Genomic DNA, 56,838 nt, shown 5'->3' with positions numbered 1-56,838 from the left:
GCCATGCGTTGGATTGATTACACACGCCCGCGTCAACTGAGCAAGCTGGCCCTGGCGGAAACCCTCAGCTGTGCCAGCAGCGATGGTGCTCTTTCCAGCCTTGCCATCGAACTGAAATCACGGGGGTGGCAGGTCAAGCAGCATCAAGATCGCCTGGCCGCGCGTCGCGGCGTCGTGGGACGGGTCGGTCCGCTGCTGGTGCACACGGGCTTGGTGTTGCTGCTGATCGGAGCGGCCTGGGGAGCACTCGCCGGTCAGCGTCTGGAACGGTTTTTAGCTCCAGGACGGTCTCTGGATCTTCTCGATCCAGCAGGCGCCAATCGCCTCAGTCTCACGCTTGAGAACTTTTCGATCACGCGTGACCCTGCCGGACGTGCAGAACAGTTCCAATCGACGCTGACTCTCTCACCACCAGGCCAAGAGGACGAGCGCCGCACGATCAGCGTGAACCATCCACTCCGTTACCAGGGCATGACGGTGTATCAGGCCGACTGGTCTTTGGCTGCAGTCACGGTGCAGATCGGCAAAAGTCCCATGCTGCAGCTTCCCCTCAGCACATTTCCGGAGCTGGGTGACCAAGTCTGGGGACTGGTCCTGCCCACCCGTCCGGACGGGAGTGAACCCGTCTTTCTGAGCACCAGCAGTGAACAAGGTCCAGTGCAGGTGTTCGGCTCGGACGGTGCACTGATCACCAATCTCCGCCCCGGAGGCGAAGGAACAGAGGTGAGGGGCTTACCCCTGAAGGTGATCGACATCCTCCCTGCCAGTGGGCTGCTGCTCAAACGTGACCCCGGAGTGCCTCTGGTCTATGCCGGATTTGCCATCACGCTGCTCGGCGGAGCGCTGAGCATGGTGGCGACGCGTCAGATCTGGGTGATCAGCGACGCCGTGCATCAGCGCTTGCACATCGGCGGGCTTTGCAATCGCAACCTGCTGGGTTTCGCTGCAGAACTGCCGGAACTGATCAACAGGGTTGACGTGTCCCATGGCTGACACGCACCACGGTGTGAACATTTCCCCGGGGATGGAAATCGGCCTCAAGCTGCATCCAAACCGGGTCGCAAGCTGACACGAGATCATCAAGGATCCGGTTGGCAACCTCTTCATGGGAGATGGTGCGATCGCGATAACCGTTCACATACAGCTTGATCGCCTTCAGCTCAACGACCCGCGGGCCGGGCTGGTAAAGAAGACGCAAAACAGCGAAATCCGGGTAGCCCGAAAAGGGGCAGAGGCAGGTGAATTCCGGCAGTTCAATGGACACCTCATAGGGCCGACCGGGCCGAGGGTTGTCGAAACAGATCAATTCGGCCTCGGCGATCGCTCGCTCGCCATACAGAGGCGTTCGAGTCGTTTCTGAAGAGGATGCGCTCATGGCTGACATCAGAGACAACGGTTTGTAAAGAACCTAAATCCCAACCGGAGAGGCCCAGGCCCACCAGAGCCTGGTATTCACCGATTTTCTTCCAAGCAAATCAGCAAAATGTTCACTATGAACAACACTTTTGCGGTACAACTGCATTGAAGGACAAAACGTTGGGCTCAGGCGACGGTCATGCGTCGCCTTTCCAGCCGGAAGTAGCCACTCGCGCGGCGAAGCAACGCTCCTTCCCACGAAGCGGCTCCGATCTGCGATCGGAACATCCACCATCCCTTCGAGGCTTCTCCCATGACCACTGTTCAACACACCTACAGAGGCATTGCCTACGACCCCGCCCAGCACGAACGGCTGAGCAGTCAGCAGGTCGATCACACGTACCGCGGCAGTCACTACGAAGCGCCCCTGCAGCATCAAGTCGCTGATCAAAACACCGTCGAACTGCACTATCGCGGCAGCGTTTATCAGCACAGGCAGCAGCAAGCCAAATCCTGATTCGGTAGCGAATCGAACAACGACTGGGCCTGGTACCAGCGGTAATGGGGACACACTCGAGCCCATTTCATGGATCTCCGATTGCTGGCAGATGGCCTTTCCTATCGATTGACGCCAAACAGCATTCACGGGATTCTCTGGCTCCAGACCCACTTCGAGTCCCAGCACTGGGACCTCCTCGCCGATGGACGGGTCACCGTATCCCGTTCAGACGCCGAGGTTCTCTGGCAAGACGCCACCAAGGGTGGTCTGACAGTCGCACCTCTGCCGACCCTTTCACCCTCCCGCTGAATCAGTCCTGAACCACCCCTTCACCGCCTGAAGCTCCTTCCATGAAAAAAGTCGAAGCCGTCATTCGTCCGTTCAAGCTCGAAGATGTGAAACTTGCCCTGGTCAATGCCGGGATCGTTGGCATGACCGTGAGTGAAGTGCGCGGATTCGGCAGGCAGAAAGGCCAGGTTGAGCGCTACCGAGGATCTGAGTTCACCGTTGAATTCCTTCAGAAGCTCAAGGTGGAAGTGGTCGTCGACGATGCCCGGGTGGACACGGTCGTGACGGCCATTGCCGAAGCAGCGAAAACCGGCGAGATCGGCGATGGAAAAATTTTCATCTCAACCGTTGAAACCTTGGTCCGCATCCGCACCGGCGATCGTGACGGTGCTGCTCTCTGACGTTGGCATCAGGAATTGAGTGTTGCGGTCACCACGGCCTCGGTCACCTCGCTGGTGACCGAGGAGTCACCTGATCCGCCAAGCCACAACAGATATTCGTGATTACCCGCGGGGCCTGTGATCGGTGACCCCACCAACCCGCGAGCCTTCCAGTTCAAAGCTCGGCCTGCAGCAATCACGCTTGCAATGGCATCGCGGTGCGCCGCTGGGTCACGAACAACACCGCCTTTTCCCACGCGCTCACGCCCCACTTCGAATTGAGGCTTCACCAGCAGCACAGCTTCACACCCACAGCAGCGTTCACCCTGTTGATCCAGTTGCAGCAATCCAGATAGAGCGGGAAGCACAAGCTGCAGAGAAATGAACGACACATCCGCCACGGCCAAGGTGGGCCTGGAATCACCCTCAGCAAAAAGCTCCTCAGGGGTCAGGCGTCGCAAATTGGTGCGCTCCTTCAGCACCACCCGTTCATCGGTGCGAAGGCTCCAAGCGGTCTGGCCGTAACCCACATCGATGCCATAAACCCGAGTCGCGCCGTGCTGCAGCAGGCAATCGGTGAAACCGCCGGTGGAGATACCCCCATCCACACACACACGCCCTTCCACCTCGATGGGGAACGCCTGAAGCGCGCCGAGAAGTTTCTCCCCGCCCCGGGAGACAAACCGTGGCGGCTGCTCGACACGAACAACCGTGTCTTCAGTCACTTCAAAACCGGGCTTCTCCAGCCGCTGGCCATGGCGATCGCGAACCTTCCCAGCACGGATCAGCTGCTGAGCCTGTTGACGGGATGCCGCCAGGCCCAACGTCAGCAGATGCAGATCCAGCCGTTGTTTTCGGGGCACAGCTTCATAAAAGCAGAGTGGAAATCCGAACAAAGTCATGGGGTTCACCCATGAACCCATTGATCTCCGGGAGGATCAAGCCGAGCCGCCTCACGGACATGTCCGCCAAGCAGCCTCCCCATCGCCGCTGCCGCAACCACAGCAACGTTCTGGAGCTTCTCCACCCTGGAACCTTTGTCACGATCGACAATCATCCTGATGATCTGCCGCCTTTCCAGGTGATCGAATGCCGTGGTGGCGTCTGCCTCGTGCGGCAGCAGTCATGGGGACAGCACGTGCAGTGGGAGGTTGAACACCGTCGCTTGCGCTCAGCCTGAACGTCCCCGTCGCCGTATGGTCATGGATTGACCGTTCGTCTGAGAGCCCTTGATCGAGCGCTACACCCTGCCCGAGATGGGCGCGATCTGGACTGACCGTGCCAAGTATCAAAGTTGGCTCGATGTCGAAGTCGCTGCCTGTGAAGCCAACTGCTCCTTAGGGCGCGTCCCGGAGCCTGCCATGGAGGACATCCGCACCAAGGCGGCCTTCGAGCCGGAGCGGATCCTCGAGATCGAAGCCGAGGTGCGCCATGACGTGATCGCGTTCCTCACCAACGTGAATGAGCATGTGGGAGATGCCGGGCGCTACATCCACGTGGGCATGACCAGCAGTGATGTGCTGGATACCGGCTTGGCGCTGCAACTCAAGGCCTCGGTGGCGCTGTTGCGACAGGAACTGACGGCCCTCGATCAGGCCATCGCCGAGCTGGCGACAGCGCACAAGAACACGGTGATGATCGGCCGCTCCCACGCCATCCATGGCGAACCGATCACCTTCGGCTTCAAGCTTGCAGGCTGGTTGGCAGAAACCCGGCGCAACGCTGAGCGTCTCGAACGCCTCGAACGGGATGTCGCCGTGGGCCAGGTGAGTGGAGCCATGGGCACCTACGCCAACACAGACCCAGAGGTGGAGCGTCTGACCTGTGAGCGTCTCGGGTTGAGCCCCGACACAGCCAGCACCCAGGTGATCTCCCGCGATCGCCATGCGGACTACATCCAGACCCTCGCCCTGGTGGGAGCGAGTCTTGACCGCTTTGCGACGGAAATCCGCAATCTCCAGCGCACCGATGTGCTCGAAGTGGAAGAAAGCTTCGCCAAGGGCCAAAAAGGTAGTTCGGCCATGCCCCACAAACGCAATCCGATCCGCAGTGAGCGCATCAGCGGCCTGGCCAGGGTGCTGCGCAGCTATGTCGTCGCGGCACTTGAAAATGTCGCTCTGTGGCATGAACGGGACATCAGCCACAGCTCCACCGAACGGATGATGCTTCCGGACTGTTCGGTCACGCTGCATTTCATGCTCAGGGAAATGACAGCTGTGGTGGCCGGTCTCGGCGTCTACCCGGACAACATGCGCCGCAACATGAATGTGTACGGCGGGGTGGTGTTCAGCCAGCGGGTCCTGCTTGGCCTCGTCGATGCCGGCATGAGCCGGGAGGATGCCTACCGAGTGGTGCAGAGGAACGCCCACAGCGCCTGGAATACCGAGGGAGGCGATTTCCGCTCCAACCTCGCCGGCGACCCTGAGGTCACGGCAAAACTGAGCAGCCAACAACTCGCAGACTGCTTCAGCACGGAGCTGCATCAAGCCAACCTGGGCGTGATCTGGGATCGGCTGAAGCTCTGATGCACGTCTGATGCACTGACGGCACCCATGTTCTGGACCCCCTACGCAGACTGGATTTATGTGGTGGTGAGCGTCAGCGGAATGCTGCTGATCATTGCCCTTGTGTTGAGGCCCCCCTCGAACCCATGACGAACGCGACGCGCACCGAACACGACAGCATGGGCACTGTGCAGGTGCCGGAGCAGGCGCTCTGGGGGGCGCAAACCCAGCGCTCCCTGAACAATTTCGCCATTGCCGAGGATCGGGTCCCCACCCCCCTGATTCACGCACTCGCTCGCATCAAGCAAGCAGCGGCCATCGTGAATGCGCGACACGGCCTGATCAGCAGCGACCAGTGCAGCTTGATTGTGGACGCCGCGGCCGCCATCGCCGAAGGGCATCACGATGCGCAGTTTCCACTCAGGGTCTGGCAAACCGGCAGTGGCACGCAGACCAACATGAACCTCAACGAGGTGATCAGCAATCTGGCCTCGCTGCATGCAGGGGAAGCACTCGGCAGCCACCGGCCCATTCACCCGAATGACCACGTCAACCGTTCCCAGTCCACCAACGATGCCTTTCCTGCCGCCATTCACGTGGCAGCCGTTGACGCGATCAGTCGCCGTCTTCAACCGGAACTGCAGCAGCTGAACGAGGCCTTTGCCATCAAGGCAGAGGCCTGGGGCTCCATCGTGAAAATCGGTCGCACCCACCTCCAGGATGCGGTCCCGCTCACCCTCGGCCAGGAAGCGTCCGCCTGGAGAGACCAAATCGGAACCGCCGCGCGACGCATCGACACGAGCCTGCAGGAAATCCTGCCTCTGCCCTTGGGAGGCACGGCGGTGGGAACGGGGCTCAACGCCCCCAGAGGCTTTTCCGTCGAGGCGGCAGCTGAACTCCAACAGCTGACAGGCCTGCCCTTCACCACAGCCCCCAACAAGTTCGCCGTGATGGCCAGCCACGACGGACTCGTGAACACCATGGGGCAGCTCCGGCTTCTGGCCGTCAGCCTGCTCAAGATTGCCAATGACATCCGCCTACTGGCCTGCGGTCCGCGGGCCGGTCTGGCCGAACTGCATCTTCCAGAGAATGAGCCAGGAAGTTCGATCATGCCGGGCAAGGTGAATCCCACCCAGTGCGAAGCGATGGCCATGGTCTGCACCCAGGTGATCGGACTGGACGCTGCGGTGGCCATGGCCGGTGCCGGTGGCCATCTGCAGATGAATGTGTACAAACCGCTGATCGGCTTCAACCTGCTGCAGGCCATCACCCTGCTCACCGATGCCTGTCACTGTTTTCGCGTGGCGATGGTTGAAGGGATGGAACCCAACCGCGCCCGCATCCAACGGGATGTGGAGCAGTCCCTGATGCTGGTCACCCCGCTCACCCCGGTGATTGGATACGACAAAGCGAGCAGAATTGCCAAGTACGCGCACGACCAGGGGTTGGACCTGAAAAGCGCTGCTCTGGACCTGGGATATGTGAGCGCGGAGGAATTCGATCGCGTCGTCGACCCTGCAGCCATGGCGGCTCAACAGGGCTAGGAGCCTTTCATCAAAGGGTCAGGCAGCCCTCTCGGTTGCAGGATTCAACGGCTCCGATTCCGCTGCTGCAGCCTTGAGCAAATCATCCGCTTCCGCCACAGGGAAGCGATTGATCGCTTTCAGCGCCTGACGGGCATGGCTGCGCAGCTGCTCGCTGATCGCCTCGCAGTAGGGAACCTGCGCCAGCAGATCAATGGTGCGTCGCATGATCCGAACCACATCACCCTCATCCAGCGAAGTGTTGGCGATCAGATCATTCCAGGCCACACCGCGGGCCCAGGCCTCCACCAACCCCATCAGTTCAGGCTCCCACCAAGCAGGGACCACAACCTGATGGCGTTCCTGGGCCCGCAGCAGTTCCCGTCGCAGTCCTGAAAGATCATGAAGGGCCTCTTCGGCCCGGGGCGGCGGCGGGAAGCCGCTCCAGAGGTCAGGCCGGTTCACTTCGGTGCTGATCGCCTCGAACACCGCCGCGAGCTCGGCGGGTGGCAAATCATCCAGGTGACCACTCATCAGCGCCAGACCGAGCCAGAGCTCGTTGTCACCGCGCAGAGCCGCCACGGTTCTGCCGATCTCCGTCGGCACGAGGTCATCGAGAGCGCCGAAGTGCTGAAGAATCTCCATCAAGGAGAGAAAGGTATCCCAGTGTCGGTTGGCACGGTGATGGAGCAGTTGCTGGCGCTCGGTGATTTCCAGTTCCAGCTCCTCCATGCGCCGCCGGTGCTTCTTGAGCTGCTTGCGATCCCCCCAGCGGTGGGCGGGATGGGCTTCCAGCTCAGCCTCGAGCTCCTTGACGGTCTGCATCTGGCTCAGAACCTCGCCGGCAAGGTCGTACTGGGGTGTGGTCATGTCATGGCGCTGGGCCATGTGACCCACAGCAAGAGCGAGCCCACCACTGTGCTGATCGCCATGGCGAAGCTCTCCAGCACGTCCGAGCTCAGGCGCCTGCAGCCCATCCACCTGCAGACAACTCAATTCCGCATGCAGGCTCACCACGGCCTGACAGGGCAGCATGAGCCAGACGTTGTCGCTGGTGAGGCACAGCAGGAGCGGGAACTGGCCGGGACCCTCGCATTTCTCCACGATCACGGCTGGCGTCACGCCACCGCGCAGCTGCGGAGCTTTCAGACTCACCAGCGTGCCGACGCTGGCAAACTGCAGCGCCAGTGTGAGCTCATGGGCCAGGGTTTCCTCAGCTTGTTGCTGAAGGATGCGCAACAGACGCCTCTCTTCGCGCAGGCGGCCACGCAGCTTTTCATAGTCTTCGAAATCTTCCCAGGGCACATCACCGGCGGTGCCCTGCAACTGCCCGAGCTGAAGGCGCAGCTGCTGGAGAATTTCCTCTTCCTCAACAAGATCGAGGCTGGCCAGATAGCGGCCGAAGCTGCGTTCAACCAGCTCACGAGCCTTGGCCAGATCATGGCGCTGCAAGAGGTTGAGCACCATCCCGTAGCTGGGTGTGAACTGACTGACGAGGGGATCCGACGGGCTTGTGGCCAGTTGTCCCGCCTCTCGCACCCCTTCAAAACGACTCTGCACCGTCACCACATAGCCCTTTGAATCCAGGCCACGCCGACCGGCACGACCGGCCATCTGCAGGAATTCACTCGCCATCAGCGGCCTGTGGCCCCGCTCCGTGCGCTTGGAGAGAGAGGAGATCACCGTGCTGCGCGCAGGCATGTTGATCCCCGCCGCCAGGGTTTCCGTGGCGAACACAACTTTCACCAAACCCTGCTGGAACAACTCCTCGATCAGCTCCTTCCACGCCGGCAGCACGCCGGCGTGATGGGCAGCAATCCCCCGCAGGAGCGCATCAGCATGCAAGCCATCACGCACCGCCTCCGGATTGGCCTCTGTGTAGGCCTTGAGGCGCTCACGAATGCGTGCCTGCTCAGACTCGCTGACCAGACACTGCACGCCGAGATCGCGCACGGCTTTGTCGCAGCCCCGGCGACTGAAGATGAAGTAGATGGCTGGCAACATCTCCCGCGCCGCCATCTGAGCGACCACAAAACTGATCGGCGGCGGCTCGGGCTGGGGCGGGCGCTGGGAGCGTCCCTTGCGCTTGTTCCCCTTGGGAGCGCGCCACACCTTGCAGTTGGGATGCAGGCCGGTGCCTTGGTCATTCAGCAACGGATGCAGGCCCTTGGCGCTGCAAAAACTGAACTGGAGGGGGACGGGTCTGAAGTCGCTGACCACCAGACGGGTGGGGCCATGGACCCGTTCAATCCAGTCGGTGAGCTGACCGGCATTGGCAACCGTGGCGGAGAGTGCCACCAGCTGCACCGGCGGTGGGCAGTGAATGATCGACTCTTCCCAAACCGTGCCGCGCTGCGAGTCGTTCATGTAGTGACACTCATCCAGCACCACCGCCTCCACACCCGCCAGCGGGTCGTCGGACTGATCGGCTTCCGCGTACAGCATGTTGCGGAAGATCTCCGTGGTCATCACCACGATTGAGGCCTCACGGTTCACGCTGAGGTCACCGGTCATCAAACCGACGTTGTCGGCCCCGAACTGCTCGCGGAAATCGCGCAGCTTCTGATTGGACAGAGCCTTGAGAGGGGTGGTGTAGAACACCTTCAGGCCATGGGCGATGGCTCGGTAGATGGCGTACTCACCCACGAGGGTCTTTCCGGATCCCGTCGGGGCGCTCACCACAACCGAATGCCCCTGATTGAGGGCATCGATCGCTTCCAGCTGGAAGTCATCCAGCTGGAAGGGGAACAATTGCGCCGGATCAGGAGATCCCTCACTGGCGGGCCGTGCAGCCTGGGGGTCCTGATCCTTCATGGCGCGATCCTAGGGACGCCGTCGCCACAGGGCCGCAAGCAGACTGCCCAGCAGTGAGTGCATCACAGCGGAGATCGCTCCTGGAAGGGCGGTGAGCGGACTCGCAAAGCCACCGGATCGGGCCAACACAACCGCCAGTCCGGAGTTCTGCATCCCCACTTCAATGCTGATGGTGCGACGCACAGCCCTGGGTTCACCCATGAGTGCTGGCAGCAGGAAGCCGAGCAGGAAGCCACCGCCGTGGAGGAGAGCCGTGGCTAACACCAGCACTGCTCCCTGGCGCAGCAGCACCTCACGCTGACTGCCAACAATGCCGGCAACAATCAAGGCAATCGCGACCACCGCCAGCGGTGGCATCACAGGCTGCACCCTGGCCGCCAATCGGGGCAGCCCCTGCTTGATCACCACGCCGACCGTGACCGGAATCAACACCACCTGCAACACATTCACCAGCAGGGTCCAGCCATTCACCGGCACGTAGCGCCCCGCCAGGGCACTGGCGAGCAGGGGTGTCACCACTACGGCCAGCAGGGTGCTCAACGACGTCATCACCACCGAAAGCGCCACATCAGCCCGGGCGATCAAAGCCACCACATTGCTCGCTGTCCCGCCTGGGCAGCAGCCCACCAGAATCAAGCCAACCGCCAGCGGCGGCTCCAACTGCAGGGTCCAGGCCAACAGGGCAGCAAGGGAGGGCATCACCAGAAACTGCGCACCCACACCGATCAGGGCAGCCCGCGGCGGAAGCATGGCCCGGCGGAAATCAGCGGGGGAAAGCCCCAGCCCCATGCCCAGCATGATCAGCGCAAGAGACCAAACGATCACCGGCCCCGCCACCCAGGAGAACAAACCGGGCTGCAGCAGGGAGAGCAACGCTGCGAGCAGGGTCCACAACGGGAAGAGAAGAGTGAAGCGCTCCAAGCCTTGAACCGCTTCCCAGTGAAGCGGTGACAACGACCCCTTCACTCTGCAGGGCGATCAGGGCCCAAAGTGGAGGTCATGACTGTCCCCCCCGCCCGCCGCCGACGACTGCGCACCTGGGCACCATCCCTGGATGGCGCAAGCCTGCACCCCGTGCTGGCGTCGGAGGCAGAGACGGTTGCAGGCCCAGCCCTGGTGGATCTGGCCAGCAATGACTACCTCGGGCTGAGCCGCCATCCGGCAGTGATCGCCGCGGCCGAAGACGAATTGCGGCGCAGTGGGGTCGGCGCCGGTGGATCCAGGCTGGTCACAGGCAGCCGGCCCGTCCATGACCGCCTGGAGACGGCTCTGGCCCGGTGGCTCCAACGCGACAGGGTGTTTCTGTTCCCAAGCGGATTTCAAGCCAATCTCGCCGCAGTCCTGGCCCTGGCCAACCGCCACACCACCGTGCTGGCCGATCGCTTGATCCACCATTCACTGCTGGTGGGAGTCCAGGCCAGCGGAGCCCAGCTGAAGCGCTTCGCCCACAACGATCTCGACGCCTTGCGCCAGACACTGCAGGCGTGCCGCAGCCAGCGCCCGGACGCAGCCCTGGTGGTGATCAGCGAAAGCCTGTTCAGCATGGAGGGCACCAGCCCGGATGTGCCGGCCCTCGCCGCACTCTGCAAGACCTACAGCGCCCGCCTGCTTCTGGATGAAGCCCATGCGCTCGGGGTCCTCGGAGATAAGGGACGAGGGCTCGGCCTGGGCGTGGAAGGCATCGCCCTGATCAGTGGCACCTTTGGCAAAGCCTTCGGAAGCGGTGGCGCCTTCCTCGCCTGCGATCGAGAGCAGGCCGATGCTCTTCTGCAAACCAGCGGAGCCTTCCGTTACACCACAGCCCTGGCACCACCCCTGGCAGCCGCCGCGTTAGCCGCTCTGGACCTTCTGACCACGCATCCCTGCTGGGGATCCGACCTGGTGAAACAATGCCATCGCTGGAGAGATCGCCTGGCAGCCCAGGGCTGGGCCCGCCCTGCCGGACTTGGGCCGATCCTGCCGCTGCTGGTGGGGGAGGATCAGCCAGCCCTGGAGTACCAGCAGCGGCTGGAGGCGGCAGGGGTTCTCACGGTTGCCATCCGCCCGCCAACCGTTCCGGAGGGAACAGCCCGGCTGCGCTTGGTGCTGCATCGCGGCCAATCCGATCAGGCCCTGCATGCCTTGGAGACGTCCCTTGGGCCCGGCCCTCTCCGCTCATGAATCAGATCATCGCGATGCATGGCTGGAGCTCGGATGCTGCCGTCTGGGCCCCCTGGGAGCGCGCCTTCCAAGCGCATGGATGGCACTGGATCAGTGGAGAACGTGGCTATGGCAGCCGCAGTCCTTACGCGCCTGTCTGGAGTGAGCAATCCGATCCTGCGGCGCCGCAGCGACGGGCGGTGATCGCCCACTCCCTTGGACCGCACCTGCTGGAGGCCACCGTGCTGGCCCAGGCCACAGATGTTGTCTTCCTGGCCAGCTTCGGGCGTTTTGTTCCTGAAGGACGGCAGGGCCGTGCGCTGCGGGCTGGGCTTGAAGGGATGAGAAGCGCCATCGGTGGTCCGGGCGAAGCCACGATGCTGCACACATTCCTGCAACGCGCTGCCGCCCCCACAGATGTCAGCGCGCTGCCACCGGGTCCGGGAACGCAGGGCCTGACAACTGAAGGGCGGGAGCGGCTGCGAGCCGATCTCGAGCGCCTGATCGCCACCACGGGGCTGCCACCAGGGCTGCCCGCCAGCGCCCGCGTGCTGATCGTGGAGGCGGGCTCCGACGCCATCGTGGCGCCAGAAGCGAGCCGATGCCTGCACCAAGAACTCGGCAACCTGCTTGAGCACGCTCCCGAGCACTGGTGTCTCCCCAACGTGGGCCATGCCCTGCTGGTGCCTCACTTGCTGACGCAAGTCAGAGAGTGGCTGGGCCAAGACCAGTGGCTGGGCCACGACATCGGGCAGCCCTCGTGAAACCAACCGCCTGGCAAGAGCGCGTTCTGCGCGGATTCGATCGCGCTGCTGAACGGTATGACCGCTTAACGCGACTGCAACGCTCAGTGGCCTGGCGGATGGCGCAACTCTGTCGGCGGGAAGGACTCTCCGACGGGCTCTGGGTTGATCTAGGGAGCGGAACCGGTCATCTCGCCAAAGCTCTGGAAGAACTCCACCCCGGCCGCAGCGTGCTGCGCGTCGATGGCAGTCGGGCGATGCTGAGCGGTCATCCTGACCATGCCGAGGTGTTGCACTGGGATCTCGCGGCGGAGCTGCCGGTCTGGAGTGAAGCGCCAACCCTCTTGGCCTCGAGCTTCTGCTTGCACTGGCTGCCGAACCCACAACGCGTGCTGCAACAGTGGGTTCGGCGGTTGTCCCCCGCTGGGCTCCTGGCCGTTGCTCTCCCGGTGGACGGATGCTTCCCCCAGTGGCAGGAAAGCGCCAGGCGCTGCGGGGTGCGCTGCACCGCTCTGCCATTCCCGTCCAGTGACGATTTACTGAAAACGATCCCGGCCCAGCAACTGCGCATGACGCGCCGGGTGACTTACACCGTGACCTCACCGAGCCTGCCGCTCCTGCTCAAACCGATGCGCCGGATCGGAGCTGGCACCAGCCCGCAAGCCCCCCTAGCGCTGCGGGACTGGCGTCGTCTCCAGACAAACTGGAGCGACCGCCGGAACGACGGCCAGCTCAGACTCACCTGGGTGATCCAATTACTGCTGATTCGCGGATGAATCCAAGGTCTGATCCTCTCCGGCTCGTGGTCTGCGGCACAGATACCGACGTCGGGAAAACGGTCGTGAGTGCATGGCTGGTTCAGGGGCTGGAGGCGATGTACTGGAAGCCAGTGCAGAGCGGACTGGAGGGAGGGGGCGATCGTCAGAGGGTGATCGATCTTTTGCAGCTACCGGAACACCGCTGGATTCCAGAGACCTACGCCTTCCACGCTGCCGTCTCACCCCATTGGGCGGCGGAGCTTGAGAACAGGGTCCTCGAGCCGCGGCGGCTCCAGTTGCCCCCCAGCGGAACCACCCCGTTGGTGGTGGAGACGGCCGGAGGCCTGCACGTGCCGCTCACCCGCACCTGGAGACAGATCGACCAGCTGCAGCGCTGGAATCTCCCGGTGGTCTTGGTGTGCCGCAGCGGACTGGGCACGCTCAATCACACGCTCCTGAGTCTTGAGGCCTTGGCAAGCCGAGGCATTCCCGTGCTCGGGCTGATCCTCAATGGCCCCTTGCATGCCGACAACCCTCGAACCCTGGAGGATCTCGGAGGGGTTCCGGTGCTGGCAGAACTGCCTCCCCTGGACCCTCTCAGCGCAGCAACACTCAGCGCTGCGTGGCAGAAGCAGAAGCTGGGCCTTAAGTTCAGGGCCTTGATGCACCGCCCGGATCACTGATGACCAGCCGACAGACCTGGGCCACCGTGGCCGTCGTCCTGCTGTGTGGGGGCATCCTTGTGCTCTTCACCGATGTCGAGGTTCAGCTGGTGCGCTGGTTCAACTGCGGCCCAATCGCGACCCAGGGAGAGCGCGACAGCGACGTTTGCCGCTGAACACCGTCGCTCAGGATCAACCCATTGGCCTGGAGCGAATCGGACAACGGCCCAGCATCAGCGCAACGTGACGCACCGCCATGGTCAGAGGCCACCCCTGGCGCAGCTGTTCGTGGATCTGCTCCACCTGGGAGGGCGACCATCCGCGCATCTCGAGGCGCGTCTTGATCGAAGGCCAACCCCCTTCAAAAAAAATGCTGCGACAGCCCTCGCTGCCTTGCTGGCATCGGGGCTGGGAGGACGCGGGTTCCACGAACCGTCGAGAGCGGGACTGCCCGTGACGGCGGCTGGCTTCTGTGAAGGCCATCGATGCACGAACCCGACTAGAGCTCATGATGACAACTGGCTGTCATGCGTGCCCAGTGTCACGGAACCACCACCCCAACCTCTGGCCACCCTTCACATCCATCACCACCACACCGCCACTCGAGCAGGTGGTGCGAGGCGAAGGGGCGTTGCTCCACCGTGCCGAAGGGGGGCCCTTGATCGATGGGATCAGCAGCTGGTGGGTCACGCTGCACGGCCATGCGCACCCGGTGGTGGCGGCAGCCATCGCCGAGCAGGCGGCCACGCTGGAGCAGGTGATCTTTGCGGAATTCACCCATCCCCAGGCCGAGCGGCTCGCCCAGCGACTGGCCCAGCACACGCATCTCGATCGCGTGTTCTTCTCAGATAACGGATCCACGGCGGTGGAAGTGGCTCTGAAAACCGCGGTGCAGTGGTGGCACAACCGCGGAGAGCCCCGGCAGCAATTGATCGCTTTTGATGGGGCTTATCACGGCGACACCTTCGGCGCGATGGCCGTTGGCGCTCGCAGCCTGTTCAGCGAGCCCTTCGATCCGCTTCTGTTCCCCGTTGCGCGGGTGCCCTGGCCGCACACGCACTGGGACGACGCCACGGTGGACCAACGCGAACAGGAGGCCTTGAGTGCCCTGGAGCAAGCGCTGAAGACCCCAACAGCAGCTGTGATCCTGGAACCGCTGGTCCAGGGAGCCGGAGGGATGCGTATGGTCCGTCCTGCGTTTTTGCAAGCTGTGGAACAGCAGGTTCGGCAGGCCGGCAGTTTGCTGATCGCCGATGAGGTGCTGGCAGGCTTCGGTCGCTGTGGCACCCTGCTGGCATCCCAGCGCGCAGGGATCCATCCCGACCTGGTCGCGCTCTCCAAGGGATTAACCGCCGGATTCCTGCCGATGGGGATCACGATGGCCCGAGAGTCGATCTTCGCGGAATTCCTGGGGAGCGATCCCACCCGAACCCTTTGGCATGGCCACAGCTTCACGGCCAATCCATTGGGCTGTGCCGCCGCTAATGCCAGTCTCGACCTGCTGGAAGCCGAGCCTGAAAACTACCAGCGCTTTGAAGAGAGGCATCAGCCCCGCCTGGAACGTCTGGCCCGCCACCCCAAAGTTCAACGGCCGAGGTTGTGCGGCACGATCGCAGCGTTCGACCTGGTCACAGACAGCGCCGAGGGGTACCTCAATCCCGCAGGCAAAATCCTGCGCAGCCTGGTGCGCGAGCACGGAGTGCTGATTCGCCCTTTAGGAGATGTGGTGTATCTCCTTCCTCCGCTGTGCATCAGCGATGCTCAGCTGGATCAGTGCTACGACGCCATCGAAACCGGATTGGACGCGCTCAGGGACCAAGCCTGAGGGCTGCTTCCACATCCTCCCGGGACAGTCCATAGGGGAATGAGCAGGATTTCAGGGGCTGGCAGGACGTCCAGGTCACGCCCAGGTCCTCCTGGGCCAAACGCAAGCGAGCGCTCCATTCAGGCTGATCCCAGATCCAGTCGCAGGGATCACTGTCACTGCGCCCTGCGCCCAAACTCTGCAGCCATTCCTCAAGAGCCCGCAATGAGTGCTGGTTCAGGGGAGTTTCTGGCGGAGGAAGCGGTGCCATCAAAACCACCAGGATTGCCGTCAATGATTCGAGTCTGCTCTTCCACCAGCCAACTCGGTTGCACCTGAAGCGCCAGACCCCGATTCCAGGCCACTCCGACCCCCAAGAGCAGGCAAAGCAACAACGCCCCTGCGAGCAGAAGCAATGACGTCCATTCCCCACCGGACAGGGGTCGACGCTGGCCGATCGCACTGGGCACCGGCAAGGAGGCCTGCATGGCGGCCACTGGCGTGGCCTTCCGCTCCTCTAAGGCCGCGTCGTAGAGACGTCGCAGGCGTGGATCAGCCAATTGCTCATAGGCCTCCCTGAGCAGGCGAAATTGTCTGGCGGCATCCTGGGCCGGCAGACGGGTTGTATCCGGATGCACAGCCTTGCTGAGCCTGCGGAAGGCCTGCCGCAACATTTCGCTATCGGCACCCTTGGGAACACCAAGGCGCTCGTAATGGCTGAGATCTTGAACCGAGGGTGGCATGCGGTGGGCTGAGTCCCCGGGCACGCAGACACTCTAGAAAGGAGAGAGGGGAAGGCCGTTATGCCTGAGTCAACGCCGTTCGCTGCCCCAGGGCCGGAGCTCTGGTCCAGGCTGGGCTGGACGCCTGACGCAGGGCAACGCGAGCAACTGATCACTCTCCAGGAGTTGCTGCGCGACTGGAACACGCGGGTGAACCTCACCCGACTTGTGGAGGGGGAAGACTTCTGGGTCACCCAGGTGCTGGATAGTCTCTGGCCTCTCAAACCCGAACTGGACACGGCAGACACTCCTCGTCGTTGCATTGATGTCGGCACGGGCGGCGGATTCCCTGGTCTCGCTGTCGCCATTGCTCTCCCGGGGGCAGAACTGACCCTGGTGGATTCTGTGAGCCGCAAAACGGCAGCGGTGGCAGCCATGGCCCGTTCACTCGGAATGGCAGATCGGGTCAGTGTCCGCACGGAACGGGTGGAACGAACCGGTCAGGACCCCCGATGCAGAGGCCAATTTGATCTGGCGTTGGCCCGGGCCGTGGCCTCGGCTCCTGTCGTGGCCGAATACCTGGTTCCACTCCTGCACACCAACGGGCAGGCCCTGCTCTATCGAGGGCGTTGGCAACAGGAGGACCAGCGGGATTTGGATCCTGCTCTTGCCTTGCTGAAAGCGAAAACGGTCGCGATTGAGCGCTGTGAGCTGCCATCGGCGCGCGGCCCCCGCACCGTGATCCGGGTGATGCCCGAACAGCCGACGCCGCACCTCTACCCGCGTGCCGTTGGCATTCCCAGCAAACAGCCTTTGGGCATTCAGGCTGACGACAACCGCTCCTGACGGTCACCTCCCACCCGCTCGCGCAGATCGCGCAGTCGCGCGGGGATGGAGGTCCGCCACGGACTCGCGCCCAGGGCCGCATCAAGTTCTTCCTCACTCACGTCGCGATCAAGGGCGTCAGCATTGGCACCGGGGAACCAGTGTCCAGCCCTGCCCAAGAGGCCATAACGGGCCCGGGCATAGCCATCCAGGCCCCAGGCCTCCACAAGATTGTGAAGCCAGAGCAGCACGGGCAGATTGATGTCCCCGGGGGTGGTTTGCCAATCGGGAAGCCCCTGCCGCCAACTGTTCAGCCAGTCGGCCCCGAGGGCCTCCAACTCGGCCTGATGCAAACGGGCCTCGATGGGGCTCACCAAAGCCTGAGCGTGATCCAGTCGACTGACAGCCTCCAGATGCAGGTCGAGATCTTCAGGGCGGGCCGCACCCACGCTGAGGGTGTGAACACGCGCATCGCGCAGACAGAACAGATCGTTGAAGACGATGGGATGAAGAGGGTCGGTCAGCGCGACCAGCCGTTGCGCCGGTGTGTGCAGATGGCCACCTTTGTCTGTGGGGCTGATGATGAACACGCCCATGTCGTGGCGATGCGCAGCGGCAATCGCCGGCTCATTGTCCTGACGGATGAAGTACCAGTGCAGGTTCACGTAATCGAACGCATCGGTCTCAATCGCTTCAACAATCACATCGGTGTCCCCATGGGTGGAAAAGCCGACATGGCCGATGCGCCCTGATTGCTGCCAACGCCGCACCACCTCCAGGCAGCCTCCTGGCCTGATCGTCTGCACGAGGTGGTCGCGTCGGTTGATGCCATGGATGGCGAGCAGGTCCACGCGCTGCACACCCAACCGCTGCATGCTGAGCTCCAACTCCGCCTCAAACAGGGCAGGGTCCTGTTGAGGCGGAACTTTGGTTTGAAGAATGCGGCCTGGGTCAGGACAGTCAGGCATGGCCCAGCCCAGCTGCCGCTCCGAACTTCCGTAATGCCGTGCTGTTTCGATGTGACGAAAACCAAGCGCAACAGCACGTTCGAGGGTGCGCTGCAGCAACTGTTGGGACTGGGCCGTGATCGCCTTCGCTTCAAGATCACTCCAGCTCTGCTGAAAGCGCATTCCTCCGAGGGAGAGAACCGGCATCGAGAGCTCGGTCCGTCCAAAGCGGCGTGTGGGAAGAGTGGTCACACGCCTCAATCCGAAGACGTGGCACGGGGCAACTGCCGCCGCGGCCTTGCCGGTGATGGCAACCCGAGGGGGAGCAGTTCCTGGGCGTCGAGCTGCCGCCTCAGCGCGGGTAACTCATCGAATTGCACCCAATGAATGCAGTCCACTGGACAGGTTTCGATTGCTTCCTGAATCCGTTCACTGCTGTCACCGTCCTGACGAATGGCACGGGAGCGGCCCAGGTTGGGTTCGATTGCGAAGGTATTGGTGGCCACGTGGGCGCAGTAGCGACAGCCGATGCACACGGCCTCATCAACCCAAACTGCACGCTCTCGGAGTGCCCCGCCAAGCACGGGCTCACATCCCGACACAGCGGGCTGATCAAGGGAGGACGCGGCATAGGCCGCTGCAGCAGGATCCTTCACGCTGGAGCAAGCCGACTCAGGCGTCCCAGCGGGTGACAACCAATTCGATCGAGCCGTCCTGGGTTGTGATCTGTTGAGCCAGATCAAAGCCCTCCTGACGACTGGCTTCGAGCACAGCACGCAGTGCGTAGCGCTGTGTGAGCTGGGACAGGAAACGCTCCACCGGGACCGGCTGACGCCACAGATCAAGATCGGTCACGAATTCGTAAGCGCCGCTGGTGGCGTTCCAGCGGAACCCAAAATCAGCACTGCCCTCGATCGCAACCGACAGTTCCGCCTCCACGGTCTGGCCGCGATAACCACGCACGGTCTGCATCCCTGAGTCGGGGGCGTAACCGAGATCTTCAAGAGCGCCGCGGAGGGGCTCGAGCTGACGAAGTTCAGTCTTGACAGTGCTGAAGTGAGACATCAGGAGGGCTCGACGGACTGGGTCTGTTGGAGGTTTTGGGTAGTGGCAAACGCCTCAGATGTGGATTCGCGCCGTTCAACGGTGCCGAGGGCCGCTTCCAGACGATCCGTGAGCTGCAAACAGCCGTCACCAGCGATCCCTTCCACCGTTTCCTCGACGCGACCGTCGGGACGAATTCGGAATCGCACTGTGCGCTGAGGCATGCACCACCACAAAGTTGGACAAATGCTAGAGGCGAGAGACCTTCTGCGGAGAGCCCTGTAACCGATCCCAGTCAGAGCAGCAGTCCCTCATCGACCAAGGTCTTCAACCGGTCCACAAGCTCGGGATCATCAAGCTGCTCAAGTGCGGTGCGTGCCTCATCGCGAACCGTCGCCTCACGATCCTGGAGCAGTGCGCCGACAAACGCCTCAACCACCTGATCCTGCCGAGGTTTCACCAGATGGTCATGCAAACGGGACAGGGCCCAGATGCAATTGCTGCGCACAACGGGCTCACTGTCGATCTGAAGGCTCACAAGCAACTGCCCCGCTGCCAAATCGGCCTTCGCAGGCGAGGTGCTGCCGGCCTCAGCCAGGGAAACAGAAGCCCAGAGGCGCACCGATGCCACATCGGTTTGCAGCGCATGGATCAACGGATTGAGCACTGGAGCGTCCGAGTAGTTACCCAGACTCCAGGCAGTGGCCTTGCGCACATAGGCGTTGCTGTCCAGCTTGAGCAGCTGGAGCAAGGGCTGAACCGCCTGCGCTGAAGGATTCCGTCCCAGGGCGTACACCGCGCTCATGCGCACGACGGGACAAAACTCTTCCAACAGCGGCAGCAGCAGGGGAACGGCGCGGGGATCCCTGTGTTCACAGAACACACGCAGACCCTGCAACCACTGGTCATGGCCCTGTTGCAGCCATTCCAGTCCTTCATCACAGGCTCTGGCGGCCAGAAGGGCATCATGCTCTGGGTCATCCAGAGCAATCTCATCAAGGGGATCCCCGACCAGCTCAGCGGCTAGCTCATTGGCGAGCACATCCGGATCGATCGCCAGATCGGCCATCGCATCATTCTTTTTGGAGCTGAATGCGTCACCCATGTGCCGATCGTAATCTCAGCTCATGGGTGCGGGAGCGAGCATGTCCCCGGGAAGCCAGATGCGGGCACTGACGGCCACCAGGGCCAGAGCGAACAAGGCCACGATCAGGATGGGCAGCAGGGTGGATCGAAAGAACGCCACAACGTTGAACATTTCGGCTCATTCTGACTGCCAGAGCACCGAAGCCACGCTCAGACCAGCGTGACGGCACGCCCTGTCCTGCGCAGCATCAGCAGACTGATAGCAGCAACAACCAGCCCCATCCAACCGATCACCTGCTGGTGCAGCAGAAAGGCTCCCGAACCCAGGAGAGCCCCGAACAGAATCCCGGAGCTGAACAGAAAACGGGCCAGCAGTGTCGACAACGTTTCAGCGGCCTGAACATCCCAGCGACGACGCCACTGGTCCCAGCCGGGTCCAGGCGGGCGCACCGTTTGCACGAAGCGTTCGAGCACGTCAGGGGATTCCGGTGGCGTCAGCAGCATCACCGTCAGCCAGACCAATGCCGTCAACCCAGTCGTGACCATCAAGCGCTGGCCGTAATCAGCGATCTGCAGAAGGGGAACGACCGATGTCAGTAAACCCACCACGAAGCCGCAGAGCATGGCGGCGAGTTCAGCGGCGGCATTGATCCGCCACCAGAACCAACGCAGCACCAGCACCACACCAGGGCCGGTGCCGATGGCGATCACCAGCCGAAAAACAGTGCCGATGCTGTCGCTGATTAAAGCCGTGATCACGCCCAACACGAGCAAGATCACACTCATCAGCTGACCCACCAGCAAGAGCTCCCGCTGGGAGGCGTTCGGGCGCAGGAAGCGTTGATACAGGTCGTGGGTCAGGTAGCTGGCGCCCCAGTTCACCGACGTACTCACCGTGCTCATGAAGGCGGCCACCAGAGACACCACAACGAGGCCGAGCACCACAGGCGGAAGGAACTGCACAGCCAGAGTCGGATAGCTGAGCTCCCAGTCCGCCTGATCGGGAAGCAGCACCAACGCCGCCAGGGCAACGAGCACCCAGAGCCAGCTGCGCACGAGGTAGTTCACCACCAGAAACACCCAGCCCGCGAGGCGTGCCTCCTGCTCATTGCGGGTGGCCAGCATGCGTTGGATGAACTCTCCACCGCCGTCACTGCGGCGGAAACTCCACCATTGCACGGTCAAGTAGGCCAAGAAGGTGGACACGCTGATCCCAGCGCCGCCGATCCAGTTGAAACCGTTGTCCTCCCAGCGCCAGGGAACGATGGAGAGCAATTCAGGCCGGCCCAAAGCCTCCAGTTGCTCCAGGAGGGGCCCCATTCCTCCAGCAGCGTGCACCGCCGCCCAGGCAACGGCCGCAGCACCGAGCAAAGCCAGGATCAATTGAATGAAATCCGTGATCACCACAGCCCAGAGCCCCCCGGCCACGGTGTAAGCCAGCACCAGGGCTGCCACGATGATCAAAAGGAGAAGCGTGTCGGACACACCACCGGCCGCGGGAACGGGCTGATCGGAGACGATGCCCAGAGCACCAACCACCTTGCGCATGGCCAGGAACGCGTAGCCGATCCCAATGCAATTCACAGGGAGTGCCAGCAGAAAGGCCTTGATTCCCCGCAACCAGGCAGCAGCAGCACCCCCGTAGCGCAGTTCGGTGAAGGCCGCATCGGTGAGAACTCCACTGCGGCGCCAAAGGGGCGCAAAGACCACCGCCATCGCCACGTGCGCGAGACCGAATCCCCACCACTCCCAGTTGGCTGCCAGTCCCCGCGTCCCAACAATGCCTGCCACGTAGAGCGGGGTATCGATGGAAAAGGTGGTCGCAGCCATGGACGCACCGGCCAACCAGCCGCTGAGCCGGCGACCGGCCACGAAATAGTCGTCTTCGTCGCGGTTTCGCCTGGCCAGCCAGAGCCCCAGAACCAGCGTGCTGGCCAGATAGGCGACCAGGATCAACCAATCAATGCGCGCCATGGGGACGAACGGTGATCCGCTGAGTCTCCCTTACTTCTGGCGGGAACGCCTCAGCTGCCCGCAGGCTGCATCCTGATCAAGCCCGCGGCTGGCACGCAGGCTCACGGCCACCCCACGGCTTTCCAGCACGCGCCGAAATCCCTCGATGCGATCCCGCGTGGGACGCTGAAATTCCTCTTCCTCGATTGGGTTGTAGGCGATCAGATTCACGTGACTCTGGAAACCACCCACCCGATCCGCCAGTTCCTCGGCATGGGCTGGGTGGTCATTGAGGCCACCCAACAGGATGTATTCGAAGCTCACCCGCCTGCCGGTGATGGCCAGGTAGTGCCGGCAATCATCCAACAGCGCGTCGTAGGGGTAGGCATGCGCCGTGGGGATCAGCTCTTCCCTGAGGCTCTGATTCGGAGCATGCAAACTCACCGCCAGGGTGAACTGAGCGCGACCGAGCCGCTCCATGGCCAGTTCCGCCAGCCTTGGCAACGTGCGTGGCACTCCCACCGTGCTCACCGTGATCCGGCGCTGACCGATTCCGAGATCATCGTTGAGACAACGAATGGCATCCAGCACCGCCTCGATGTTCAACAGCGGTTCCCCCATGCCCATGAACACCACATGGGATGGTCGGCGCTCCATCACCTCACGCACGCTCAGCACCTGGGCAACGATCTCGTGGGTGTACAGCGAGCGTTGCAGCCCCCCTTTGCCGGTAGCGCAGAAACGGCAAGCCATGGGGCATCCCACCTGGCTTGACACACAGACAGTGAGGCGCTGATCCGTGGGGATGCCAACGGTCTCCAGCGTTTCGCCGTCGTCGGTTCCCAGGAGAAGTTTGGTGGTGGCATCACCGGCCACCTTGCGGTCCTGCTCCTTCAAGCGTCCGATGATCACCCCTTTGTCTTGAAGGGATGCTCTCCACGCTTTCGGGAGCACCGTGATGTCCTGCAGATCGCAGGCTCCCTTGGCGTAAAGCCAATCATGAAGCTGTCGGCCCCGGAAGGCGGATTGTCCCTGCGAGACAGCCCAACGTTCAAGCTCGGATGCACCGAGCCCAAGCAGTGTTTTGGACTGCGCAGTGCTGATCACCAGATCAGCAGTCCGTGGCCGAGCTTGATCTCCACCGCCAGGAGTGCGATGAACCCGAGCATGGCAGCACGGCCATTCAGCCGTTCGGTATGGGTGTGAAACCCATACCGGGGAAGACGACGGACGGGGATCGTGGTGGGTTCAATCATGAGCAGGGCTGACCTGGAGGGACAGTTTGGGGAGATTGGGAAGACGATCGCGATTCATGGCGCACGCATCATTCATCACTGAGAAGCCCCTCTTCCTGCAGACCCTCCACGGCTTCAGCATCCACCACTTGCTCCTCCTTCAGCTCATTGTCGGCATCAGGACGGGCAAAAGCTGCGAAGTTGCTGCCAGCTTCAATGCCGTGGCGACTGCGGGTGGCCTCCATGTCGGCATCGCTGGGATCGTCTAAGACCGCCGTAGCATCACCCGCTGGTGCAGCAGGCATGTCCACGGTGTAGTCAGGGCGAAGGTTTTGCATGCGGCGGTAGCCAGCCGGATCCTCGGCAAGGATGTCGGGGTGCGGACCGGCTTCAGCCTTGAGCTCCTCCTCAAAGCCGCTGAACCCGGTACCAGCGGGAATCAGGCGACCGATGATCACGTTTTCCTTAAGGCCGCGCAGCCAATCGCTCTTGCCTTCGATGGCCGCTTCGGTGAGCACACGGGTGGTTTCCTGGAAGGACGCTGCAGAGATGAAGCTGTCGGTGTTCAGGGACGCCTTGGTGATACCCAGCAGAACGGGAGTGAACTCGGCAGGAGCTCCTCCAGTGATCGACATGGCCTGATTGGTGTCTTCCACCTGACGGAGCTCGATCAACTCACCGGGCAGCAGGGTGGTATCCCCCGCATCCTCAACACGCACCTTGCTGGTCATCTGACGCACAATCACCTCGATGTGTTTGTCGTCGATGGACACGCCCTGGGACTTGTAGACGTTCTGAACCTCGGTCACCAGACGGTGCTGGAGCTTGGCGATGGCTTCCTGCGCCGCGTCCATCAAGGGCTTGCGGCTGCGCAGATCCTCGAAGAAACACTCCAGCAGCTCGTGGGGATTGATGGGTCCGTCCGTCAGCAACTCACCGGCCGTGACCTGCTGACTGTCACTCACCATCACGTTGCGCCCCAGGAGAATGGGGTACTCGGAGACAGCGTCGTCGGCCTCGATCACCGTCACCGTGGTGTTCTCATCGTCTTCACCTTGCTTGATCTCAACGGTTCCTGGCTTTTTGCAGAGAATCGCTGATTCGCGCGGACGGCGAGCTTCCAGCAGTTCCTCGATCCTGGGCAGACCCTGAACGATGTCACCTGTCTTCTGGCGTTCGAACACCAGGAGAGCGAGGCCATCACCGCGCTGCACCAGATCACCGTCACGGACGTGCAGCAAGGAATCCGGCGAGACCATGTAAGGCCGGCCGAGGCGCAGGGTGACGCTCGTGCTGTCAACCTTCTCAACCTCACCACAGCAGTCGGAGGGTTGACCAGCGGCGAGTTCTTCTCCGTCCACGATCCGCTGACCGACCGTTACGACGGGCTGGGAGTTGGTGGAGATGGTGAGGGTGTCTTCCGGACGCTCCACGATCAATCGGCGCACAGGCTCGTCGGCTGTGGCCTCAGGCATCTGGGCGACACCCTCCTGCTTGCAAAGGATCTGGGTGGTGGCAATCACCTCACCAGCCTTGATCGACTGACCATCCTCCACCTGAAGCTCGGTGTGGGTGGATCCGTGACTGGAGTCGGAAATGGTGTCACGGCGAACAAGAATGCTCTCGAGGATCACCAGCTGAAGACGTTCGATCGTCTTGGCCCGCTTGTCGGGGACCGCTTCCACATCCACAGTCATCTGAGGAGTGGTGTCAAAGGTCTCCAGCATCAACTGCGTCCGCAGCAGCTCAACACCCTCCACAGACTTAACCAGTTCGTTGTCCTTGAAGGCGAGACGCTGGCTGGCCTTGAGGCCAAGGTGCGGTCCATTGGGCTGTTTGACATGACCCAGATCAGGCAGCTGAGCCTCATTGGGAATCGTGTACTCCTCAACGGGGCGGAGGAGCAGACCGCTGCCTTCCGGTGTTTCCACCGTCTGGACATACACCATGGTTTCGGTACTGATGCCCTTGGCGATTGGCTCGCCGGGATTGACCATCACGCCATCACCCTGGAAGCGCTCCAGCGCTTTCTTTTCGGTGCAGAGATGGAAGCTGCCGCTACGAACGATGATCTCGCGAAGGATGTCGTTCTTCTGGGTGACGGTGACGATGCCAGCGGTCTGACTGAAGATGTCCTTGACCACCTCGGTGCCGGCCTCAATCCACTGGCCGTCCGTGATCATCAACAGAGAGATGTCCTTGTTGATCTCATGGGTCTCCTGGGGAATCCAGAGCAAGGTTCCACCCTTGTTCACCTCGTAACCGTTCTTGGCAGAACGGGCTTTCTTGATCGCCAGTCCAGGAGCGAATCGCACCAGTCCACCGGTCTGGGTGCGGAAGCGGTCGTCGTTGAGTTCCGCAACCACTTCGCCACTGCCGATCTTGCTGCCCGGGATGGTGTTGAGGCGATAACGGGTGCCGTCCTTGGCCTCCAGATTCCAGATCTCTCCAGCATGGGTTGACTCACCCTGCAGTTTGAAATCCCTGAGGGTCATGGCGGTTGTGACAATCTGCACCTCACGGGAATCGCCGAGAGCTTCCCGCAGACGAATCGCACCGCCGTACTCGCTGGCCTGGCTCGCCTCGGCGAGCACCTGGCCCTCCGTCACGGTTGCACCGGCAGTCACCACCGGACGCGCATTGGGCGGCAGGTTGTACACATCTCCGGCCAGGACCCACATCCGGCCCAGTCGCTGAGCCTTGTGGGTGATGTTGCCCTGACGGTCGGTGACCTCCCGGGGCTGGATCGAGGGGTCATAGCTGACCTGACCGGCCAGGTCACAGATCACGTCCTTGGTGGCCTTCTCCACACTTTTCTTCACCGCGCCGGCTGCGATCTGGGCAACGGTGACATCGGCGTCGATGGCCTGACCGTTGTCCACAAAGAGCAGAGAGCCGTTGGTGATCTCAATCTTCTGGGGTTTGCCCTTACCGGATGGCTGGATCGTGAGATTGAAATCAACCTCTGCCTGCTGAGCGTTAACGCCATGGGGGGTGCGGTACGGGCGCACACGCGCCTTGGCACCGAATTCCACCGTTCCTTCCAGCTTTGAGCGCACCACGCCGGTCTCGGCGGTGGACACACCCCCGGTGTGGAACGTCCGCATGGTGAGCTGGGTTCCCGGCTCACCAATGGACTGAGCAGCAATGATGCCGACGGCCTCTCCGAGGTCCACCAGCTCGTTGTGAGCCAGCGCCCACCCGTAGCACTTGCGGCAAACGGAACGATTGGCCTCGCAGGTGAGCGGTGAACGCACGCTCACCGCTTGAACAGCGGCTTTCTCGAAGCGTTTCGACAGGGGTGGATCGATTTCGGTATTGCGCTCAGCCAACACCTCTCCATCAGCACCCACCACCTGATCGGCGGTGAGACGTCCCACCAGTCGGTTGCCGTACTTGCCGTCTTCCGCCTTCACCAGGATGCAGCGGCTGGTGCCGCAGTCGTCCTCACGGACGATCACGTCCTGAGCCACATCCACGAGTCGGCGGGTGAGGTAGCCGGAGTCGGCGGTGCGCAGAGCTGTATCAACCAGGCCCTTGCGAGCGCCGTACGAGGAGATCACGTACTCCGTAACGGTGAGTCCCTCACGGAAATTGGTACGGATCGGCAAGTCGATGATCTCCCCCTGAGGGTTGGCCATCAGGCCGCGCATGCCCACCAACTGGCGCACCTGGGACATGTTTCCCCTGGCGCCGGAGTTGGCCATCATCCACACGGAATTGAGCGGATCGTTCTGGTTGAAGTTCTTCTTGACCGCATCAACCAGACGCTCATTGGTCTCTGTCCAGGTGTCGATCACCTTGGTGTGACGCTCAACCTCCGTAATCACACCGAGGCGATAGGACTCCTCCGTGGCAGTGATCAGCTCTTCAGCCTGTCCCAGGAGGTTCTGCTTCGCTTCCGGAACCTTGAGGTCGTTCACGGAGATGGAGACCGCCGCCTGGGTGGCATAACGAAATCCGAGATCCTTGAGCTGGTCGGCCATGGCCGAGGTGGCCGCGGTGCCGTGATGCTTGTAAGCCCAAGCCACCAGCTGCTTCAGCCCCTTCTTGTCCACAACACGGTTGCGGAAGGGAGGGGGCGTTTTGGCCAGTGGACGGGTCTCGGGAGCGGAGGCAGCAGCCTTAGCAGCCTTGGATCCCTTGGAAGACTTGCGGGACTTGGAAGGAGTGGAAGTCATGACAGCGCGGAGTGGAGAGGAATGAGAAGACGAGCGAATCGAAGTTGAGCGTCAGGTGGCTGCCACCGCGTCGATGATCGTGTGATTCATCACCACGCGGCCCACGGTGGTGAGGATGTAACGGCTGATCAGCGCGCCATCGTCATCAAAGCGGTCTCTGCGGTACGTCCACTGCTCAAACCGGGTGCCATCGGAGAGCGTTTCACTGCTCACGGGTTCTTCACGCTCATCGTCGTCTTCAACCTCACCGTTGAAGCGCACCCACACCCAGTCGTGCAGACCGAGGCGCTTGTCCTCGAACGCGTGAATCACATCCTCAAGATCTGAGAAGGTGCGGGAACGATCGCCAAAATCAACCGGTTGAACGTCGGGCTGCAGGGCGGTGAGGTAGTAGGCGCCCAGAACCATGTCCTGAGAAGGCGTGATGATCGGTTCGCCGGTCGCAGGAGAGAGGATGTTGTTGCTGGCCAGCATCAACATGCGTGCCTCGGTCTGGGCTTCGATGGCCAGGGGCACGTGCACAGCCATCTGGTCGCCGTCGAAGTCAGCGTTGAAAGCTGGGCAGACCAGGGGATGAAGCTGAATGGCGCGACCGTCGACCAGCTTGGGTTCGAAGGCCTGGATACCGAGCCGGTGGAGCGTGGGCGCGCGGTTGAGCATGATCGGGTGCCCGTCGATCACTTCCTGCAGCACCTGCATCACTTCATCGTCAGCACGCTGAATGAGCTTCTTGGCTGCCTTGATGTTGTTGACGATGTTCTGACGGATCAAACGATGGATCACGAACGGCTGGAAGAGCTCGATCGCCATCTCCTTGGGAAGACCGCACTGGTGCATCTTCAACTTGGGACCGACCACAATCACGGATCGGCCGGAGTAATCGACACGCTTGCCGAGCAGGTTCTGCCGGAAACGACCTTGCTTGCCTTCGATGATGTCGCTGAGGGACTTCAGAGGGCGATTGTTGGCACCAACCACCGTGCGACCACGGCGACCGTTGTCGATCAGAGCGTCAACAGCCTCCTGCAGCATCCGCTTCTCGTTGCGGACGATGATTTCTGGAGCCAGGATTTCCTGGAGCCTGGCCAGACGGTTGTTGCGGTTGATGACCCTGCGATAAAGATCATTCAGATCGGAGGTTGCGAAACGACCACCGTCGAGCTGCACCATCGGGCGCAGATCGGGTGGAATCACCGGAATCACGTCCAACACCATCCACTCCGGACGGGCGTTGGTGGCGATGAAGTTGTCGATCACGCGCAGACGCTTGATCAACTTCGCCCGCTTCTGTCCCTTGCTGCCGGCGATCTCCTCGCGCAGCTGCTCGGCCACCTCGTCGAGGGTGAGATCTTCAAGCAACTGCTTGAGAGCCTCGGCGCCGATGCCCACAACGGGCTCATTTTCAATCTCTGAATCTTCGGCGTAGATCTCATCTTCGATTTCCAGCCACTCATCTTCGGTGAGAAGCTGCTTGTATTTCAGGTCCTTGTGGTCACCGGGATCCAGCACCACATAGCAGTTGAAATAAACGATCTGCTCAACGTCCCGCAGGGGCATATCCAGCAGGATGGCCACATAGCTGGGGATGCCCTTGAGGTACCAGACGTGGGACACGGGGGCCGCGAGCTTGATGAAGCCCATGCGGTGACGACGCACGCGGCTCTCGGTCACCTCCACACCACAACGTTCACAAACGATGCCGCGGTGGCGAACACGTTTGTATTTGCCGCAGTGACACTCCCAATCTTTGGATGGCCCGAAGATTTTTTCGCAGAACAAGCCGTCCATCTCCGGCTTCAGGGTGCGGTAATTGATCGTTTCGGGCTTGGTGACCTCACCCACCACCTGGCCGTTGGGAAGGGTGCGTTGCCCCCACTCCATCACCCGGTCAGGTGATGCAAGGGTGATCTTGACGTAGTCGAAGTGGTTTTCGGTGCGGAGATTGCTGTTGGTCATTGACGGTTAAAGGAGAAGAAGCGTTGTGTCAGATCGTTCGTCAGTCCGTCAGTCCTCGTCGTAATCCGCGACGCCGAGGGATTCATAGGTCGGACGACTTGGGGTGCTGCGACGCGGATTCACGTCTTGCATGAGATCCACCTCCTTGCCTTCATCAGTGAACACAGCGATGTCCAGACCCAGGGACTGGAGTTCGCGCATCAACACCTTGAAGGATTCCGGTGTGCCGGGCCTGGGGATCGGCTTGCCCTTCACGATGGCGTTCAGAGCCTCATTCCGTCCCTGCATGTCGTCGGACTTGACCGTGAGCAGTTCCTGCAGGGTGTAGGCCGCGCCATAGGCCTCAAGCGCCCACACCTCCATCTCTCCGAGACGCTGGCCACCCTGCTGAGCCTTACCGCCCAGGGGTTGCTGCGTCACCAAGGAGTAAGGACCGGTGGAACGGGCGTGGATCTTGTCGTCGACCAGGTGGACCAGCTTGAGGAAGTGGGAATAACCCACGGCCACGGGCTGATCGAAGGGCTCGCCGCTGCGGCCATCGATCAGTTGAAGCTTGCCGGGATCATCCGGGTTGTAAATCCATTCCTTACCGGGTTGCTTGGCAGCCTCCTTGAGGAAGGTCTCCACCGTCTGCTGCGACTTTTCAGCCCCATACATCTCGTCAAACGGCACCACCTTCACGCGGCAATCAAGATTGGCGGCGGCCCAGCCCATCAGCAGCTCGAAGACCTGACCCACGTTCATCCGGCTCGGCACGCCCAGGGGGTTCAGCACGATGTCAACCGGGGTGCCATCGGGCAGATAGGGCATGTCCTCCCGGGGAAGAATGCGGCTGATGATTCCCTTGTTGCCATGACGGCCGGCCATCTTGTCGCCGACCTGGATCTTGCGGCGTTGCGCCACATACACCCTCACCACCATGTTGGCGCCGGGGGGCAGTTCATCACCTTGCTCACGGGTGTAGATGCGCACATCCACGACCCTGCCGCGCTCAGTGCTGGGAACGCGCAAGGAGTTATCGCGAACGTCACGCGCTTTCTCTCCAAAGATCGCTCGGAGCAGCTTTTCCTCAGGTGGCTGGTCGGACTCACCCTTGGGCGTGACCTTGCCAACCAGGATGTCGCCACTTTCAACAAAGGCGCCGATGCGGATGATGCCCATCTCATCGAGATTGCCCAGGCTTTCTTCCGCAACATTGGGAATTTCCCTGGTGATCTCTTCCGGTCCAAGCTTGGTCTGTCGGGCCTCAATCTCGTACTTCTCGATGTGCACCGAGGTGTACAAATCATCATTGACCAGACGCTCACTCACGAGGATTGCGTCCTCGTAGTTGTATCCCTCCCAAGGCATGTAAGCGATCAGCACATTCTGACCAAGGGCAATCTCACCGCCTTCGCAAGCCGAGCCATCAGCCAGAACCTGACCAACAATCACCGGATCGCCCTGACGCACGATCGGGCGCTGGTTCAGGCAGGTGTCCTGATTTGAACGCTGGTATTTCTGCAGGTAGTGGGAGTGATCAACACCCTCTTCATCGCGGACGACGATCGCGGTGGCGTCCACGAAGGTCACGGTGCCGTTGACCCGGGAAATGGGGACCATGCCGGAGTCGCGGGCCACCTGGGTTTCCAGACCCGTGCCGACCAGAGGGCGTTCGGGACGCAGCAGGGGGACCGCCTGACGCTGCATGTTTGATCCCATCAGGGCACGGTTGGCGTCGTCGTGCTCCAGGAACGGAATCAGCGAGGTAGCAACGGAAATCACCTGCACGGGTGAAAGCTGCACATAATCCACCTGCTCAGGCGGCACCTTCTCGAAATCCTGGCGGTAGCGAACAGGGATGAGGTCAGCCAGGATCGCCCCATCGCTGTCGGTGGCGACATCACCAGGGGCCACACGGCACTCATCCTCCAGATCAGCGGAGAGATAGATGGGATCACCCTGCTTCAAAACGCGACCGTTCTCAACCTTCCAGAACGGTGTTTCGATGAAGCCGTACTCATTCACCCGGGCATGGGTGGCCAGGGAGTTGATCAGACCAGCATTCGGACCTTCAGGCGTTTCGATCGGGCAAAGGCGGCCGTAGTGAGAAGGGTGGATGTCGCGCACGGCGAAGCCAGCTCTTTCCCGGGTGAGACCTCCAGGGCCGAGGGCGGAGATGCGGCGCTTGTGCGTGAGCTCAGCCAGCGGGTTCGTTTGATCCATGAACTGGCTCAACTGACTCGAGCCGAAGAATTCCTTGATCGCCGCAACCAGCGGCTTGGGATTCACCAGCTGCGCAGGGGTGAGGGAATCGGTCTCACCGACGGTCATCCGCTCTTTGATGATGCGCTCGAGCCGATTGAGACCCACGCGCACCTGGTTCTGCAGGAGTTCGCCAACGGAGCGCACGCGACGGTTGCCGAGATGATCGATGTCATCGAGGCTGGCACCGCCCACATCGAGCTCGAGATTGATCAGATAGTCGAGGGTGGAGAGAACATCCTCATGGGTCAGCGTGCGAACCGAATCCGGAATCGTGAGGCGAAGCTTTTTGTTGATCTTGTACCGGCCAACCCGGCCGAGGTCGTAGCGCTTGGGATCGAAGAAACGGGTCTGGAGAAGCTGCTGACCGCCACTCACCGAGGGAGGCTCGCCCGGACGCAGCTTCTTGTAAAGCTCCAGGAGGGCTTGGTCTTCAGAACTGATGCCTTCGTCGTTGGCCGCTTCAATCGACTTCTTGTAGTACTCCGGATGACGGAGCTTGTCGATCACATCGTTATCAGACAAGCCCATGGCGCGCATCAGCACGTGGGCATTGATCTTCCGAGTCTTATCAACACGAACATGCAACAGATCGTTCTTATCTGTTTCAAACTTCAGCCAAGCGCCTCGGTTCGGAATCACGCTCGCGTTATAAGTACGGCGCCCGTTTTTATCCTGCTCGTCTTTGAAATAAACACCAGGGCTACGCACGATCTGATTCACGATCACGCGCTCAGCGCCATTGATGATGAACGTGCCACGCTCGGTCATCAGCGGGAGCTCACCGATGAACACCTCCTGCTCCTTGATCTCACCGGTCTCCTTGTTGACCAGCCGGCAAGTCACATACATCTGAGAGGCGAAGGTGGCATCGCGGCGCTTGGCCTCTTCGACATCGTGACGGGGACGCTTGAGCCGGTACTCGCTGCCGACGAAATGAAGCTCGAGCTTCCCGGTGTAGTCGGTGATCGGAGAGAAACTCTCCAGTTCTTCGATCAGGCCCTTCTCCAGGAACCACTTGAAACTGGCCCGCTGCACCTCCACCAGATCAGGGAGATAGGTGGCGGTCTTGGCGACCTGAATCGCGCTGCTGCTCATGCGGAGACCTGCAGTATCAGAAGGTGGACGTAAGGGCCTGAGGGGAAGAACTGAACGGACCGAGGGAGCGTGCAACCAGACAGCAAAGTCGCTCCCCGAGGGGGAACAACAACCGCAACACTGGTTTCAGAACACTCGGGTCAGAACAGCTGACGTCGTCAATGCACCGATCGGTAATGGACGCTTCGGAAGCCAGAGAACAGAGAACTGCATCCGGCCAGGCCAATAAAACATCTTACACTTCCGCCCCAAGGTCGCTTTTGATGGTCAGGGAAGCTTGAAAAGCGCCCTTGCGTTGGTCGTGCTGCTCATGGCCACGTCTTCGAGGGATTGCTCTCTGAGCTCGGCGACCCGGGAGGCCACCGCCGCAACGAAGGCGGGCTCGTTGCGCTTCCCCCGACGCGGGACCGGCGCCAGGAAGGGGCAATCCGTTTCCACCAGAAAGCGATCTTGAGGCACTTGCCTGGCGCAGTCGTGGGTGGGCAAGGCCTTCGGGAAGGTGACCGTGCCGCTGAAACTGATGTAGAAGCCGAGATCGAGGAACTGATGCATCTCCTCCGGCGTGCCGCCCCAGCAGTGCATCACGCCAGAAGGACAGCAGCCCCGGGCCTTACGAGCACGCAATTCCTCCAGCATGGGTTCGGCGGCATCGCGGCAGTGCACGATCACAGGCAAGTTGAGCTCCACCGCCAGATCGAGTTGGGGGCGAAGAATGGCTAACTGCTCAGCAAGGTTCTTGTCACGAAAGAGATCAAGACCCAGTTCGCCGATGGCCACCACCCGCTCATCAGCGCCAGCGGCCTCTCGCAACACATTTTGAGTGTCCTCAGACCAGTGCTCCGTATCCAGGGGGTGAACTCCCACTGAATAACGCATCTCGGGGAATCGATCCGCGAGGGCGCGGATGGCGGGAATCTCCGACGGTTCTACGCAAGCATGCAACAGCGACGTAACGCCTGCGTCACGCCAACGTTCCGCTACAGCGTCAAGGTCGTCATCGAAATTTCGAAAAACGATGTGACAGTGGCTGTCGATTAAAGCGGGGACTGCCATATCGGGTTCTGAAACGCGCCTTCAGAACCCATCTTGCCGAAAGCCGAACTGAAACTGGAGTTCAGCTTGCGCTTGCGGGTGCTGGATCGATCGCCTTCTTCACCGCCACACTCAAACGAGCCTTCTGATGGGCACCTGCATTGCGGTGGAGCACACCGCGCTTCACCGCCTTGTCGATTTTGCTGAATGCAGCATTCATGCTGGCTTGCACGCTGGTCTTGGCCTCATCGCCAGGGGTGGCGTTGTAAGCCTCACAGGCACTGAAGCAGCGCTTCATCAGCGTGCGCATCGACGACTTGTACGCCTTGTTCTGAAGGCGGTTGCGCTCAGCGATCTCGACGCGCTTCTTTGAGGACTTGTTATTGGCCACAGAGCCTTTGATCTGATCGACAATCCATAACCATAGCTCAGCGTTCCCAACGTCCCTGTCACGGTCGGGCCTAACTTGTGGAAATGCATGATCAGACGTTGAACGCCCCATCGAGCCCCCCTCCAAGCAGCGAGGCGTCTGTGATCCACCGCATCGACGCGGTTGACGCTGCGGAACAGCGACTGGATCAGATCGCGACCCGCACAGCAGGGCAATCCCAGCGAAAGGCCGCGAACAGCGTCGACTCCATCCTCGACCAGGTGCGAAAGGACGGGGATCAGGCCTTGATGGCGCTCACCCAGCAGTTCGACGGATTTGTCCCCGACCCGCTTCAGGTGCCCTGCACTGACCTACAGGATGCCTGGGACGCCACCCCTGCCAACCTCAGGGATGCACTGGAGCTGGCCCACCGGCGGATCCAGGACTTCCACCAGCGCCAAAAGCCTCTGGATCTCGATGTCAAAGGGGTTCATGGTGAGCGTCTTGGGCGACGCTGGCGTCCGGTTCAGGCCGCCGGCCTCTACGTGCCTGGAGGACGGGCTTCTTACCCGAGCACGGTGCTGATGAACGCTGTGCCAGCTCGGGCTGCAGGCGTGGAACGACTGGTGATGGTGACTCCCGGCGGATCCGACGGAACCGTGAACCGCACCGTTCTCGCCGCAGCCCACTTGGCCGGCGTGCGCGAGGTGTACCGGATCGGCGGGGCTCAAGCGATTGCGGCACTGGCCTATGGCACCCAAACAATCCCTCGCGTTGACGTGATCAGCGGCCCGGGAAATATCTACGTGACCCTGGCCAAGAAGGCCGTCTACGGGCAGGTGGGGATTGATTCACTGGCAGGCCCCAGCGAAGTGTTGGTCATTGCCGATGCCTCAGCCAACGTGACCCAGGTCGCCGCCGATCTGTTGGCCCAGGCTGAACATGATCCTTTGGCGGCTGCGATCCTGCTCACGACCGCTCCCTCCCTGGCCGAAGCGCTGCCTGCTGAATTGGAGCAGCAATTGCAGAAGCACCCGCGGGAAGCCATCTGCCGGCAATCCCTGCAGGAATGGGGGCTTGTGGTGGTCTGCGACAACCTCGAAACCTGTGCAGCGCTGAGTGACCGGTTTGCCCCCGAACATCTCGAGCTTCTCGTCGAGCGCCCGCGCATGCTGGCGGACCGCATCCAGCAAGCCGGGGCCATTTTCATCGGGCCCTGGAGCCCGGAAGCGGTGGGGGATTACCTCGCCGGCCCCAATCACACCCTGCCCACCTGCGGCGCAGCCCGTTACAGCGGGGCCCTCAGCGTTGAAACCTTCATGCGGCATACATCATTGATTGAATTCAGCCGCGAGGCCCTCGACGCCACCGGTGGCGCCGTTGTGGAACTGGCTGGCAGTGAAGGACTGCACAGCCATGCCAACTCGGTGAAGGTTCGCCTTCGCTGAACTCAACCGGCCTTCTCGAGGCTGCGCGCGCTGGCAACACCACCATCGATCTGGCCGACCAGCACCTCGTCGGCCAGATTGACGAAAAGGCCGTTTTCAAGCACTCCGGGAATGTTGTTGATCTCTTTCTCGAGCGACGCGGGGTCAGCGATACCGCCTTCAAATCGCACATCCAGAACCAGATTGCCCTGATCGGTCACCACCGGACCCGCCTTGCGCGTGGCCATGCGCAGTTCGGCGTCACCGCCCATCGCTTTCAGTTGCTGGCTGATCTGAACCCAGGCTCCAGGCAGAACCTCAACAGGAAGCAAAAACCCGAGGTTCAGGCGCTCCACAAGCTTGGTGGAATCGACCACCACGATGAAACGGTCTGCGCGGGCTGCAACAAGCTTCTCTTGCACGTGGCAAGCGCCACCTCCCTTGATCAATTGGAACGCAGGGTCCACTTCATCGGCACCATCGATCGCCAGATCAATCCGGTCCACGGCGTTGAGACTGCGCAGGGGAATTCCCAACTCTGCAGCGAGAACCTCGCCTTGGAACGACGTGGTCACCCCAACGATGTCGCTCAGCTGACCAGCAGCAAGGCGTTCACCCAAACCCTTGATCATCAGCGCCGCCGTGGAGCCTGACCCCAAACCAACCACCATGCCGTCGCGGAACTGCTGCACAGCCGCATCAGCAACGGCCTGCTTCATCTGGTTTTGAAGATCCGACATGGTCTGTGAGCGATCGGCGAGACCGTAGCAAGGGTTTCAGCTCAATCCCGGCAAGGGTTCCGGTTTGACGGAAACCTGAAGATCCTGCTCTCCGCGGATGATCGACAGCGACAAGGGCTGGTTGATCTCCGCCCGGTCCACCTGCTGCAACAGATCCTGCGGGTCGTCGATGGGCACCTCGCCGGCCTGGATCACGAGATCACCCCTGCGCAGTCCCGCTCTCTGAGCTGGACTGTCCGGAAGCACAGACTGCACCAGAGCACCAGCCCGTTCCGGTAAAGCAACAAGGGCATTGGGATCCTCGTTGTGCTCCCGCGCGATGCGGGCGGTGAGGGCGATCAGCTGAACGCCGAGATAGGGGTGCACCACTTCACCGGCAGCTTGCAGCTCATCGGTCACCCGGCGAGCCAGGTTGATGGGGATGGCGAACCCCAGGCCTGCCCCAGGACCAGAGCGCACCAATGTATTGATGCCGATGACTCGACCATCAGCATTCACCAGCGGTCCACCAGAATTGCCGGGGTTGATGGCCGCATCGGTCTGAATCAGGTCGAGACGCTTGTCAGAGAAACCGAGTGTGCTGATGTTGCGGTGCAGACTGCTGACGATCCCGAGCGTGACCGTTCGCTCCAGGCCGTAAGGGGTGCCGAGGGCAATGGCCCAGTCGCCAACCTCGAGGGCTTCGGAATCACCCAGCCGTGCGGCAGGCGGCAAGGCGCTGCCTGTCAGTCGCACCAAAGCCAGATCGGTGATCGGATCACGGCCGATCACGTCGCCATCGCGTTGTTCGCCGCTGGCAAGGGTGACGTTCACCTGCTCCACCTGCTCCACCACGTGGGCATTGGTGAGAACCAGACCTTGGTTGTCGATCACCACTCCCGATCCCTGCCCGCGTTGGCGTTCAGGGCCATAACCAAAGCCGGGCTCACCGAGAAGATCTCGCAGCAGCGGATCGATCAAGTTGGGGTCAAAGGGCTGGCGCTCCACCACGCGCTCGGTGTCGATTCGGACGACGGCTGGAGCCACATCTCGCACCGCATCGGCAACGAAGCTGTGATGCCCCGGCAAACCAGCAGGGGCTGCAAGCGCCTGCATCGGTTGAAACAGGATCAACAGCAGAGCAGCAACAAGCCCCTGCAACCACACACATCTGATCATCAGTGACCGATCGAACCCCACAGGCATGAGCGGAGCAACTCCGCTCACGCTAGGGGGCTTGGTCAGGCAAAGAGATGGAAATCGTCGAGACCGAATTGGCCATCACCACCGACGATGAAGTCAAACTCTGGAGCCCGCCCAATCACCTCGGCATAGCTGGCCCCTTGGCGCAGCAGGTCATCAGCGGCTCCCACCAGGCTGGCGTCGCCTTCCGCGTCGTTGCTGAGGGCCCAGAACATCATTCCGCCAAGTCCCTTTTTGTCCACATAGGCCGCTTTACCGGCAATGGTGGCGGTGGTTTCCATCGAACTCCATTCGTCCCCGTCGTAGAGGAATGCGGCCTTGTTGTCGTCATCCCAGTAGAGAATTCGAGAGCCCGTCACAACATCGTCGAGCAGATCCTTGTAGTCGTAAACACCGGCCTCGAATGAGCCGGCGGCATCACGACCCGAACCAGGTTGCTGATAACCGAAGGTTCCTCCATCCGACACATTGCCCCAGGCACGGGTGTAAGCCGGAGCGCCTAAGACCACCTTGCTCAGATCCACACCAGCACTCTCAAAAACATCCACAGCACCCGTGATGTCGTAGTTGTTGGCATCACCGGTCATCGCAGCCTGATGGCCCGTGACGTTCTCCCAGCCACCGTGGAAGTCATAGGTCATCACGTTGTAGAAATCGACGTAGGGGTCAATGCCTTCGAGGTTGAGGTTGGCCAGCTTCTCTTGACCACCGGCCGTGGCAATCGACACCTCAAAGTCGCGCCCGGTTTCGGCGGAAAGATCATCGAGAGCGGAGCGCAGGTCGCGCAGCACCAACGCGAAGTTTTCACCATCGCTGGCGGACACCGCATTGCCAGCCTTGCCACCGCCACCTGGGTATTCCCAGTCAAAATCGACCACGTTGAAGAAGTCGTAGGTTTCGAAAATGCGCACCGTTTCGCTAACAAATTTGTCGCGTCCTTCCTGGGTGGCGTAGGCGGTGCTGAATTCATCGGACAGGGTCCAACCGCCAAGAGCGAAACCAAGGTTGACCTCCGGATTGAGTTCCTTGAAGCGACGCAATTGCTCGAAGTTACCGGCATCGTTATCTCCAACACCGTTCCAACCCACGGGAACCGAGGTCACCGTGATCGAGTCACCGCTCTCGCTGGTGGTGTAGCGCCCTGAGTTTTCGTAGATGTCCAGCAGCTCCGGTGCCATAGCGGCGTACTCACTGGTGCTGAAGGTGCGACTGACCTGATCGGACTGGGAGAAGCGTTTCTGCAGGGCGGCGTAGGGATCGAACAAGGTGATCGACCCATCCGCCTTCACATCAAAGAAGCTGTAATTCATGTGGGTCATCGACTGACCATCGACATCCGACAAGTTGACGTCACGGCCGTAGATGCCCCACTCCTCGAAATAGGTCACCACCCGTTTGTCTGTTGTGCCGTTGGGGCGCTCGTAATCGATGGTGACCGTGCCGCCTTCTGTAACGGGGACGCCTTGTGTGACGGGGACGCCTTCAGGCAGTGGACTGTCTTCCGCGATCACACCGCCCTCTGTGGGTGGGCTGTCCTCACTGACCGCAGGCTCGCCACCAGAGGGATTTACATCAGGGGTCACACTGCTGGTGGCAGCGAGATCGAACACCTGATTCGGATCAGCGAAGTCACCGGAGCCCTGGTAGTAGGAGCTTTGTGCGGCGCCTGCGGCCAAAGGTGCTGACCAAGACTTAGGCATCAGGGTGATGGCGTAGCGGCCATCGTCACGGAGGGTGTTGGTGAATTCGAAGTTGCTGACGCTCTTCAACGGTGCATCGGAGACAAAGCTCACCGACCAATCCGTGCCGAGCGATTCAGCCGTGTTGTTCGTGACGATGACATTCCCAGCGAAGGTCCCCGACCAACCACCGGTGATGGTGGCCGAAACCTCCAAGCCGGAGGAACTTGATTCAATGTCAACGGAGGGCTCAGGTTCGCTGGGCATGTCCATGTTCATCTCAGAAGCGGTGTCCATGTCGGGCTCCATCTCCATCGATCCGTGCTCGCCCGTGGAATGGCTGTCGTGGGGGGGCTGGGCATTCACCGCCTCAGCACCGGATTGCGTCTGGAAGCCATCGGTCTGTTCACCTTCAGGAGCGGCTGGGGTCCGCAGAACGGTGCGGTCTTTAAGCGTCAACGCCTCAACCTCGCGATCAAAGGGGATTTCCAGGTTGTCTTCGACGATCTGATCGAAATGGAATTCCAGACTGGCGCTCGGGATGTCACCCAGGTTGGTGTTCTCAAAGATGAAGGTCTGCCCGGTGGGTTCGGTCTTAATCACCAAGTCAACACCCTCCTGCGTAACAGAAAGAAGCTCGCGCGTGCCGTAATAGAGAAAGCTGATCTTGTCTGTAGCAGGATTGAAGTCAGTAATGGTCTCGACTTTGCCGTATTCGTGAGAACGGATGTAAGTCGTCCTCTCTCGATCGGGATTTTCAACATCAAAAGCAGGGCCAAAGCCCGTTTCCCAGGACACAACACCACCGAGGTCTTGGCGCAGGTGCTCGTTGCCGACCACGCCGTAATCCTCAAGATCCAACATGTCGTAGGTCACACCCACAAGGGTCATCTTCTGGGCGTCATTCCAAGGGCTCAGGAAGGTGACATAACCCTCTTCCGTTTTGCCGAGAATCAGGTTGTGAACAGACTGACCACCAAAGTCCAAACTGTCGGTACCAGGACGGAAGTCAGTGACCTCCCCTGAATACACATCAACCGCGAAAACGCGTGCGGGTGCATCGCTCACCGATGCTTCATCCGCGGTGCTGTTCTCTGTATCGGAGTTCTCCCCAGGGGATTGGGTGTTGCCATCAGCACTCGTCTCTCCATCCGATTGAGACCCCGAACTGTCCACACCGGAGTCGGTAAAGAACAGTGCGTCCGTGAGTGGTCCACTGTTCGCCAGGCCAACACTGACAGCGTTAAAGCTGACATCAATGCTCTGGCCGGCACCGATCGTGCTGTTCCAGGCCGCAGGGGTCAGCGTCACCCTGTAGCCGCCACCCTCGAGGGCCTCAACCACCGCTGCGCCAGCCCAGCTCTGGAAGTCGCTGTGCGGCGTTTCAAAACTCACCGACCAGTTATCAATCGCACTGTCGGTTGGATTGGTGATCGTGAGCGTTCCACTCATCCCTCCCCAATACAAGGTTCCACTGGCCTGCAGAAGCAGGTTGCCTGCGGCAGAAGCCATAACACGAATCCAAATACCCTGGAATCATGAACAAAAAGCCGCCTGCAAGTGAACCCTTCATCTGCAGGGTTACCAGAAAGATTCAGACAAACCCATTCACATTTCAGGCACACTTCAGGCTTTTCTCAGGCCATCGCAACTGAAACATGACTCATTCCTTGCGGCATTGAATCAGCGGCTGATTGTCGACAACGACGAACCAGAAAATTACACCCGCAAACAAAAAACCTTCTCCGAGGAGGAGAAGGTTGATTGATCGCACATTGAGCGAGGCGATGAACGCCCTCAAATAGTCATTCCTGGATCGGCCATGACCATCCCAGGCATGGGGAAGCCCGAAACGTCAGTGAGCTCTCCATCGCCATTGAGGTCAATAGCGAAGGCCACTTCTAAACCGCGGCTAATGGCTTTCTCCTCAGAGATCCAACGCCCACGGCCAAATAGTTCGCCCTCCTCGTCAAAACGGAACACCCGGAATTGACCATCACGGTCTCCCTCGCCTTCAGCGAGAACCCTGAAACCACCGCCGAAGGCATCCTTCGCCGCAAGAAAGTCCCACCAATCTGACGTGGCATCAGACAGCGCCTTACCGGAACGTCGAACAAGAGCAATGAGCCCGTCTCCACGAGCAATGGCATAGCCAGAATCATTGCCAATCAGCTCGAGCGATTCTGAGGCCAAGGGATTAGCCACATCCATCAGCTGACCCGTGACGACATCGGAGGACATGGCTGACATGTTCATTTCCATCTCCATTCCCGATCCCATCTCCATCCCGACCTCCATCGGCATCTCCATTCGCGCTCCCATCTCCATCCCCATGTCCATGTCCATGTCCATGTCCATCCCCATCTCCATCGTCATCGACGCCTGGGCGGGAGCGAAGAAATTGCTCCGAGTCAGTGAACCGCTATTAGGCATCCCTTCGCCCTGCGCATTGAAGCTGATGGAAATCTCTCCATTGGCAGGAATGCTGTCATTCCAATCAGCAGGCGTGAATGTCACACGATTGAGACCGTTTCCGGCATCCTCAACGGTTGCATTACCAGCCCAACTCTGAAACTGATCATGAGGAGTGAGAAATGACACTTCCCAGTCGTCAACGGCAAATCCCATGGGGTTCCTGACAATCAGATTGCCACCCATACCGCCACCCCACCAAAGGGATCCATCCACTTCAAGCTGAAGGCAGCTGTTGTGCACATTGGAGCCACCGGGCAGATTCATCACCACCTTGGTGAGATCGGGAGGCGTCATATCCATATCCATGCCCATATCCATGTCCATATCCATATCCATGCCCATATCCATGTCCATGGGCATACCGGAGCCCATCTCCTGAGGCGTCTGCTCAGAAGCCTGTTGCTGTTCAGCACGTTCCTGAATCTGACGCGTGCTCTCTTCCAAACTCCTGGGCTGACCGGGGGCTTCTCCGGAGGCTGTTACAAAAGCCCCCACACGCGTTTGAAAACCATCGGTAGGGCCGCCCTCTGGCGTGAAGAGCATGGTGCGGTTCACCAGGGAAAGCTGCTCAGGCTGGAAGCCGAACGCTCTGTCGAGAAGATCCTCCTGGATCTGATCGAAATGGAACTCCAGATTGGCGCCGATCAGCTCTTCTTTTTGAACGCCTTTGAAAACGAAACGCTGACCAATTGGCTCCGAACTGATCACCAGGTCGGCGCCTTCATTCACAACTGAAAGGCGCTCCCTGGTCCCAAAATAGAGGAAATTGATCTTGTCTGTGACAGGATCAAAATTCTCAATCGTCGTGACACTGTCCCGTTCATGGGAACGAATGTAAACCGTGCTCTCTCGATCGGGATTACCAGGATCAAAGGCAGGGCCAATACCCTTTTCCCAGGAAAAAACGCCACCGATATCTCCCCGTAGGTGCTCATTACCAACGGGAGCGAAATTGCCTTCGCTCAGGTCACTCCATTGAATTCCCTGACCATTGGCACCAAGAATCCGCTGAAACTGATTGGGCTGCCATGGGTAAACAATCGTGGCCGTTCCGTCAGGCTCCTGACCAAGAATCAGGCTGTGAACAGAAATGTTGCCGAAATCCAGTTGATCATTCGCAGGATCGAAGTTGGTGATGTCCTGAGAAAAATTGCCGACTTTGATGAGAGCCATGAATTCATGTTGCTCAAGGCCCCGTCATCGTTGCCCCGTTCTCAGATCCCAAGAACCCTGCAATCCAAGGGTTTGCGGCCTCATCCAGATGCACCCTCTGCCATGGATGTCACCATCTGGTCGCATTCAACGAGCATCCAGTCGCAACCTCTGCACGACGAACGCATCAATCGATCGCAATCACAGCCATGTCCTTGGATTTCAAGGGCGCCCAAGAAACACAGTTGATGAGGATCTCACACCTATCAAACGAGTCGCGCGCCAGTCATTCAACTGGTTCTGATTTCATTAATCCACCCAATGACGCCGAATGCCCTCAACGGCAGCGGCGGTTCGATCCCTCACGTTCAACTTGCGCATGATGGATTGCACATGCCCTCTGGCCGTGGTCTCTGCAATCGAGAGCGCCTCGCCAATCCCCTTATTTGTAAAACCGTTGCAGAGCAGCTGAAGAACCCGGCGCTCCTGCTCCGACAGAACGTGGATCCCACTGAGTTCGTACTGCCTGAGGGCATAAGGGATCGAAGGATCCACAAAGCGCACTCCCGCCAGGATCGACTCCACCGCATTCACGATCGACATCAGATCAAGACTGGGGCGGGCCAGCACCACATCCGCAGGACTGGCCATCACCTCTTTCAGCCTCGGAGAGTCGATTTGCTCCAACGTGAACACGGTGGCGATTGGCGACTGAGGCACTGATCGCTGCTTGAGATCAGCCACAAGCGCTAGCCCATCACCGCTTTCCAGGTGCTCACTGACGAAGGCCAACAGGGGACCACGAACGTCATCGAGACAGGCCAACGCTTCTTGCTGCGTCGTGGCAATTCCGACGAGACGGCTGGGGTGCTCGGTGTGGTGCAGAGCAAAACAACTGGCCAGAGCCAGGGCATAAGGGCGGTTGTCCGTCGCCACCAGAATCCGGTGATGCTGAGACAGATCCTGCAGGTGCTCATTGAGAGTGCGGAAGGAATCGTCAATGGAGATCAACATGCACCCACTCCCTTTCTGATCACCTCTTCAGCATGGGCACTCCCGTTGCGGCACCGCCAGACGAAATGGCCCGATTGACCGGCTTTCCCTACCGATGAGAGGGAGATCCCTCCAGCGCGAATCAGCCGCCAACGAGAGCACTAACCTTCCCTCACCGTTGAACTGTTTCCATGACGAGTACTGAACCAGGGTCTCAACGCTGCGCGCTTTGCCAGGTCGAGATTCAGGGAGACGGATCAACCAGTGATCGCGTGCTCTTCAGCCGAGGGACACCCGGCACTCGCAGCAAACTCTGGGCGCGGGTCTGTCAGTACCTCAAAAGCGACGAACAGAAGCAGCAGTGCATCAACCAGGACCCCGGTCTGCGCGGAGAGTCGATGCCCGGTGATGGATTTGAGGAAATCAGCGCGATTCAGCTCGGGGAGAGCAGCGAAACCTGAAGGAGTGCGCTCAGCGTGCACGGATCCCAATCAGGCATGTTTTCTGAGGATGGTGTGGACGCTTCTCTGCGAAATGTCTAGACGTAAGCGTGTCACGTCCTGACCGCCTCGTCATGCGTTTGATCCAGAGAGCCGCCACTGGCCTGCTCGCCTTTTCCACCGTCGCTCTGGTGGCTTGCCAAAACAAAGACGCTGATAACAAACCAGGATCACAATCCTCAGGATCAACCCCAGCACAATCAACAAGCAGCGTCTTCGACACCGGCAAGCTGCGCGCTGTTGTGATCGGCGATGCCCTGCCGATGGTGAAAAAGAACGGTGACACCTACGACGGCCTTTCGTTCGTGGTTCTCGAGGCCGTCCGCGATCAACTCAATGTCTCCCCGCTGAAAAAAGACAAAGACATTGAGATTGAACCCGTTGCCGTTGGCTCGGCGCAGGAAGGACTCAACAAGATCCGTTCCGGATCCGCTGATATCGCCTGTGGCGTGGCCTTCAGCTGGAAGCGCCAACGCACCCTCACTTACACCCTTCCCTTCGCCATGGGTGGCGTGAGGGTTCTGGCCCCGAAAGGCAACGATGGAACCCCCGACAGCCTCAATGGGCAGACGGTGGGGGTGGTGAAAGACAGCGTGGCTGCCAACGTGCTCGCCTCATCCGTGGATGACGCCTCCTTCCAGTTCTTCAACACCCCCGACGAAGCGCTTGCCGCCCTGAAGGACGGAACAGTGAAGATTCTCGGCGGCGACAGTCTCTGGCTGAAGGCCAACCAAGAAGCAACCGCTCCCGAAGCAGCGTTGGTCCCCGCCCTTCCCTATGCACGCTCCGGCATTGGCTGCGTCGTGGCTGGAACCACACCCAAGCTCTTGAACATGAGCAACCTGGCCATCGGGCGTCTGCTCTCGGCCTATGTCAACGACAACGACGAAGTGCGCACGGAGATCAACTCCTGGATCGGCAGTGGCAGCACCTTGGGCCTGAGTGATGACCAGATCGGCAGCTTCTTCACGATCGTGTTGTCCACGGCAGCCGAATTCAACAAGCAGTCCTGACCCTGCCTCGTTCATCCATTCCTCTTTTTGAACCATGAACAAAACCAGTCTGCTGAGCCTTGCCGCCGTCCTCGCGACCAGCGCCGTTCTCTGCGAGTCCTCGAAAGCCGCCGTGCATCGCGAGCCTGATCTCGGCAATGCGCTCGAACAGCGCATTGAACGGATGGGAACCAAGGCCTGGGCTCTCCTTGAGAGCAACGGCATCACCGGCACCACTCCCGACTCCATCGCCAGGGCCTGGGGCAACGGCGGTGGCCGGGCCTGGGGCAACGGTGGCCGGGCCTGGGGCAACGGTGGCCGGGGCTTTGCGAATGGCGGCGGCGGCGGCGGCTTCGCCAATGGCTACCGCGGTGGGTTCGCAAACTGGTGAACGCATCCGATTACGGCCCCATTGGTCTTCTGGTGATCCAGTCGACCTCCCTCTGCAATCTCGACTGCAGCTACTGCTATCTGCCAGATCGGCAAAAGCGGAACATCTTCAACCTCCAGCAGCAGCTCCCCCTGCTGCTGGAGCGGGTGTATGAAAGCCCGTTTTGGGGCCCCCACCTTTCGATTCTCTGGCACGCCGGAGAACCCCTCACGCTGCCAACTGCGTTTTACGACGAAGCCAGCACCATCATCCATCGGGAAACGGCCGATCTTCAGGGCCAGGGGGTAGTGATTGAACAGCACATCCAGACCAATGCCACGTTGATTAACGACGCCTGGTGTGAGTGCTTCCAACGCAACAACATCGTCGTCGGCGTGAGCATCGACGGTCCTGAAGACATTCACAACAGCCACAGGCGATTCCGCAACGGCCTGGGATCCCATGGGCACACCCTGAAGGGCATCCGCACCCTCAGGAAGCACAACATCGACTTTCACGCGATCGCCGTGCTTACAGAGGATGCTCTCGATCAACCCGATCGCATGTACACCTTCTTCCGCGATGAGGGGATCCATGCACTGGGCTTCAACGTGGAGGAGCAGGAGGGTGTTCATACCAACTCCTCGATGCAGGGGCTGGTCAAGGAGCGTCGTTACCGCGAATTTCTCTCCCGTTTCTGGGCTCTCAATCAACAGGATGGGTTTCCTTTGCGAATCCGGGAATTCGATCAAGTGATGGGCATGATCGCCGGCGGTCAACGCCTGCTTCAGAACGAAATGAATCGCCCCTACGCGATTCTGAGCGTGGACTCGAACGGTAACTTTTCCACCTTCGACCCTGAGCTGCTCTCGGTGGAAACGGAGCGCTATGGATTGTTCAATCTGGGCAATATCCGCGATCTCTCGCTCTTGGATGCCACTGAAGGCGCCGCATTCCAACGCCTGCTGCAGGAGATGCGGGCCGGAACCGATCGCTGTCGGCAAACCTGTGAGTACTACGGATTCTGTGGAGGCGGAAACGGCAGCAACAAATACTGGGAGCACGGAAGTCTCGATGCGGCCGAAACCTGCGCATGCCGCTTTTCAAGCCAGATTCCTGTTGATGTGGTGCTCAACAAATTGGAACTGGCAACAGCCTCCAGCCCCTGAAGAACTCGCGCAACGACATCCACCCCGCCAATCCACAGCCGCCATGCTCATCCAACCCAAAACAGCCGCCATCACCCTTTGCGTCACAGCCATGTCCGGCGCGCTCTCGATGGCACCGCAAGCTCACGCCGGTTGTTCTTTTCTGATGCCAATCGGAGGCAATGGCAACGGACCCAAGCCCCACATCGTCAAGAAAAAGGTTGAACGTCCCAAGGGCTTGGTCGGTAAAGCCGTCGGGAGAACAAATTGGAACACCGATTTTGTTGTCAACCAGCCCTATAAAACCTTCAAGCTCTTTTTCACAGCCGACTCAACCGATGGCAACCCGGGTGCCTATCCGATCGAGGCCTATCTAAAATTCACAGACGGCAGCAACCTCAGGGTCGTCCAGGAATCCATGAAGCCCCCAACGGGCACCGGTGCTCAATTTGGACCGTTCACTGTGCCGTCCGGGAAAGCCGTGAGTCAGGTGAATTTCAAAATCGGCGCAAACAATGATCCAGGAGCCACAGGCTTCAGCTACCGAATCTCAGTTCAAGGGTGCAATTAGTCAACGCGCTGAAAGGGTCTGGGCTTGGCCCTGGGGAACCTCCATCGCTTACATTGAAAGAGGCCTGGTGAGTTCCTCTCTCCGGGAGGGTGATCACAGCATCAACCATCGGGCCTGAGCCCGAGTCACCGTCTCGACGAGCCCTTGCCCCATCCACTTCTACCGGACATCACTCCTGTCGCTGCCAGCACAGCGGCGGCTCACGGCTTTGAGCTGGTGGAGATCCAGATTCTCACGCACCTACAACCGATGACGGTGCAGGTGCAGATCCGTCGCACTGATGGTTCTGATGTGTCTCTCGACGATTGCGCAGGCTTCAGTGGGCCCATGGGTGAAGCGCTCGAGTCGCAAGCTCTGCTCACCGAGGCGTATGTTCTGGAGATCAGCAGCCCTGGAATCGGGGAACAGCTCCAGAGCGATCGGGACTTTCAGACGTTCCGCAGCTACCCAGTTGAAGTCCTCTATCGCGATGACGAAGGCAGGGAGCAACGGCAACAGGGCTCCTTGCTCGAACGCAATGCCGACCACGTCCAGGTCAATGTGCGCGGGCGCATTAAACGCATCGCCAGAGCCTCTGTGATTTCTGTTCAGCTCATCAGTCCTACCGGCTGAGTCCACCCCACCGCACGTTCCCTTCGTTCTCTTCACACTCACCACCCGATGGCTCTCGTTCTTCTTCCCGGCCTCAGCAACCTGATCGAAGACATCAGTGAAGAGAAGAAGCTTCCCCCACAAGTGGTTGAAGCGGCGTTGAGGGAAGCACTCCTCAAGGGCTATGAGCGTTATCGACGCACGCTTTACCTCGGCGTGGGTGAAGACCCGTTTGATGAGGAGTATTTCAGCAATTTCGATGTTGCCCTCGACCTCGACGAAGAGGGTTATCGCGTGCTCGCCAGCAAGATCATTGTTGATGAAGTGGAAAGTGAGGATCATCAGATTGCCCTGGCAGAGGTGATGCAGGTCGCCGATGACGCCCAATCCGGTGACACCGTTGTGCTCGATGTCACCCCGGAAAAAGAAGACTTCGGGCGGATGGCAGCAGCCACCACGAAGCAGGTGCTCGCCCAGAAGTTGCGGGACCAGCAACGTCGGATGATCCAAGAGGAGTTCGCCGATCTGGAGGATCCCGTCCTCACCGCCCGCGTGATCCGCTTTGAACGCCAATCCGTGATCATGGCCGTGAGCTCAGGCCTGGGCCGTCCGGAAGTGGAGGCCGAGTTACCGCGACGGGATCAGCTCCCTAACGACAATTACCGCGCCAATGCCACCTTCAAGGTCTTTTTGAAGGAGGTCAGCGAAGTCCCAAGACGAGGTCCCCAGCTGTTCGTGAGCCGAGCCAACGCAGGGCTCGTGGTGTATCTGTTCGAGAACGAAGTTCCCGAGATCCAGGAAGGCTCCGTGCGCATCGTGGCCGTCGCCAGGGAAGCCAATCCTCCGTCCCGCTCCGTTGGCCCCCGCACCAAAGTGGCCGTGGACAGCATCGAACGGGAGGTGGATCCCGTCGGTGCCTGCATCGGTGCACGCGGCTCCAGGATTCAGCAGGTTGTGAACGAACTGCGTGGCGAGAAGATCGACGTGATTCGCTGGTCGTCTGATCCTGGTCAGTACATCGCCAACTCGCTCAGTCCGGCCCGGGTTGACGTGGTGCGTCTCGTCGACCCCGTCGGTCAGCATGCCCACGTTTTGGTCCCGCCCGATCAACTGAGCCTGGCCATTGGACGCGAAGGCCAAAACGTTCGTCTCGCAGCTCGTCTGACGGGCTGGAAAATCGACATCAAGAACGCCAGCGAATACGACCAAGCTTCAGAGGACGCCGTGGTGGCAGAACTGATTGCCCAACGGGAGCAAGAAGAGGCGCTTCAGCGAGAAGCTGAAGAGCGGCTTGCTGCCGAACAGGCCGCCAGAGCCGAGGAAGATGCCCGACTGCGCGAGCTCTATCCCCTCCCCGAAGACGAAGAGGAGTATGGCGACGAAACGGCTGAGGACGTTGTGATGTCTGAGGGTGAGGCCGCCGACACCAGCGAAGTCACGCCTGAATCCAGCGAATCCGCAGAGGACGGGGCCCGGTGAAACCACAACGCCCTATCCTGAGACGTTGTGTCGCCTGCCGTCTGCTGCTGGATCGCAGCCTTCTCTGGCGGATTGTGCGTGACCATCGGGATGGGGTTCTCCTTGACCACGGAATGGGCCGTTCGGCCTATCTCTGTCCTCAGGAGAGCTGTCTCGAAGAAGCACAACGTCGGAAACGACTGCAGAAAGCCCTGCGATGCCAGGTGCCTGACACCGTGATGGCGACGTTGAAGCAGCGACTTGTTCCTGATCAGGAGACAGTCGCTGAGGCAAGATGAACACTGGCCCCACCTTGAGTGGTGCCCCGAGGCACACCGTGCCCGGACCGACCGGAGACCTGAATGACCAGCAGCGGCAAAGTCAGAATCTATGAGCTGTCCAAGGACCTTGGTCTGGACAACAAAGACGTGCTGGATGCCGCTGAGAAGCTGTCCATTGCGGCCAAGAGTCACAGCAGCTCGATCAGCGAAACGGAAGCTGGCAAGATCCGCAGCCTTCTGAAGGCCGGAAGCGCACCCCGCGCTGCAGCCTCCCCCTCCAAGCCTGCGCCAGGCAAGGCGATCCTCTCCGTTCAGAAAGCAGGTTCCGGCAGCAACTCTCCGGCACGCCCCGAGCAACCCAAGCCCGCGGCCAGCAGCCCCCCTGCCGCACCGGCAGCGCCGACCAAAGCGAAATCACCCCAGCAGCCGCCGGCACGGCCTGCAGCCCCCTCAAGACCTGCGGCGCCGAAAGCCTCTGCAACACAGACCAGCGCCCCTCAAAAACCGGTGGTGCGCCAGCAACCAACGGCGCAGCAACCGGTTCCCAGACCGAAACCAAAAACGGCACCGGAGCGCACCGTCAGCCGCCCTCCCTCACCACCTGCGCGCCCAGTTCCCCAGCAACCCTCCCCTCCTTCAGCGAAACCTCGCGGTACCGCTCCGATCCGCCGGGCTGCTCCAAACGATGCCCCACGGCCGGCGAATGCTCCCCCGAGCCGTCCCCAACCCAAAACCCCTGTCAACAGGACGGCCCCCCCGCCGCAGCGCCCCGCTGCCAAGCCCGAACTGGTCGGCCGCCCCCAACCCAGGCGGCCAGAGGGACCTCCAACCCGACAAGGCGCAGGACCCGGCTCTCCAAGACCGGCTGTTAGCCCTCGCCCCAGTGCGCCAGGGAGTCAGCGGAACATGCCCCAAAGGCCGGCCGGAGCCCAACGTCCTGGAGCGCCCACGCGGCCCGGGACAGGTGCAGGCCGTCCCTCTCGCCCCGGTGGCAACACGCTCGAACTCGTCGGCAAGCCGATCCGCAGAGATGGCAGCGGCAACAGAGGTGAGGGTGGCCGTCCTCCAGGGGGAGCACGCCCCGCAGGGGGCGGTAACCGTCCAGCCATGCCCCCTGGCATGCGCAAACCGGTTGCACCCGGCGAGCTCATGCAGCTCCAGAAACCATCAGGACGTCCAGGTGTTCCCCCGCCGAGACGGCCCGACGGCACCCCTGTCACCCCGAGAGGAGACGGTCCAAAAGCAACTCCGCCGGTCTCGCGCCCGACGGCAACGCCGCCATCGCCGGCGACTGCCCCAAGGCGTCCTGGAGGCTTCAGGCCCGGAGCTGGGCCTGGAGGGCAACGTCGCCCCGGACGTCCCGACTGGGATGACAGCGCCAAGCTGGATGCGCTGCGCAACCGTTCACCGCAGAAGCAGCGTCAAAAAGTCCACATCATCGGGGAGAACGACGATTCCCTGGCTGCACAGACCGGAGGATTTGCCGGCGAGCAGCAAAACATGGTGCTGTCGGCCAGCCTGGCGCGCCCATCCAAGCCGAAATCCCAGCAGAAGGCTGCGCCGAAACCGGTGGCAGCGATGCGCAAGCGCCGCAAGGAAACCACGCGCCAGCGCCAGCGGAGGCGTGCCATGGAGCTGCGGGCAGCCCGTGAAGCCAAGCAGGTCAGGCCCGAAATGATCGTGGTGCCGGAGGACAACCTCACGGTTCAGGAGCTGGCCGACATGTTGAGTGTCGAAAGCTCGGAAATCATCAAATCCCTCTTCTTCAAGGGAATCATCGCCACGGTCACCCAGTCTCTCGATATGCCCACGATCGAGACCGTGGCTGAGGAGTTCGGCGTTCCTGTGCTTCAGGACGACGTCGAAGAGGCCGCGAAGAAGACCGTGGAGATGATCGAGGAACAAGACCTCGAACATCTCATCCGCCGCCCTCCCGTGGTCACGGTCATGGGCCACGTGGATCACGGCAAAACCAGCTTGCTCGACGCAATCCGCAAGGCGCGTGTGGCAGCGGGCGAAGCCGGTGGCATCACCCAGCACATTGGTGCCTATCAGGTGGAGATCGAGCACAGCGGCGAACCTCGCAGGCTCACCTTCCTCGACACTCCTGGCCACGAAGCGTTCACAGCCATGCGTGCCCGCGGCACGAAGGTCACAGACGTGGCGGTTCTGGTTGTGGCAGCCGACGATGGAGTGCGGCCTCAAACGCTTGAAGCCATCAGCCACGCCCGTGCTGCCGAAGTGCCCATCGTTGTGGCGATCAACAAGATCGACAAAGAAGGTGCCTCACCAGATCGGGTGAAGCAGGAGCTGTCAGAGCAGAACCTCCTGGCCGAGGAGTGGGGTGGTGATGTGGTGATGGTGCCTGTGAGTGCCATCAAGTCGGAGAACATCGACAAACTGCTTGAGATGCTCCTGCTGGTCACGGAGGTTGAGGATCTCCAGGCCAATCCCGATCGCCTGGCCCGTGGCACGGTGATTGAGGCACACCTCGACAAGGCCAAGGGTCCTGTGGCCACCCTGCTGGTTCAGAACGGAACACTGCGCACGGGTGATGTGGTGGCGGCTGGTCCTGTGCTCGGCAAGGTTCGAGCCATGGTCGACGACGCCAGCGTTCGTCTCAAGGAAGCAGGCCCATCCTGTGCAGTTGAAGCGCTTGGATTCAGCGAAGTGCCAACGGCCGGGGATGAGTTTGAGGTCTATCCGGATGAAAAGTCAGCCCGTGCCGTGGTGGGCGACCGTGCCTCCGATGCCAGGGCGACCCGGTTGGCCCAGCAGATGGCTTCACGGCGTGTCTCTCTCACCGCCATGTCCGGTCAGGCGAACGACGGCGATCTCAAGGAGCTCAATCTGATCCTCAAGGCCGATGTCCAGGGCTCGGTTGAAGCCATTCTTGGCTCTCTCGAGCAGTTACCGAAGGATGAAGTTCAGGTGAGAGTGCTGCTCTCGGCCCCTGGCGAAATCACAGAAACCGATGTCGACCTGGCTGCAGCCTCTGGAGCCGTGATTGTGGGCTTCAACACCTCCATGGCCTCCGGAGCACGAAAGGCTGCGGATGCCAACGGTGTTGACGTGCGTGATTACGACGTGATCTACAAGCTCCTGGAGGACATCCAACTGGCCATGGAAGGCCTGCTGGAACCGGAGCTCGTGGAAGAGGCCCTGGGCGAAGCCGAGGTGCGTGCCGTGTTCACGATCGGCAAGAGCGCTGTGGCCGGCTGCTACGTCACCACAGGAAAACTGCAGCGGAACTGCAAGGTTCGTGTGCACCGCGGGAAGGAGATCGTCTACGCCGGCGACCTCGACTCCCTGCGCCGCAACAAAGACGACGTCAAAGAAGTGGCGACTGGATTCGAGTGCGGCGTCGGCACGGATCGCTTTGCCAACTGGCAGGACGGTGACCGGATCGAAGCCTTCAAGATGGTCACCCAGCGCCGCAAGCTCACCACCTGATGATCACTCGCCGAGAGCCGCTCCTCTGGCTTCAGCTCATGGCCCTGGCCGTGATTCCGCTGGAGCTCGAGCTGCTCAGGCTCATCTTGTCTGGCAGCACGTTTGGGCCTTCTCCCGCCCTCGAGCGCCTCTTGGTGTGGAGTCTGTCGGTGGTGGCGCCTGGGTACTGGCTGGTGCAACGGCCAGTGGACTGGGGATCATTGCTGCTGGTGCGCCAGCCTCTCTCAACCCGACAGGTTGATCAGCGACGGCTCAGCGCGCTTCAAGACTCGATTGCACTGCGCAGCGCCACCGTGTTCGGCATGGTTCTTCTGCTGATGGCGTTCTGGTGGATCGACCGTTCAGCCCTCCTGGTGATCGAGCTTTCGCCTCTGAAAGATGGGAGCAGGCTCACGGGGTTGCTGCTCTCAGGCCTGGTTCTCTCTCTGCTTCTGTGGCAGTGGCAACAGCTCTGTTCCGCCGTTTGGCTGCTCACCCGTCCCGACGAGAGCGTTCTTGCCACGACGCCCCTCAGCGACGATCAGATGCGCAGCCATCGGACCAGTTTTGGCTTCGGAGTGCTCATACTCCCGACCCTCACATGGCCATCCCCGAACGCAAGCTCAGGGCTCGGTTCTGGGCCGATCGAACCAGAGCAGGCTTCCGAACAGAACGACGGCTCCGATCTGGATCAACAAGTCGCTGGGGACGACGGGGTTGCCGGCACTGAGCCGGAACGCCATCACGAAGAGCCCGAGCCCGCCGGAACCGAACAAAGCGACCCAGAGGAGACGTCTGAGCCCCCTCCAGGGAGTTCGTGACTCCTGGAGGAGTCTCTGTCGCATGGCCGGATCCAGATCTCTGCCGTCCTGTTGATCGGATGTCACGGACAATGCGCGAGGTCCTGAATGTTAATTTCCTTAGGTCGCCGATGTAGCTCAGCTGGTAGAGCAACGCTTTCGTAAAGCGTGGGTCGCCTGTTCAAGTCAGGTCATCGGCTTGAAACGTCTGTTGCTTTCCGCACCTGAGCCGTTGTTCAGCACCCTGAATCCATCAGGCTGCTGAGATTGATTCAAACGGTTCATGGATTCGGAAAGCGACTCCAGCCGCATGCTCAAACGACTGCACCGCAGTCATATGAACGATGCAGCCCTCGACGAGGTCTTCATCGTGTTGAGTGTGGGGGCGAGCCTGATCGCCACGCTCGGACTGCTGGCGAACAGCGCTGCTGTTGTGATCGGCGCCATGGTGGTGGCCCCGTGGATCATGCCGCTGCGGGCGGCTGCGTTTGCGATTCTGCTTGGAGAGGTTCAACTGCTGGGGCGGTCGCTGCGCACCTTGATGGTGGGGGTGGTGAGCACCACGGTGTTGTCTCTGGTGCTGGGAGCTCTTGCGGATCTCCCGCGATTCGGCACTGAAGTGCTAACCCGCACAACACCGAACCTGCTGGATCTCGGTATCGCCCTGGTGGCGGGTGGCCTCGCCACCTACGCCAAGCTGCGCAGCGATGCGGTGAGCTCCCTCGCCGGAACGGCCATTGCCGTGGCTCTGGTTCCGCCAGTGTGCGTGATGGGACTGCTGCTTTCACAGCAACAGTGGAACGATGCTGCAGGGGCTGGACTGCTGTTTGCCACCAACCTGCTGGGCATCCTCACCGGTGGCCTTGTGCTGATGGCCTGGAAGGATCCCGAATTCAGACAGGTGTTCCGGCGCAGTCACCTCAGCGCTGCGAGCTTCACCCTCACCGGTCTGCTCCTCCTCCCACTGGGAAGCAGTTTTTTCAATCTCCTGGACAGAGCCCGGAAGGACAGCACCCGGGACATGCTGCAAGAGACCATCGAGAGCTTTCTGACGCGGGAGACGTTGACCTTCGGTGATCGGGAATCTGTGGATGTGGAGCGTGTTGATATCGCCTGGAATCAGAATCCGCCGGTCATCCGCGTCATCGTGCGGGTTTCGGATCCAGACCTGCCCAGTTTCAAGCAGGTCTCGGCGGTACAGAAAGCAATCAACCGACGGCAAAACCGTCGTTTTCGGTTGGTCGTGCAGCGCACTGCAGTGGATGTTGTCGGTCCTGAAGTCGCTCCAAATCCTGAGACACCGGCAACAGAACCAGAGTTGGCGCCTGCACCTGAGCCGGAACAATCCATTGCTCCGATCGAACCAAACGCCAACTCAGCGGGGAACAACCTGGAGATTGAGGCACTGCTGCCTGGAACAGCCAATCCACAACAAACGATTCCCTCCGAGGAGGGGGCTTTCCGATCCAACTGACGCTGAATCTTTGGGAGACTTCAGCCTCAGGCTTTCTCGATCAACCGATGGCGGGAGCTTCCAGAGCCACAGGAGTGGACTCAACAGCAGCCAGGTCGAGGTTGGCGCGGTTGAGCACATCAACCCGGGTGTTCAGGACGCGGCCCGGACCATCACCCCGTTCAGGCATAAGGTCCGCTGATGAAACAACCCGGACGGCGCGACTTTCTGCGGCTCATGGCCGCCGCCGCATCGGCTTCGGCCTTGGAGGCCCTGCTGAGGCAGGCGACTGCGCAACCTCTCGCTTCAGGGCAGTCCAGTTCCCCCCAAGCACAAAACAACCCTGTCAGGATTGGACTGATCAGCGATCTCAACCGCTCCTACGGCAGCACCAGCTATGGCTCCACTGTTGAACGGGGCGTGAGCCTTCTGTTGCAGCAGAAGCCCGATCTGGTGATTTGTGCCGGTGACATGGTGGCTGGCCAGAAGACGTCGCTCACCGACCGCCAGCTCGCAGCGATGTGGGAAGGCTTTCAGGTCTCTGTCCAACGGCCACTGCAGACAGCCGGCATTCCACTTCTGCCAGCGATCGGAAATCACGATGCATCAAGCCAGCGGTTTCAGGGCCGCTACATCTACGCACGGGAGCGCCAGCAAGCTTCATTCTTCTGGAACCAGCATCGTGATGCGCTGTCACCAGGACTGACAGAAGCGATCAATTTTCCATTCCAGTACGCATGGCATGGACCTGGTCTTTTCCTCGTTGTGATGGATGCCTCATCCGCAACTGTGAGCAGTGCACAGCGGCAATGGCTCTCCCGCGCTTTAAACGCGCCGCAGCGACACAAGGATGACCTCTGTCTTGTCGTGGGCCACCTGCCACTAACGGCCTTCAGCCAAGGCCGGGCGCGCGCTGGCGAATGCATCCACGACGCCGGATCGCTGGCTGCCGAATTGCGCCAGGCACAGGTGGATCTTGTTATCTCAGGGCATCACCATGCCTGGTATCCCGCCGAAGCCCTGGGCCTCCGACTCCTGAGCCTGGGTGCCATGGGCAGTGGCCCGAGGCGACTGCTCGGCAGCAACATCGCTTCAGCGGCCTCGCTCACACTGCTGGATTGGTCTGTTTCCGATCAATGCATCTCAGAGAGAACACTGAACCTCAACACACTCTCTGAGATGCAGCCAGACCTGCTCCCAACAACCATTGTTGCGCCTGGTTTTGCTGAGGCACGTCGACGCAGTACCCAGTGGCAGCGCACGCAACGCGGATAGGTCGTCAATCCCAATAAACCAACAAAAAGCCCCCACCTTTCGGTGGGGGCTTTCCGATTCAACTGACGCTGAATCTTTTGGAGACTTCAGCCTCAGCCGATGGCGGGTGCTTGCAGAGCCACAGGAGTGGACTCAGCAGCAGCCAGGTCGAGGGGG

At 60.8% G+C, this 56,838-nt stretch carries 54 protein-coding genes, 1 tRNA gene and 2 pseudogenes (1 of these 57 only partly in view); 29 read left to right on the top strand and 28 right to left on the bottom strand.

The features are described from left to right. Window positions 1-993: the 3' portion of a cytochrome c biogenesis protein ResB gene (locus KQ296_RS07220; RefSeq protein WP_011933922.1), read on the top strand. 300 nt of this gene lie to the left of the window's left edge; only the last 993 of its 1,293 coding nucleotides appear in the window; its start codon lies off the left edge, out of view; it ends in the stop codon at window positions 991-993. Here the strand turns inward: KQ296_RS07220 and queF are convergent. After that, window positions 965-1,375: a preQ(1) synthase gene (gene queF / locus KQ296_RS07215; protein ID WP_011933923.1), complete on the bottom strand. Its 411-nt coding sequence runs from the start codon at window positions 1,373-1,375 to the stop codon at window positions 965-967. The two genes, KQ296_RS07220 and queF, sit on opposite strands and share 29 nt — an antisense overlap. Window positions 1,376-1,669: 294 nt before the next feature. On the opposite strand from queF, the gene KQ296_RS07210 reads away from it, so the two are divergent. From KQ296_RS07210 to KQ296_RS07200, 3 genes are all read left to right on the top strand, one after another. Then, window positions 1,670-1,873 carry a DUF4278 domain-containing protein gene (locus KQ296_RS07210; protein WP_011933924.1) on the top strand — a complete coding sequence of 68 codons (204 nt, stop codon included), beginning with the start codon at window positions 1,670-1,672 and terminating at the stop codon, window positions 1,871-1,873. 69 nt (window positions 1,874-1,942) lie between these two features. Continuing rightward, window positions 1,943-2,164 carry a hypothetical protein gene (locus tag KQ296_RS07205; protein ID WP_011933925.1) on the top strand — a complete coding sequence of 74 codons (222 nt, stop codon included), beginning with the start codon at window positions 1,943-1,945 and terminating at the stop codon, window positions 2,162-2,164. 41 nt (window positions 2,165-2,205) lie between these two features. Then, window positions 2,206-2,544 (top strand): P-II family nitrogen regulator, encoded by a 339-nt coding sequence (locus tag KQ296_RS07200; protein WP_011933926.1) that lies wholly within the window; start codon window positions 2,206-2,208, stop codon window positions 2,542-2,544. Between the two features lie 8 nt (window positions 2,545-2,552). Here KQ296_RS07200 and KQ296_RS07195 read toward each other — a convergent pair whose 3' ends face one another. After that, window positions 2,553-3,386, bottom strand: coding sequence for a TlyA family RNA methyltransferase (locus tag KQ296_RS07195; protein WP_011933927.1), 834 nt, complete (start codon window positions 3,384-3,386; stop codon window positions 2,553-2,555). Window positions 3,387-3,484: 98 nt separating this feature from the next. On the opposite strand from KQ296_RS07195, the gene KQ296_RS07190 reads away from it, so the two are divergent. The 4 genes from KQ296_RS07190 to fumC are packed head-to-tail and all read left to right on the top strand — an operon-like array spanning window position 3,485 to window position 6,571. Further along, window positions 3,485-3,703 (top strand): hypothetical protein, encoded by a 219-nt coding sequence (locus tag KQ296_RS07190; protein WP_050815941.1) that lies wholly within the window; start codon window positions 3,485-3,487, stop codon window positions 3,701-3,703. A gap of 49 nt (window positions 3,704-3,752) precedes the next feature. Beyond that, entirely contained in the window at window positions 3,753-5,048 is a 1,296-nt protein-coding gene (purB, locus tag KQ296_RS07185) for an adenylosuccinate lyase (protein ID WP_011933929.1), read from the top strand. Window positions 5,049-5,075: 27 nt separating this feature from the next. Next, window positions 5,076-5,177, top strand: coding sequence for a hypothetical protein (locus KQ296_RS07180; RefSeq protein ID WP_041428672.1), 102 nt, complete (start codon window positions 5,076-5,078; stop codon window positions 5,175-5,177). Then, window positions 5,174-6,571 (top strand): class II fumarate hydratase, encoded by a 1,398-nt coding sequence (gene fumC / locus KQ296_RS07175; RefSeq protein WP_011933930.1) that lies wholly within the window; start codon window positions 5,174-5,176, stop codon window positions 6,569-6,571. Before KQ296_RS07180 ends, fumC begins: the two co-directional genes overlap by 4 nt. An 18-nt stretch (window positions 6,572-6,589) precedes the next feature. Here the strand turns inward: fumC and KQ296_RS07170 are convergent, their stop codons facing one another. Beyond that, entirely contained in the window at window positions 6,590-9,364 is a 2,775-nt protein-coding gene (locus tag KQ296_RS07170; RefSeq protein ID WP_011933931.1) for an RNA helicase, read from the bottom strand. Between the two features lie 9 nt (window positions 9,365-9,373). Further along, on the bottom strand, window positions 9,374-10,330 hold the full coding sequence (locus tag KQ296_RS07165; protein ID WP_011933932.1) for a bile acid:sodium symporter family protein: 957 nt from the start codon (window positions 10,328-10,330) through the stop codon (window positions 9,374-9,376). Window positions 10,331-10,363: 33 nt separating this feature from the next. On the opposite strand from KQ296_RS07165, the gene KQ296_RS07160 reads away from it, so the two are divergent. Genes KQ296_RS07160 through KQ296_RS07140 form a run of 5 tightly spaced genes read left to right on the top strand, consistent with a single transcriptional unit; the run spans window position 10,364 to window position 13,842 of the window. Beyond that, entirely contained in the window at window positions 10,364-11,524 is a 1,161-nt protein-coding gene (locus KQ296_RS07160) for an aminotransferase class I/II-fold pyridoxal phosphate-dependent enzyme (RefSeq protein WP_011933933.1), read from the top strand. Further along, window positions 11,521-12,267, top strand: coding sequence for an alpha/beta hydrolase (locus KQ296_RS07155; RefSeq protein WP_011933934.1), 747 nt, complete (start codon window positions 11,521-11,523; stop codon window positions 12,265-12,267). The genes KQ296_RS07160 and KQ296_RS07155 overlap by 4 nt, the downstream gene beginning before the upstream one ends. Further along, window positions 12,264-13,022, top strand: coding sequence for a methyltransferase domain-containing protein (locus KQ296_RS07150; protein WP_011933935.1), 759 nt, complete (start codon window positions 12,264-12,266; stop codon window positions 13,020-13,022). Before KQ296_RS07155 ends, KQ296_RS07150 begins: the two co-directional genes overlap by 4 nt. Beyond that, window positions 13,019-13,687 (top strand): dethiobiotin synthase, encoded by a 669-nt coding sequence (bioD, locus tag KQ296_RS07145; RefSeq protein ID WP_011933936.1) that lies wholly within the window; start codon window positions 13,019-13,021, stop codon window positions 13,685-13,687. Before KQ296_RS07150 ends, bioD begins: the two co-directional genes overlap by 4 nt. Beyond that, on the top strand, window positions 13,687-13,842 hold the full coding sequence (locus KQ296_RS07140; protein WP_011933937.1) for a hypothetical protein: 156 nt from the start codon (window positions 13,687-13,689) through the stop codon (window positions 13,840-13,842). Before bioD ends, KQ296_RS07140 begins: the two co-directional genes overlap by 1 nt. 16 nt (window positions 13,843-13,858) lie before the next feature. Here the strand turns inward: KQ296_RS07140 and KQ296_RS07135 are convergent, their stop codons facing one another. After that, the gene (locus KQ296_RS07135; protein ID WP_011933938.1) at window positions 13,859-14,149 is read right to left on the bottom strand and encodes a hypothetical protein; all 291 of its coding nucleotides are present in this window, start codon (window positions 14,147-14,149) and stop codon (window positions 13,859-13,861) included. Window positions 14,150-14,204: 55 nt separating this feature from the next. Between KQ296_RS07135 and bioA the strand changes: the two genes are divergently transcribed. Then, complete coding sequence (bioA, locus tag KQ296_RS07130) at window positions 14,205-15,491, top strand: adenosylmethionine--8-amino-7-oxononanoate transaminase (RefSeq protein WP_011933939.1); 1,287 nt, start codon at window positions 14,205-14,207, stop codon at window positions 15,489-15,491. On the opposite strand, the gene KQ296_RS07125 is transcribed toward bioA, so the two are convergent. Both KQ296_RS07125 and KQ296_RS07120 read right to left on the bottom strand, forming a co-directional pair. Beyond that, the gene (locus tag KQ296_RS07125) at window positions 15,475-15,696 is read right to left on the bottom strand and encodes a DUF3143 domain-containing protein (protein WP_011933940.1); all 222 of its coding nucleotides are present in this window, start codon (window positions 15,694-15,696) and stop codon (window positions 15,475-15,477) included. The two genes, bioA and KQ296_RS07125, sit on opposite strands and share 17 nt — an antisense overlap. After that, window positions 15,683-16,213 (bottom strand): J domain-containing protein, encoded by a 531-nt coding sequence (locus tag KQ296_RS07120; RefSeq protein ID WP_011933941.1) that lies wholly within the window; start codon window positions 16,211-16,213, stop codon window positions 15,683-15,685. The genes KQ296_RS07125 and KQ296_RS07120 overlap by 14 nt, the downstream gene beginning before the upstream one ends. 60 nt (window positions 16,214-16,273) lie before the next feature. Here KQ296_RS07120 and rsmG point away from each other — a divergent pair, with 60 nt between their 5' ends. Next, window positions 16,274-17,038, top strand: coding sequence for a 16S rRNA (guanine(527)-N(7))-methyltransferase RsmG (rsmG, locus tag KQ296_RS07115; protein ID WP_011933942.1), 765 nt, complete (start codon window positions 16,274-16,276; stop codon window positions 17,036-17,038). On the opposite strand, the gene KQ296_RS07110 is transcribed toward rsmG, so the two are convergent. The 14 genes from KQ296_RS07110 to rpsT form a co-directional block, all read right to left on the bottom strand. After that, entirely contained in the window at window positions 17,014-18,171 is a 1,158-nt protein-coding gene (locus KQ296_RS07110; RefSeq protein WP_259726441.1) for an aldo/keto reductase, read from the bottom strand. The two genes, rsmG and KQ296_RS07110, sit on opposite strands and share 25 nt — an antisense overlap. 50 nt (window positions 18,172-18,221) lie before the next feature. Further along, window positions 18,222-18,620: a ferredoxin gene (locus tag KQ296_RS07105; protein ID WP_011933944.1), complete on the bottom strand. Its 399-nt coding sequence runs from the start codon at window positions 18,618-18,620 to the stop codon at window positions 18,222-18,224. A 16-nt stretch (window positions 18,621-18,636) separates the two neighbouring features. Then, window positions 18,637-19,029, bottom strand: a complete 393-nt coding sequence (locus tag KQ296_RS07100) for a DUF1257 domain-containing protein (protein WP_011933945.1) — start codon at window positions 19,027-19,029, stop codon at window positions 18,637-18,639. Continuing rightward, window positions 19,029-19,232, bottom strand: a complete 204-nt coding sequence (locus KQ296_RS07095) for a DUF2997 domain-containing protein (protein ID WP_011933946.1) — start codon at window positions 19,230-19,232, stop codon at window positions 19,029-19,031. The genes KQ296_RS07100 and KQ296_RS07095 overlap by 1 nt, the downstream gene beginning before the upstream one ends. Window positions 19,233-19,303: 71 nt before the next feature. Next, a complete protein-coding gene (locus KQ296_RS07090; protein ID WP_011933947.1) occupies window positions 19,304-20,113 on the bottom strand; it encodes a HEAT repeat domain-containing protein in 810 nt (269 codons plus the stop codon). Between the two features lie 15 nt (window positions 20,114-20,128). Further along, window positions 20,129-20,266 carry a hypothetical protein gene (locus tag KQ296_RS07085; protein ID WP_259726445.1) on the bottom strand — a complete coding sequence of 46 codons (138 nt, stop codon included), beginning with the start codon at window positions 20,264-20,266 and terminating at the stop codon, window positions 20,129-20,131. 38 nt (window positions 20,267-20,304) lie between these two features. After that, window positions 20,305-22,068 (bottom strand): sodium:solute symporter family protein, encoded by a 1,764-nt coding sequence (locus tag KQ296_RS07080; protein WP_011933948.1) that lies wholly within the window; start codon window positions 22,066-22,068, stop codon window positions 20,305-20,307. 30 nt (window positions 22,069-22,098) lie between these two features. Then, complete coding sequence (rlmN, locus tag KQ296_RS07075) at window positions 22,099-23,154, bottom strand: 23S rRNA (adenine(2503)-C(2))-methyltransferase RlmN (RefSeq protein WP_011933949.1); 1,056 nt, start codon at window positions 23,152-23,154, stop codon at window positions 22,099-22,101. Continuing rightward, window positions 23,151-23,303 carry a high light inducible protein gene (locus KQ296_RS07070; RefSeq protein WP_011933950.1) on the bottom strand — a complete coding sequence of 51 codons (153 nt, stop codon included), beginning with the start codon at window positions 23,301-23,303 and terminating at the stop codon, window positions 23,151-23,153. The genes rlmN and KQ296_RS07070 overlap by 4 nt, the downstream gene beginning before the upstream one ends. Before the next feature lie 68 nt (window positions 23,304-23,371). Further along, window positions 23,372-27,463 (bottom strand): DNA-directed RNA polymerase subunit beta', encoded by a 4,092-nt coding sequence (locus tag KQ296_RS07065; protein WP_011933951.1) that lies wholly within the window; start codon window positions 27,461-27,463, stop codon window positions 23,372-23,374. Between the two features lie 51 nt (window positions 27,464-27,514). Then, entirely contained in the window at window positions 27,515-29,419 is a 1,905-nt protein-coding gene (locus KQ296_RS07060) for a DNA-directed RNA polymerase subunit gamma (RefSeq protein ID WP_011933952.1), read from the bottom strand. A gap of 48 nt (window positions 29,420-29,467) precedes the next feature. Beyond that, entirely contained in the window at window positions 29,468-32,761 is a 3,294-nt protein-coding gene (rpoB, locus tag KQ296_RS07055; protein WP_011933953.1) for a DNA-directed RNA polymerase subunit beta, read from the bottom strand. 267 nt (window positions 32,762-33,028) lie between these two features. Beyond that, window positions 33,029-33,814, bottom strand: a complete 786-nt coding sequence (locus KQ296_RS07050; protein ID WP_011933954.1) for a TatD family hydrolase — start codon at window positions 33,812-33,814, stop codon at window positions 33,029-33,031. 61 nt (window positions 33,815-33,875) lie between these two features. Continuing rightward, window positions 33,876-34,184 (bottom strand): 30S ribosomal protein S20, encoded by a 309-nt coding sequence (gene rpsT, locus KQ296_RS07045; protein ID WP_011933955.1) that lies wholly within the window; start codon window positions 34,182-34,184, stop codon window positions 33,876-33,878. Window positions 34,185-34,267: 83 nt separating this feature from the next. On the opposite strand from rpsT, the gene hisD reads away from it, so the two are divergent. Then, window positions 34,268-35,611: a histidinol dehydrogenase gene (hisD, locus tag KQ296_RS07040; RefSeq protein ID WP_011933956.1), complete on the top strand. Its 1,344-nt coding sequence runs from the start codon at window positions 34,268-34,270 to the stop codon at window positions 35,609-35,611. Window positions 35,612-35,613: 2 nt separating this feature from the next. Here hisD and rpiA read toward each other — a convergent pair whose 3' ends face one another. The 5 genes from rpiA to KQ296_RS07015 all read right to left on the bottom strand — a co-directional run bounded on the left by rpiA (window position 35,614) and on the right by KQ296_RS07015 (window position 43,832). Further along, complete coding sequence (gene rpiA / locus KQ296_RS07035) at window positions 35,614-36,330, bottom strand: ribose-5-phosphate isomerase RpiA (protein ID WP_011933957.1); 717 nt, start codon at window positions 36,328-36,330, stop codon at window positions 35,614-35,616. Between the two features lie 36 nt (window positions 36,331-36,366). Continuing rightward, entirely contained in the window at window positions 36,367-37,425 is a 1,059-nt protein-coding gene (locus KQ296_RS07030; protein WP_259726440.1) for a trypsin-like peptidase domain-containing protein, read from the bottom strand. 125 nt (window positions 37,426-37,550) lie between these two features. After that, window positions 37,551-40,703, bottom strand: coding sequence for a glycosyl hydrolase family 18 protein (locus KQ296_RS07025; protein WP_011933959.1), 3,153 nt, complete (start codon window positions 40,701-40,703; stop codon window positions 37,551-37,553). 285 nt (window positions 40,704-40,988) lie between these two features. Then, window positions 40,989-42,839, bottom strand: coding sequence for a cellulose binding domain-containing protein (locus tag KQ296_RS07020; protein WP_011933960.1), 1,851 nt, complete (start codon window positions 42,837-42,839; stop codon window positions 40,989-40,991). 288 nt (window positions 42,840-43,127) lie between these two features. After that, entirely contained in the window at window positions 43,128-43,832 is a 705-nt protein-coding gene (locus KQ296_RS07015) for a response regulator transcription factor (protein ID WP_011933961.1), read from the bottom strand. Between the two features lie 170 nt (window positions 43,833-44,002). Between KQ296_RS07015 and KQ296_RS07010 the strand changes: the two genes are divergently transcribed. The 10 genes and pseudogenes from KQ296_RS07010 to KQ296_RS06965 form a co-directional block, all read left to right on the top strand. After that, entirely contained in the window at window positions 44,003-44,272 is a 270-nt protein-coding gene (locus KQ296_RS07010; protein ID WP_041428675.1) for a hypothetical protein, read from the top strand. A gap of 113 nt (window positions 44,273-44,385) precedes the next feature. Beyond that, window positions 44,386-45,324 (top strand): extracellular substrate binding-like orphan protein GrrP, encoded by a 939-nt coding sequence (gene grrP / locus KQ296_RS07005; protein ID WP_011933963.1) that lies wholly within the window; start codon window positions 44,386-44,388, stop codon window positions 45,322-45,324. A 34-nt stretch (window positions 45,325-45,358) separates the two neighbouring features. Then, window positions 45,359-45,694, top strand: coding sequence for a GrrA/OscA1 family cyclophane-containing rSAM-modified RiPP (grrA, locus tag KQ296_RS07000; protein WP_011933964.1), 336 nt, complete (start codon window positions 45,359-45,361; stop codon window positions 45,692-45,694). Continuing rightward, entirely contained in the window at window positions 45,691-46,842 is a 1,152-nt protein-coding gene (grrM, locus tag KQ296_RS06995) for a cyclophane-forming radical SAM/SPASM peptide maturase GrrM/OscB (protein WP_011933965.1), read from the top strand. Before grrA ends, grrM begins: the two co-directional genes overlap by 4 nt. A 43-nt stretch (window positions 46,843-46,885) precedes the next feature. After that, a complete protein-coding gene (locus KQ296_RS06990) occupies window positions 46,886-47,392 on the top strand; it encodes a hypothetical protein (protein ID WP_011933966.1) in 507 nt (168 codons plus the stop codon). Between the two features lie 144 nt (window positions 47,393-47,536). Continuing rightward, window positions 47,537-48,004: a ribosome maturation factor RimP gene (rimP, locus tag KQ296_RS06985; protein ID WP_011933967.1), complete on the top strand. Its 468-nt coding sequence runs from the start codon at window positions 47,537-47,539 to the stop codon at window positions 48,002-48,004. 48 nt (window positions 48,005-48,052) lie between these two features. After that, entirely contained in the window at window positions 48,053-49,462 is a 1,410-nt protein-coding gene (gene nusA / locus KQ296_RS06980) for a transcription termination factor NusA (RefSeq protein ID WP_011933968.1), read from the top strand. Next, window positions 49,459-49,740: a YlxR family protein gene (locus KQ296_RS06975; protein ID WP_011933969.1), complete on the top strand. Its 282-nt coding sequence runs from the start codon at window positions 49,459-49,461 to the stop codon at window positions 49,738-49,740. Before nusA ends, KQ296_RS06975 begins: the two co-directional genes overlap by 4 nt. A gap of 63 nt (window positions 49,741-49,803) precedes the next feature. Next, on the top strand, window positions 49,804-53,175 hold the full coding sequence (gene infB / locus KQ296_RS06970; RefSeq protein ID WP_011933970.1) for a translation initiation factor IF-2: 3,372 nt from the start codon (window positions 49,804-49,806) through the stop codon (window positions 53,173-53,175). Then, window positions 53,175-53,729 (top strand): annotated as a pseudogene (locus KQ296_RS06965) (low-complexity tail membrane protein); the annotation flags it as partial. The gene infB and the pseudogene KQ296_RS06965, both read left to right, overlap by 1 nt. 48 nt (window positions 53,730-53,777) lie before the next feature. On the opposite strand, the gene KQ296_RS06960 reads toward KQ296_RS06965, so the two are convergent. Next, window positions 53,778-53,999: a DUF3493 domain-containing protein gene (locus KQ296_RS06960; RefSeq protein WP_186473456.1), complete on the bottom strand. Its 222-nt coding sequence runs from the start codon at window positions 53,997-53,999 to the stop codon at window positions 53,778-53,780. Window positions 54,000-54,081: 82 nt separating this feature from the next. Here KQ296_RS06960 and KQ296_RS06955 point away from each other — a divergent pair. Both KQ296_RS06955 and KQ296_RS06950 read left to right on the top strand, forming a co-directional pair. Beyond that, a tRNA-Thr gene (locus KQ296_RS06955) sits at window positions 54,082-54,154 on the top strand. A gap of 83 nt (window positions 54,155-54,237) precedes the next feature. Further along, on the top strand, window positions 54,238-55,428 hold the full coding sequence (locus KQ296_RS06950; protein WP_011933972.1) for a DUF389 domain-containing protein: 1,191 nt from the start codon (window positions 54,238-54,240) through the stop codon (window positions 55,426-55,428). 40 nt (window positions 55,429-55,468) lie between these two features. Here the strand turns inward: KQ296_RS06950 and KQ296_RS06945 are convergent. Further along, a pseudogene (locus KQ296_RS06945) lies at window positions 55,469-55,582 on the bottom strand (photosystem II q(b) protein); the annotation flags it as partial. Between the two features lie 26 nt (window positions 55,583-55,608). On the opposite strand from KQ296_RS06945, the gene KQ296_RS06940 reads away from it, so the two are divergent. Beyond that, the gene (locus KQ296_RS06940; RefSeq protein WP_011933974.1) at window positions 55,609-56,682 is read left to right on the top strand and encodes a metallophosphoesterase; all 1,074 of its coding nucleotides are present in this window, start codon (window positions 55,609-55,611) and stop codon (window positions 56,680-56,682) included. Window positions 56,683-56,838: the final 156 nt, after the last annotated feature.

Source organism: Synechococcus sp. CS-197 (genome assembly GCF_025128215.1).
Lineage (GTDB): Bacteria > Cyanobacteriota > Cyanobacteriia > PCC-6307 > Cyanobiaceae > Synechococcus_C.
Note: the sequence above shows the minus strand (reverse complement) of the source record. Positions and strands in the feature narration are given on the sequence as shown.

Excerpts from the sequence above, each read along its gene's own strand:
- KQ296_RS07100 (WP_011933945.1), bottom strand. The coding sequence starts at position 19,029 with ATGTCTCACTTCAGCACTGTCAAGACTGAACTTCGTCAGCTCGAGCCC.
- grrP (WP_011933963.1), top strand. The coding sequence starts at position 44,386 with ATGCGTTTGATCCAGAGAGCCGCCACTGGCCTGCTCGCCTTTTCCACC.
- grrA (WP_011933964.1), top strand. The coding sequence starts at position 45,359 with ATGAACAAAACCAGTCTGCTGAGCCTTGCCGCCGTCCTCGCGACCAGC.
- KQ296_RS07205 (WP_011933925.1), top strand. The coding sequence starts at position 1,943 with ATGGATCTCCGATTGCTGGCAGATGGCCTTTCCTATCGATTGACGCCA.
- KQ296_RS07085 (WP_259726445.1), bottom strand. The coding sequence starts at position 20,266 with ATGTTCAACGTTGTGGCGTTCTTTCGATCCACCCTGCTGCCCATCCTG.
- KQ296_RS07120 (WP_011933941.1), bottom strand. The coding sequence starts at position 16,213 with ATGCCACCCTCGGTTCAAGATCTCAGCCATTACGAGCGCCTTGGTGTT.
- KQ296_RS07020 (WP_011933960.1), bottom strand. The coding sequence starts at position 42,839 with ATGGCTCTCATCAAAGTCGGCAATTTTTCTCAGGACATCACCAACTTC.
- rsmG (WP_011933942.1), top strand. The coding sequence starts at position 16,274 with ATGCCTGAGTCAACGCCGTTCGCTGCCCCAGGGCCGGAGCTCTGGTCC.
- KQ296_RS07080 (WP_011933948.1), bottom strand. The coding sequence starts at position 22,068 with ATGGCGCGCATTGATTGGTTGATCCTGGTCGCCTATCTGGCCAGCACG.
- KQ296_RS07170 (WP_011933931.1), bottom strand. The coding sequence starts at position 9,364 with ATGAAGGATCAGGACCCCCAGGCTGCACGGCCCGCCAGTGAGGGATCT.
- KQ296_RS07050 (WP_011933954.1), bottom strand. The coding sequence starts at position 33,814 with ATGGCAGTCCCCGCTTTAATCGACAGCCACTGTCACATCGTTTTTCGA.
- KQ296_RS07210 (WP_011933924.1), top strand. The coding sequence starts at position 1,670 with ATGACCACTGTTCAACACACCTACAGAGGCATTGCCTACGACCCCGCC.
- KQ296_RS07160 (WP_011933933.1), top strand. The coding sequence starts at position 10,364 with ATGACTGTCCCCCCCGCCCGCCGCCGACGACTGCGCACCTGGGCACCA.
- KQ296_RS07015 (WP_011933961.1), bottom strand. The coding sequence starts at position 43,832 with ATGTTGATCTCCATTGACGATTCCTTCCGCACTCTCAATGAGCACCTG.
- KQ296_RS06960 (WP_186473456.1), bottom strand. The coding sequence starts at position 53,999 with ATGCGACAGAGACTCCTCCAGGAGTCACGAACTCCCTGGAGGGGGCTC.
- fumC (WP_011933930.1), top strand. The coding sequence starts at position 5,174 with ATGACGAACGCGACGCGCACCGAACACGACAGCATGGGCACTGTGCAG.
- KQ296_RS07140 (WP_011933937.1), top strand. The coding sequence starts at position 13,687 with ATGACCAGCCGACAGACCTGGGCCACCGTGGCCGTCGTCCTGCTGTGT.
- KQ296_RS07200 (WP_011933926.1), top strand. The coding sequence starts at position 2,206 with ATGAAAAAAGTCGAAGCCGTCATTCGTCCGTTCAAGCTCGAAGATGTG.
- KQ296_RS07135 (WP_011933938.1), bottom strand. The coding sequence starts at position 14,149 with ATGGCCTTCACAGAAGCCAGCCGCCGTCACGGGCAGTCCCGCTCTCGA.
- nusA (WP_011933968.1), top strand. The coding sequence starts at position 48,053 with ATGGCTCTCGTTCTTCTTCCCGGCCTCAGCAACCTGATCGAAGACATC.
- hisD (WP_011933956.1), top strand. The coding sequence starts at position 34,268 with ATGCATGATCAGACGTTGAACGCCCCATCGAGCCCCCCTCCAAGCAGC.
- KQ296_RS06950 (WP_011933972.1), top strand. The coding sequence starts at position 54,238 with ATGGATTCGGAAAGCGACTCCAGCCGCATGCTCAAACGACTGCACCGC.
- KQ296_RS07095 (WP_011933946.1), bottom strand. The coding sequence starts at position 19,232 with ATGCCTCAGCGCACAGTGCGATTCCGAATTCGTCCCGACGGTCGCGTC.
- queF (WP_011933923.1), bottom strand. The coding sequence starts at position 1,375 with ATGAGCGCATCCTCTTCAGAAACGACTCGAACGCCTCTGTATGGCGAG.
- bioD (WP_011933936.1), top strand. The coding sequence starts at position 13,019 with ATGAATCCAAGGTCTGATCCTCTCCGGCTCGTGGTCTGCGGCACAGAT.
- KQ296_RS07110 (WP_259726441.1), bottom strand. The coding sequence starts at position 18,171 with ATGCCGGTTCTCTCCCTCGGAGGAATGCGCTTTCAGCAGAGCTGGAGT.
- KQ296_RS07070 (WP_011933950.1), bottom strand. The coding sequence starts at position 23,303 with ATGATTGAACCCACCACGATCCCCGTCCGTCGTCTTCCCCGGTATGGG.
- KQ296_RS07090 (WP_011933947.1), bottom strand. The coding sequence starts at position 20,113 with ATGGGTGACGCATTCAGCTCCAAAAAGAATGATGCGATGGCCGATCTG.
- KQ296_RS07025 (WP_011933959.1), bottom strand. The coding sequence starts at position 40,703 with ATGGCTTCTGCCGCAGGCAACCTGCTTCTGCAGGCCAGTGGAACCTTG.
- KQ296_RS07065 (WP_011933951.1), bottom strand. The coding sequence starts at position 27,463 with ATGACTTCCACTCCTTCCAAGTCCCGCAAGTCTTCCAAGGGATCCAAG.
- KQ296_RS07060 (WP_011933952.1), bottom strand. The coding sequence starts at position 29,419 with ATGACCAACAGCAATCTCCGCACCGAAAACCACTTCGACTACGTCAAG.
- KQ296_RS07010 (WP_041428675.1), top strand. The coding sequence starts at position 44,003 with ATGACGAGTACTGAACCAGGGTCTCAACGCTGCGCGCTTTGCCAGGTC.
- rpiA (WP_011933957.1), bottom strand. The coding sequence starts at position 36,330 with ATGTCGGATCTTCAAAACCAGATGAAGCAGGCCGTTGCTGATGCGGCT.
- KQ296_RS06940 (WP_011933974.1), top strand. The coding sequence starts at position 55,609 with ATGAAACAACCCGGACGGCGCGACTTTCTGCGGCTCATGGCCGCCGCC.
- KQ296_RS07030 (WP_259726440.1), bottom strand. The coding sequence starts at position 37,425 with ATGCAGGCGCTTGCAGCCCCTGCTGGTTTGCCGGGGCATCACAGCTTC.
- rpoB (WP_011933953.1), bottom strand. The coding sequence starts at position 32,761 with ATGAGCAGCAGCGCGATTCAGGTCGCCAAGACCGCCACCTATCTCCCT.
- KQ296_RS07180 (WP_041428672.1), top strand. The coding sequence starts at position 5,076 with ATGTTCTGGACCCCCTACGCAGACTGGATTTATGTGGTGGTGAGCGTC.
- infB (WP_011933970.1), top strand. The coding sequence starts at position 49,804 with ATGACCAGCAGCGGCAAAGTCAGAATCTATGAGCTGTCCAAGGACCTT.
- KQ296_RS07155 (WP_011933934.1), top strand. The coding sequence starts at position 11,521 with ATGAATCAGATCATCGCGATGCATGGCTGGAGCTCGGATGCTGCCGTC.
- KQ296_RS07190 (WP_050815941.1), top strand. The coding sequence starts at position 3,485 with ATGTCCGCCAAGCAGCCTCCCCATCGCCGCTGCCGCAACCACAGCAAC.
- KQ296_RS06990 (WP_011933966.1), top strand. The coding sequence starts at position 46,886 with ATGCTCATCCAACCCAAAACAGCCGCCATCACCCTTTGCGTCACAGCC.